Origin of the sequence: Agrobacterium sp. V1, from assembly GCF_030518355.1 — a bacterium.
Taxonomy (GTDB): Bacteria; Pseudomonadota; Alphaproteobacteria; order Rhizobiales; family Rhizobiaceae; genus Agrobacterium; species Agrobacterium cucumeris.
This window is the reverse complement of record NZ_JAULSF010000002.1, coordinates 115,343-173,013: the sequence shown is the minus strand read 5'-3', so window position 1 is coordinate 173,013 and position 57,671 is coordinate 115,343. Positions and strand designations below refer to the sequence as shown.

The 57,671-nt window shown below is 59.1% G+C and carries 52 protein-coding genes (2 of these 52 running past the window's edge); 26 read left to right on the top strand and 26 right to left on the bottom strand.

Annotated features, from left to right (window positions below):
• The 3 genes from QSV77_RS14950 to QSV77_RS14940 all read left to right on the top strand — a co-directional run.
• Positions 1–184 carry the final stretch of an MFS transporter gene (locus QSV77_RS14950; protein ID WP_142841550.1) on the top strand. The gene continues 1,106 nt to the left of window position 1, outside the view, so 184 of the gene's 1,290 nt are visible here — the last part of the coding sequence; the start codon falls outside the window, past its left edge; its stop codon occupies positions 182–184.
• Complete coding sequence (locus tag QSV77_RS14945; RefSeq protein ID WP_302734083.1) at positions 181–372, top strand: DUF1192 domain-containing protein; 192 nt, start codon at positions 181–183, stop codon at positions 370–372. The genes QSV77_RS14950 and QSV77_RS14945 overlap by 4 nt, the downstream gene beginning before the upstream one ends.
• Before the next feature lie 403 nt (positions 373–775).
• Positions 776–1,291 carry a DUF1465 family protein gene (locus QSV77_RS14940; protein WP_137087995.1) on the top strand — a complete coding sequence of 172 codons (516 nt, stop codon included), beginning with the start codon at positions 776–778 and terminating at the stop codon, positions 1,289–1,291.
• A 154-nt stretch (positions 1,292–1,445) separates the two neighbouring features.
• On the opposite strand, the gene rpmE is transcribed toward QSV77_RS14940, so the two are convergent.
• Positions 1,446–1,667, bottom strand: coding sequence for a 50S ribosomal protein L31 (gene rpmE, locus QSV77_RS14935; protein ID WP_003506183.1), 222 nt, complete (start codon positions 1,665–1,667; stop codon positions 1,446–1,448).
• A 260-nt stretch (positions 1,668–1,927) separates the two neighbouring features.
• On the opposite strand from rpmE, the gene QSV77_RS14930 reads away from it, so the two are divergent.
• Entirely contained in the window at positions 1,928–3,727 is a 1,800-nt protein-coding gene (locus QSV77_RS14930) for an ABC transporter transmembrane domain-containing protein (RefSeq protein WP_302734082.1), read from the top strand.
• Positions 3,728–3,732: 5 nt separating this feature from the next.
• On the opposite strand, the gene QSV77_RS14925 is transcribed toward QSV77_RS14930, so the two are convergent.
• The 6 genes from QSV77_RS14925 to QSV77_RS14900 form a co-directional block, all read right to left on the bottom strand.
• A complete protein-coding gene (locus QSV77_RS14925) occupies positions 3,733–5,379 on the bottom strand; it encodes an FAD-binding dehydrogenase (RefSeq protein WP_302734081.1) in 1,647 nt (548 codons plus the stop codon).
• Between the two features lie 88 nt (positions 5,380–5,467).
• On the bottom strand, positions 5,468–6,499 hold the full coding sequence (locus QSV77_RS14920; protein ID WP_302734079.1) for a peptidoglycan -binding protein: 1,032 nt from the start codon (positions 6,497–6,499) through the stop codon (positions 5,468–5,470).
• 2 nt (positions 6,500–6,501) lie between these two features.
• Positions 6,502–7,521, bottom strand: coding sequence for a flagellar motor protein MotA (locus tag QSV77_RS14915; RefSeq protein ID WP_142841556.1), 1,020 nt, complete (start codon positions 7,519–7,521; stop codon positions 6,502–6,504).
• Positions 7,522–7,721: 200 nt separating this feature from the next.
• On the bottom strand, positions 7,722–8,522 hold the full coding sequence (locus tag QSV77_RS14910) for an inositol monophosphatase family protein (RefSeq protein ID WP_142841557.1): 801 nt from the start codon (positions 8,520–8,522) through the stop codon (positions 7,722–7,724).
• Between the two features lie 164 nt (positions 8,523–8,686).
• Entirely contained in the window at positions 8,687–9,787 is a 1,101-nt protein-coding gene (locus QSV77_RS14905; RefSeq protein WP_161991346.1) for a tetratricopeptide repeat protein, read from the bottom strand.
• An 8-nt stretch (positions 9,788–9,795) separates the two neighbouring features.
• Positions 9,796–10,449 (bottom strand): thiamine phosphate synthase, encoded by a 654-nt coding sequence (locus tag QSV77_RS14900; RefSeq protein ID WP_302734077.1) that lies wholly within the window; start codon positions 10,447–10,449, stop codon positions 9,796–9,798.
• 104 nt (positions 10,450–10,553) lie between these two features.
• Between QSV77_RS14900 and QSV77_RS14895 the strand changes: the two genes are divergently transcribed.
• Positions 10,554–11,318, top strand: a complete 765-nt coding sequence (locus tag QSV77_RS14895; RefSeq protein WP_302734076.1) for a sulfite exporter TauE/SafE family protein — start codon at positions 10,554–10,556, stop codon at positions 11,316–11,318.
• 110 nt (positions 11,319–11,428) lie between these two features.
• On the opposite strand, the gene QSV77_RS14890 is transcribed toward QSV77_RS14895, so the two are convergent.
• The gene (locus QSV77_RS14890) at positions 11,429–11,605 is read right to left on the bottom strand and encodes a YdcH family protein (protein ID WP_142841561.1); all 177 of its coding nucleotides are present in this window, start codon (positions 11,603–11,605) and stop codon (positions 11,429–11,431) included.
• A gap of 235 nt (positions 11,606–11,840) precedes the next feature.
• Between QSV77_RS14890 and QSV77_RS14885 the strand changes: the two genes are divergently transcribed.
• The 5 genes from QSV77_RS14885 to QSV77_RS14865 all read left to right on the top strand — a co-directional run bounded on the left by QSV77_RS14885 (position 11,841) and on the right by QSV77_RS14865 (position 14,616).
• Positions 11,841–12,044: a YdcH family protein gene (locus QSV77_RS14885; RefSeq protein ID WP_006314698.1), complete on the top strand. Its 204-nt coding sequence runs from the start codon at positions 11,841–11,843 to the stop codon at positions 12,042–12,044.
• A 47-nt stretch (positions 12,045–12,091) separates the two neighbouring features.
• Positions 12,092–12,559, top strand: a complete 468-nt coding sequence (gene purE / locus QSV77_RS14880; RefSeq protein WP_034501985.1) for a 5-(carboxyamino)imidazole ribonucleotide mutase — start codon at positions 12,092–12,094, stop codon at positions 12,557–12,559.
• Positions 12,559–13,644: a 5-(carboxyamino)imidazole ribonucleotide synthase gene (locus QSV77_RS14875; protein WP_302734074.1), complete on the top strand. Its 1,086-nt coding sequence runs from the start codon at positions 12,559–12,561 to the stop codon at positions 13,642–13,644. Before purE ends, QSV77_RS14875 begins: the two co-directional genes overlap by 1 nt.
• Positions 13,645–13,783: 139 nt before the next feature.
• Entirely contained in the window at positions 13,784–13,909 is a 126-nt protein-coding gene (gene ykgO, locus QSV77_RS14870; protein WP_003497670.1) for a type B 50S ribosomal protein L36, read from the top strand.
• 101 nt (positions 13,910–14,010) lie between these two features.
• Entirely contained in the window at positions 14,011–14,616 is a 606-nt protein-coding gene (locus QSV77_RS14865) for a hypothetical protein (protein WP_302734069.1), read from the top strand.
• A 66-nt stretch (positions 14,617–14,682) separates the two neighbouring features.
• On the opposite strand, the gene QSV77_RS14860 is transcribed toward QSV77_RS14865, so the two are convergent.
• The 3 genes from QSV77_RS14860 to QSV77_RS14850 all read right to left on the bottom strand — a co-directional run bounded on the left by QSV77_RS14860 (position 14,683) and on the right by QSV77_RS14850 (position 16,205).
• Positions 14,683–14,940 carry a DUF2312 domain-containing protein gene (locus QSV77_RS14860; RefSeq protein ID WP_006314683.1) on the bottom strand — a complete coding sequence of 86 codons (258 nt, stop codon included), beginning with the start codon at positions 14,938–14,940 and terminating at the stop codon, positions 14,683–14,685.
• Between the two features lie 155 nt (positions 14,941–15,095).
• Entirely contained in the window at positions 15,096–15,401 is a 306-nt protein-coding gene (locus QSV77_RS14855) for a DUF1244 domain-containing protein (RefSeq protein WP_142841564.1), read from the bottom strand.
• 15 nt (positions 15,402–15,416) lie between these two features.
• A complete protein-coding gene (locus QSV77_RS14850; protein WP_142841565.1) occupies positions 15,417–16,205 on the bottom strand; it encodes an N-formylglutamate amidohydrolase in 789 nt (262 codons plus the stop codon).
• Positions 16,206–16,484: 279 nt separating this feature from the next.
• Here QSV77_RS14850 and QSV77_RS14845 point away from each other — a divergent pair, with 279 nt between their 5' ends.
• On the top strand, positions 16,485–16,883 hold the full coding sequence (locus QSV77_RS14845) for a DUF1036 domain-containing protein (protein ID WP_225244082.1): 399 nt from the start codon (positions 16,485–16,487) through the stop codon (positions 16,881–16,883).
• The gene (gene pyk / locus QSV77_RS14840) at positions 16,883–18,322 is read left to right on the top strand and encodes a pyruvate kinase (protein WP_062653036.1); all 1,440 of its coding nucleotides are present in this window, start codon (positions 16,883–16,885) and stop codon (positions 18,320–18,322) included. The genes QSV77_RS14845 and pyk overlap by 1 nt, the downstream gene beginning before the upstream one ends.
• A gap of 84 nt (positions 18,323–18,406) precedes the next feature.
• Here pyk and QSV77_RS14835 read toward each other — a convergent pair whose 3' ends face one another.
• Positions 18,407–20,176 carry a DUF882 domain-containing protein gene (locus tag QSV77_RS14835; protein WP_142841767.1) on the bottom strand — a complete coding sequence of 590 codons (1,770 nt, stop codon included), beginning with the start codon at positions 20,174–20,176 and terminating at the stop codon, positions 18,407–18,409.
• A 317-nt stretch (positions 20,177–20,493) separates the two neighbouring features.
• Complete coding sequence (locus tag QSV77_RS14830; protein WP_271361836.1) at positions 20,494–22,038, bottom strand: sigma-54 dependent transcriptional regulator; 1,545 nt, start codon at positions 22,036–22,038, stop codon at positions 20,494–20,496.
• A gap of 169 nt (positions 22,039–22,207) precedes the next feature.
• On the opposite strand from QSV77_RS14830, the gene QSV77_RS14825 reads away from it, so the two are divergent.
• Positions 22,208–24,058: a M3 family oligoendopeptidase gene (locus QSV77_RS14825; protein ID WP_302734063.1), complete on the top strand. Its 1,851-nt coding sequence runs from the start codon at positions 22,208–22,210 to the stop codon at positions 24,056–24,058.
• A gap of 99 nt (positions 24,059–24,157) precedes the next feature.
• The gene (locus QSV77_RS14820; protein ID WP_302734062.1) at positions 24,158–24,793 is read left to right on the top strand and encodes an aminotransferase class IV family protein; all 636 of its coding nucleotides are present in this window, start codon (positions 24,158–24,160) and stop codon (positions 24,791–24,793) included.
• On the opposite strand, the gene QSV77_RS14815 is transcribed toward QSV77_RS14820, so the two are convergent.
• On the bottom strand, positions 24,790–25,698 hold the full coding sequence (locus tag QSV77_RS14815) for a GGDEF domain-containing protein (protein ID WP_302734061.1): 909 nt from the start codon (positions 25,696–25,698) through the stop codon (positions 24,790–24,792). The genes QSV77_RS14820 and QSV77_RS14815 overlap by 4 nt on opposite strands.
• A gap of 242 nt (positions 25,699–25,940) precedes the next feature.
• Between QSV77_RS14815 and QSV77_RS14810 the strand changes: the two genes are divergently transcribed.
• The 6 genes from QSV77_RS14810 (at position 25,941) to QSV77_RS14785 (ending at position 32,973) form a co-directional block, all read left to right on the top strand.
• Positions 25,941–27,386: a homospermidine synthase gene (locus QSV77_RS14810; protein WP_302734060.1), complete on the top strand. Its 1,446-nt coding sequence runs from the start codon at positions 25,941–25,943 to the stop codon at positions 27,384–27,386.
• Between the two features lie 149 nt (positions 27,387–27,535).
• On the top strand, positions 27,536–27,910 hold the full coding sequence (omp10, locus tag QSV77_RS14805) for an outer membrane lipoprotein Omp10 (protein WP_046799940.1): 375 nt from the start codon (positions 27,536–27,538) through the stop codon (positions 27,908–27,910).
• A gap of 220 nt (positions 27,911–28,130) precedes the next feature.
• The gene (locus QSV77_RS14800; protein ID WP_302734059.1) at positions 28,131–30,047 is read left to right on the top strand and encodes a 5'-nucleotidase C-terminal domain-containing protein; all 1,917 of its coding nucleotides are present in this window, start codon (positions 28,131–28,133) and stop codon (positions 30,045–30,047) included.
• A gap of 351 nt (positions 30,048–30,398) precedes the next feature.
• On the top strand, positions 30,399–31,433 hold the full coding sequence (gene hemH, locus QSV77_RS14795; protein WP_142841573.1) for a ferrochelatase: 1,035 nt from the start codon (positions 30,399–30,401) through the stop codon (positions 31,431–31,433).
• Between the two features lie 59 nt (positions 31,434–31,492).
• Positions 31,493–32,506 (top strand): SPFH domain-containing protein, encoded by a 1,014-nt coding sequence (locus QSV77_RS14790; protein WP_142841768.1) that lies wholly within the window; start codon positions 31,493–31,495, stop codon positions 32,504–32,506.
• A 2-nt stretch (positions 32,507–32,508) separates the two neighbouring features.
• Complete coding sequence (locus tag QSV77_RS14785) at positions 32,509–32,973, top strand: NfeD family protein (RefSeq protein ID WP_142841574.1); 465 nt, start codon at positions 32,509–32,511, stop codon at positions 32,971–32,973.
• A gap of 14 nt (positions 32,974–32,987) precedes the next feature.
• Here QSV77_RS14785 and QSV77_RS14780 read toward each other — a convergent pair whose 3' ends face one another.
• Together QSV77_RS14780 and QSV77_RS14775 are read right to left on the bottom strand one after the other, a co-directional pair.
• On the bottom strand, positions 32,988–33,983 hold the full coding sequence (locus tag QSV77_RS14780) for an SIS domain-containing protein (protein ID WP_302734058.1): 996 nt from the start codon (positions 33,981–33,983) through the stop codon (positions 32,988–32,990).
• 60 nt (positions 33,984–34,043) lie between these two features.
• Positions 34,044–34,409: a PAS domain-containing protein gene (locus QSV77_RS14775; RefSeq protein ID WP_142841576.1), complete on the bottom strand. Its 366-nt coding sequence runs from the start codon at positions 34,407–34,409 to the stop codon at positions 34,044–34,046.
• 418 nt (positions 34,410–34,827) lie between these two features.
• Here QSV77_RS14775 and uppP point away from each other — a divergent pair, with 418 nt between their 5' ends.
• On the top strand, positions 34,828–36,336 hold the full coding sequence (uppP, locus tag QSV77_RS14770; protein WP_302734057.1) for a polysaccharide biosynthesis protein UppP: 1,509 nt from the start codon (positions 34,828–34,830) through the stop codon (positions 36,334–36,336).
• A gap of 54 nt (positions 36,337–36,390) precedes the next feature.
• Here the strand turns inward: uppP and galU are convergent, their stop codons facing one another.
• A complete protein-coding gene (gene galU / locus QSV77_RS14765; protein ID WP_082185327.1) occupies positions 36,391–37,278 on the bottom strand; it encodes a UTP--glucose-1-phosphate uridylyltransferase GalU in 888 nt (295 codons plus the stop codon).
• A 195-nt stretch (positions 37,279–37,473) separates the two neighbouring features.
• On the opposite strand from galU, the gene QSV77_RS14760 reads away from it, so the two are divergent.
• The 4 genes from QSV77_RS14760 to QSV77_RS14745 all read left to right on the top strand — a co-directional run bounded on the left by QSV77_RS14760 (position 37,474) and on the right by QSV77_RS14745 (position 42,225).
• The gene (locus tag QSV77_RS14760; protein WP_271361850.1) at positions 37,474–38,697 is read left to right on the top strand and encodes a lytic murein transglycosylase; all 1,224 of its coding nucleotides are present in this window, start codon (positions 37,474–37,476) and stop codon (positions 38,695–38,697) included.
• A 62-nt stretch (positions 38,698–38,759) separates the two neighbouring features.
• Positions 38,760–39,995, top strand: coding sequence for an SGNH family hydrolase (locus QSV77_RS14755; RefSeq protein WP_302734056.1), 1,236 nt, complete (start codon positions 38,760–38,762; stop codon positions 39,993–39,995).
• 203 nt (positions 39,996–40,198) lie between these two features.
• A complete protein-coding gene (locus tag QSV77_RS14750; RefSeq protein ID WP_271361852.1) occupies positions 40,199–40,873 on the top strand; it encodes a response regulator transcription factor in 675 nt (224 codons plus the stop codon).
• Positions 40,870–42,225, top strand: coding sequence for a HAMP domain-containing sensor histidine kinase (locus QSV77_RS14745; protein WP_302734055.1), 1,356 nt, complete (start codon positions 40,870–40,872; stop codon positions 42,223–42,225). Before QSV77_RS14750 ends, QSV77_RS14745 begins: the two co-directional genes overlap by 4 nt.
• Before the next feature lie 200 nt (positions 42,226–42,425).
• Here the strand turns inward: QSV77_RS14745 and QSV77_RS14740 are convergent, their stop codons facing one another.
• From QSV77_RS14740 to gltB, 3 genes are read right to left on the bottom strand one after another with little or no spacing between them, the layout of a single operon-like run.
• Positions 42,426–43,880, bottom strand: coding sequence for a glutamate synthase subunit beta (locus QSV77_RS14740; protein ID WP_046799952.1), 1,455 nt, complete (start codon positions 43,878–43,880; stop codon positions 42,426–42,428).
• Between the two features lie 15 nt (positions 43,881–43,895).
• Positions 43,896–44,054 carry a hypothetical protein gene (locus QSV77_RS14735; protein WP_156393940.1) on the bottom strand — a complete coding sequence of 53 codons (159 nt, stop codon included), beginning with the start codon at positions 44,052–44,054 and terminating at the stop codon, positions 43,896–43,898.
• Positions 44,055–44,062: 8 nt separating this feature from the next.
• Positions 44,063–48,808: a glutamate synthase large subunit gene (gene gltB, locus QSV77_RS14730; RefSeq protein ID WP_302734054.1), complete on the bottom strand. Its 4,746-nt coding sequence runs from the start codon at positions 48,806–48,808 to the stop codon at positions 44,063–44,065.
• Positions 48,809–49,181: 373 nt separating this feature from the next.
• On the opposite strand from gltB, the gene QSV77_RS14725 reads away from it, so the two are divergent.
• The gene (locus tag QSV77_RS14725; protein ID WP_302734053.1) at positions 49,182–50,234 is read left to right on the top strand and encodes a low specificity L-threonine aldolase; all 1,053 of its coding nucleotides are present in this window, start codon (positions 49,182–49,184) and stop codon (positions 50,232–50,234) included.
• A gap of 33 nt (positions 50,235–50,267) precedes the next feature.
• Here the strand turns inward: QSV77_RS14725 and QSV77_RS14720 are convergent, their stop codons facing one another.
• The 6 genes in view from QSV77_RS14720 to kdpA are tightly spaced (at most 60 nt apart) and all read right to left on the bottom strand, a layout consistent with a single transcriptional unit that may run on beyond the window.
• Positions 50,268–50,957 (bottom strand): response regulator transcription factor, encoded by a 690-nt coding sequence (locus QSV77_RS14720; RefSeq protein WP_302734052.1) that lies wholly within the window; start codon positions 50,955–50,957, stop codon positions 50,268–50,270.
• 60 nt (positions 50,958–51,017) lie between these two features.
• The gene (locus QSV77_RS14715; protein WP_302734051.1) at positions 51,018–53,720 is read right to left on the bottom strand and encodes a sensor histidine kinase KdpD; all 2,703 of its coding nucleotides are present in this window, start codon (positions 53,718–53,720) and stop codon (positions 51,018–51,020) included.
• 55 nt (positions 53,721–53,775) lie between these two features.
• Positions 53,776–54,342, bottom strand: a complete 567-nt coding sequence (gene kdpC / locus QSV77_RS14710; protein ID WP_302734050.1) for a potassium-transporting ATPase subunit KdpC — start codon at positions 54,340–54,342, stop codon at positions 53,776–53,778.
• Positions 54,343–54,354: 12 nt separating this feature from the next.
• The gene (kdpB, locus tag QSV77_RS14705; protein WP_302734049.1) at positions 54,355–56,439 is read right to left on the bottom strand and encodes a potassium-transporting ATPase subunit KdpB; all 2,085 of its coding nucleotides are present in this window, start codon (positions 56,437–56,439) and stop codon (positions 54,355–54,357) included.
• Between the two features lie 44 nt (positions 56,440–56,483).
• Positions 56,484–56,648, bottom strand: a complete 165-nt coding sequence (locus QSV77_RS14700) for a hypothetical protein (protein ID WP_302734048.1) — start codon at positions 56,646–56,648, stop codon at positions 56,484–56,486.
• Between the two features lie 9 nt (positions 56,649–56,657).
• Positions 56,658–57,671, bottom strand: partial view of a potassium-transporting ATPase subunit KdpA gene (gene kdpA / locus QSV77_RS14695; protein WP_302734047.1) — the 3' portion only. 690 nt of this gene lie beyond the right edge of the window; the window shows 1,014 of its 1,704 coding nt (coding positions 691–1,704); its start codon lies off the right edge, out of view — the gene reads right to left on this strand; its stop codon occupies positions 56,658–56,660.

Genomic DNA, 57,671 nt, shown 5'->3' with positions numbered 1-57,671 from the left:
ATATGCCATCATCAGAAGCCGTCAGCGCGCCGCCCTTTCAACCGACGAGAAAGACAATTTCTCGACGATGATGCCAACCACACCTTCACCGCTTGTTACGCCGGAAAGTATTGCGCTTGACCCGCGCGCGCCGCAATATTCCGAAGACGATGGCGACTATGTGGAAAAAGGAGCAGGCATATGAGCCTCTTTGACGATGACCGCCCGCAAAAACCCGTGGTGCATGAGATCGGCAGCGATCTCAGCCTTCTTTCAGTCGATGAGCTGAGTAGCCGTATCGACCTTCTGGAGGCCGAAATCACCCGGCTGAAGGAGGAGAGGACCCGAAAATCCGCCGGCCGACTGGCGGCGGAGAACCTCTTCCGATCCTGACAGAAATTAAAGAAAAACCCGCAGTCAATGCCCTTCGGCGGCAAGCTGCAGCGTTGATGGTAAACGGGAATGAATATTCTGGCGCAGTCTTTCGTTTACCATTAACCAAAAATTAAGCTTTCTGAGAGATTACTATACATGTCCAGTTCTTCTGGACCTCAGGCATCTTCTCCATACGGCGAATTGGTCTGATTTTTCTCCCTGTTTTACCTTGAGAGCCGCTTTCGCGGCTCTTTTTTTACCGCGCACCGGTTTCGGTAAAACTGTGGGTATTAACCCTTCTTTAATAATTGCCTTGCGCATTTCGGGTAAAGATACCATCCTGAAAACACTAAAAGGCCGGAACAAAACATCCGAGTCTTCGTTGCCTGACAGTGTGGTGCGTGAGCAGGGATTTAAAGAAATGTCGGAACAGGTTTTAAATACCATAAGCTTTGCGGGGCGCGCTGCTGCTTCCAACCAGTTCAAAACCCTTTATACTGAGGGCATGACTTTGGTTGAGGAAACGGCAAGCTATCTCGATGGCGCCGGCCGCGTTGCCTCGAAAGTTTTGCCACGCATGGCTTCGGTCCTCTACGCAGCAGAATCGATGCGCCTCACCACCCGCCTCATGCAGATGGCCTCCTGGCTGCTTTTGCAGCGCGCCGTCAACAATGGCGAAATGACGCGGGACCAGGTTCTGAGCGAAAAGAGCAAGGTGCGTCTCGACAGCTTCAATGTCGACCGCAATGCGCCGGGCTGGAACGACCTGCCGGAATCTTTCCGCGACCTCATCGAACGGTCGCTGCGCCTCCAGAACCGCATCGCCCTTCTCGACCGCGAAATATACCGTCCGTCCGAAGCCACCAAGGTGCCGGACAACGAAAACAGCGTGCAGGCGCAGCTCAATCTTCTGCGCACGGCTTTCTCAATCAACTGAGAAAAGACGACCTTATCCGGACAATTTGAAAAGCAGGCTCATCGGCCTGCTTTTTTGTTTTGGTATTATGTCGAGTGAACGCCGCCACCAAAACAGGGCAATAAAAAAGCCCGGCAAAACCGGGCTTTTTTTAAACGATCCGTCCGCAAGTGGATCAGAGGCCGAGGCCGCCGAAACGCTTGTTGAACTTGGAAACGCGACCACCGCGGTCCATAAGCTGCTGGTTGCCGCCCGTCCATGCCGGATGGGACTTGGGGTCGATTTCAAGGTTCATGACAGCGCCTTCCGAACCCCAGGTGGAGCGGGTTTCGTATTCGGTGCCATCAGTCATGACCACCTTGATCGTGTGGTAAGCGGGATGGATATCAGCCTTCATGACAATCTTCCTGGTTAAGTGACGTGCGGTCCATTGCCGCAATTGCGTCAATTGAGCCATTTCAATAAATGAAGCCATAGACCAGATGGGCTATGGCTTCCCAATTCGATGCGGAGCCTATACATGAAGGTCGCCGAGATAACAAGAGCCTGCCATACCCTTGTGAAAGGAGATGGCCGCCAGGGCAGGAATTTTACCGCACGCCGGAAATCTTCTCCCTAAATGGCCGAAAATGGCATGGAACGAGGAGCATCAGGCACGTGGCAGACATAGACGAGCAGAAAGCGGCAAAACAGAGAAGCCTGAAGCCACTTCTCAGCCTGTTCCCCTATCTCAGGCGTTATCGCGGCCTGATGGCGGCGGCCCTTTTTGCGCTTGTTCTTTCTTCCGCCACCACACTGGCCCTGCCGCTTGCCGTTCGCCGCATCATCGACCACGGTTTTCAGACGCCGGATGGCGGCATGATCAACAGCTATTTCGCGGTGCTTCTGGCAATTGCCGTCCTGCTCGCGCTCGCCAGCGCCATGCGTTATTATTATGTCATGACCATCGGTGAGCGGGTTGTCGCTGATCTGCGTCGCGATGTCTTTGCCCACCTCACCACGTTGTCGCAACAGTTTTTCGATAGTAACCGCTCCGGCGAACTGACCTCGCGGCTGACCGCAGATACGGTGCAGATCCGCTCGGCTTTCGGTTCATCGGCCTCGGTGGCATTGCGCAACATCATCATGTGTTGTGGCGCAGTGGTGATGATGATCTATACCAGCCCCGGCCTTTCCGGCCTCGCGCTGCTCGCCATTCCCTTCATCGTTTTTCCGCTGATCGCTTTCGGACGGTCTGTTCGTGCCCGCTCCCGCACGACGCAGGATACGCTGGCCAATTCCGCCGCCTATGCGTCCGAGACGATTGCCGCAAGCCGCACCGTGCAGTCCTTCAATGCCGAAGCGCTGGCGAATGCCCGTTACGGCGCCTCCGTGGAAGCGGCCTATCAGGGTGCACGCGCGGCGATCGGCGCCCGCTCCATCCTCACCGCCGTCGCCATTGCGCTGGTCTTCGGCAGCGTTGTCGGCATTCTCTGGTATGGCGCGCAGAGCGTCCTTTCCGGCGGCATGACGGCAGGAACACTCGGCCAGTTCGTGCTTTATTCGGTGATTGCCGCCAGCGGCCTTGGCCAGCTCTCGGAAGTCTGGGGTGAGCTGGCACAGGCGGGTGGCGCTGCCGAACGGCTTTCCGAGCTGCTGAATGAGCGCTCGCCCGTGATCGAACCCACGGCACCTGTTGCCATGGTTGAGCCACCGCGCGGCGAGGCCGAATTTGAAAATGTCGATTTTGTCTATCCGCTGGCGGCGGGACGCCCAACCCTTTCCGGCCTTTCGTTCAAGGTCGGCACCGGCGAGACGGTGGCCATTGTCGGCCCATCCGGTGCTGGCAAGAGCACGGTGTTTTCGCTGCTGATGCGGTTTTACGATCCACAACAGGGCCGCATCACGGTTGATGGCGCTGATATTCGCGATGTCAGCCTGACCGATCTGCGCGCGCGCCTGTCCATTGTTCCGCAGGATGTGGCGATCTTTGCATCTTCCATTCACGATAATATCGCTTTCGGCCGGCCGCAGGCGACCCGCGAAGAGGTCCGCGCCGCCGCCATCGCCGCGCAGGCGGACAGTTTCATCGAACGCCTCACGGATGGTTATGACACGCAGGTGGGCGAGCGCGGTGTGACGCTTTCCGGCGGCCAGCGCCAGCGCATCGCCATTGCGCGCGCCATTTTACGCGACGCGCCGATCCTGCTTCTCGACGAAGCGACCTCGGCGCTCGATGCGGAAAGCGAAACGCTGGTGCAAAAGGCGCTCGATGAGTTGATGAACACCCGCACCACCATCGTCATCGCCCACCGCCTGGCCACCGTGCTGAAAGCCGACCGCATTCTGGTGATGGATGACGGCCGCATCATCGAGGAAGGCACGCATCAGAACCTCATTCGCCAGAATGGCCTTTATGCACGACTGGCCCGGCTGCAATTCCAAACCAGCCCGGATGAGCTGCGCGCCCAGGCCTGAGCCGTTTAAGCCAGTACGCTGCGCCCCGCAACGCGGCCTGAAAACAAACATCCGCCAAGAAATGTGCCTTCGAGCGCATTATAGCCATGCATGCCGCCGCCGCCAAAACCGGCCACTTCACCGGCGGCATAAAGGCCCGGCACCGGCTCACCGGCAGCATCCAGCACCCGCGCCTCAAGGTCGGTATGCAGGCCACCAAGCGTTTTGCGCGTCAGCACATGCAGGCGCACCGCGATCAACGGCCCCATCGCCGGGTCGAGCAAGCGGTGTGGTTTTGCCGTCCGCATCAGCTTGTCGCCGAGATAACGGCGTGCGCCATGGATCGCGATTACCTGCGCATCCTTGCTGAAACCATTCACGATTTCCCGGTCACGCGCTTCAATCTGCCGGCGGATGTGATCGATATCCAGCCGCGCGTCGCCGCTGATGGCGTTCATCGCTGTCACAAGCTCTTCCAACGTATCGCGGACAGCGAAATCCTCACCGCGCTCCATGAAAGCCCGCACCGGTCCCGGCGGCTCCTTGCCCAACCGCTTGAGCAGCAGCCGCACATCCTTGCCCGTCAGATCCGGATTTTGCTCGGAGCCGGAAAGCGCGAATTCCTTCTTGATGATCGCCTTGGTCAGAATGAACCAGCTATGACCGCTGCCGCGCTCGCCCAGCATTTTTAGCGTGCCGAGCGTATCGAAGCCCGGCATGGCGGGGGCGGCAAGACGGTTTCCATCCGCATCACACCAGAAGGATGAGGGGCCGGGCAGGATGCGGATACCGTGACCCGGCCAGATCGGATCGTGGTTCTTCACGCCTTCCGTGTAATGCCACATGCGATCTGGGTTGATGACGGCGCCGCCCGCCGCCTCGGTGATCGCGATCATGCGGCCATCCACATGTGCCGGCACGCCGCAGACCATATCTGCCGGAGGCTTGCCCAGCCGCTCCACCGGCCAGTTGCGCCTTACCAGCTCCTGATTACCGCCAATGCCACCGGAACTGACAATAACGGCCGAGGCCGAAAGGGTGAAATCACCCTCAACTTCGCGGCTGCTCCGTTGCCCGCGCAACACCGGATCCGTTGCAAGGACCGCCCCGGAAACGCCAGTCACCCGGCCATTGGTCATATCCAGATGGTCAACGCGGTGGCGGAAACGAAAGGTGAGCCGGCCATTTGCCGCCATGGCCTTCGCCTTTTCGACGAAAGGTGCCAGCACGCCAGGGCCGGTTCCCCAGGTGACATGAAACCGCGGAACGGAATTGCCGTGACCATCGGCAAGCGCTCCGCCGCGTTCAGCCCAGCCGACCACGGGAAACCAGCGCATGCCCATCCGGTGCAACCATTCGCGCTTCTCGCCAGCCGCAAAATCCAGATAGGCTTCCGCCCAGCGGCGCGGCCAGTGATCCTCGGGACGGTCGAAACCGGCCGAACCGAACCAGTCCTGCCTTGCGAGATCGAGATTGTCACGCACCCGCATCCGACGCTGCTCGGGGCTATCGACAAAAAACAAACCACCCAGCGACCAGAAGGCCTGTCCGCCAAGGTTCTGCTCGCCCTCCTGATCCACGACACAGACGCTCAGTCCTCGCTCGACCGCCTCGGTCGCCGCCACCAGCCCGGCAAGCCCCGCACCGACGATGATCACATCATATCGCTCCATCAACCCCTCCCAGACATGACGGAATTACCTTTACGCGAACGTAAATTTACTTCCGCCGGAAGGCAACCACCATGATGTGGCGGCGATGTCAGCGTTCGGTGAGCTTGAGTTCGATACGACGGTTCTGCTGGCGGGCTTCCGGCGTATCGCCTTCGGCAATCGGCTGAAACTCGCCAAAGCCAGCGGCAACCAGCCGGTTTGCCGGCACGCCCCTGGAGATCAGGAATTTCACCACCGAGGTGGCGCGGGCCGAGGAAAGTTCCCAATTGTCGCGGAAACGGCCGGAGCCGGAAAGCTGAACATTGTCCGTATGACCATCCACACGCAGGACCCAGTTGATCTCGGCCGGGATTTCCTTGGCGAGATCGATCAGCGCGGCCGCCAGTTTCTCCATTTCCGCCTGCCCGGCAGGATTGAGGTCATTGCCGCCGGAAGGAAACAGCACTTCGGACTGGAAAACGAAGCGGTCGCCGACGATGCGGATATTTTCGCGATCCGAGAGGATTTCGCGCAGTCGGCCGAAGAAATCCGAACGATAGCGGTTCAGTTCCTGCACCCGCTGTGCCAGCGCGACATTGAGGCGGCGGCCGAGATCGGCAATCTTGACCTGAGACGAGGTATCCTTGGCTTCCGATGCCTGCAGGGCGGCTTCCACAGAAGCGATCTGCGCCCTCAGCGCCGCAATCTGCTGGTTGAGCAATTCGATCTGCGCAGACGCACGGGAGTTGGCCTGCTTCTGGTCATCCAGCTCGCCGGTCAGGCTGCCGATCCGGGCATTGGCGTTGGCATTGCTGCCCGATCCCGCATCGAGAAGCGCCTGCAGGCGCGAACGCTCATTTTCCGATGAGGCGAGCGTCGATTGCAGGCTTGCCAGCGCGTCCTCGATATCCTGCTTGTTGCCTTTTTCCATGGCCAGAAGTTCGGTCAATTCGGCAATCTGGCTGTTGAGGCGCGTCAGCACCTCGTCCTTGCCGGTAATTTCCCGCGACAGGACAAACTGCGCCAGCACGAAGACGGTCAGCAGAAACATGATGGCCATGAGCAGCGTCGACAGCGCATCGACGAAACCCGGCCAATAATCCACACCCCTGTCGCGGCGGCGGTTGCGCGCAAGCGCCATGGCTACTCGCTCCCGTTATCGTGCCGGGTGCGTCCGGAGGATTTTGTTTCGCTGTCAATGCGCGTCGACAGCCGGTCGAGCGTGCGGCGAAGCGATTTCGATTCTTCCTGTTGCGCCTCGATCCAGTCGCGCAGCATCTGCTGTTCGCTGCGCATATTCTTGACGAGGCCCTGAATACCTTCGGCAAGGCTGGTCATGGCCGCAAGCGAACGCTCGGTGCTGACCATGGCGCCGGCTTCAGCCTTGAATTCCCTTGGGCCCTCCACCGTCGTATCGGTGACAGAAGACAGCCAGTTTTCAAGCTGTGTATAAAAGCGGTTCTGGGCGCGGCCAGCCTGAAGATCGAGAAAACCGAGGATCAGCGAACCCGAAAGACCCAGAAGCGATGAAGAAAACGCCGTTCCCATGCCGGCAAGCGGTGCTGTGAGACCCGCTTTGAGCGAGCTTAGAATATCATTGCTGTCGCCGGCGCTCGGATCAAGCGACTGGATGACATTGCTGATGGCGCCGATGGTGCCGATCAGGCCCCAGAAGGTACCGAGCAGACCGAGAAACACCAGAAGGCCGACGAGATAACGCGATGTGTCACGCGATTCATCAAGACGCGTCCCTATGGAATCGAGGATGGTCCGCTGCGTGACGGTGGAAAGCCTAACCTCGCCGCGCTTGCCGATCAGCGTGCTCATGGGGGCAAGCAGTTTGGGCGCACGGCCGACCTTTTCGACGCTGCCGGCAGCGCGGAAGGCATTAAACCAGCGTACTTCAGAGCGCAGGCTCATGGTCTGGGTAAACACCAGAATGATGCCGATGGCCAAAACGCCGAGAATGAAGCCGTTGAGACCGGGATTGGTCATGAAGGCGGTGTGCGCCTGCCGGTAAAGAATCGCCGCCAGGAAGCCGACGAGGATCAGAAACAGAACCATCGTCCACAGAAACGGTGTGGGGCTGGACAGCTTGTGGCTGTATTGCCGCGTGGTCACCGGTTTCTCGACTCCGAGATCAAGTAACTCCGAATCCGCCATAACGTTCGCATTCCCTTCGGTCACGTATCTAGCGGAAGCTATTTGAAAATTGCGACGATTTGAAGCGAAAAGCCGGTCTTTCGTCACAGGCATTTTACAAAACCGGAAGCGGACCGTGCGCAGAAAAACAAAAACGCCCGGCAAGGGTTCGCCGGGCGCCTGAAACTTGCATTAAACGGCAGGTTTTCTGCCGAAATCGATCAGCGGCCCGGTATCGGGCGGTTGGCGACTTCCACAAGCGACTTGTGGATATATTCATTTCCGGCTGCAACCGTGCCGCTGCCGAAGATATCCGTGCCGCCCTTGATGTCGGAAGCGAAACCGCCGGCCTCACGAATCAGCACCAGACCGGCTGCCATGTCCCACGGAGAAAGCTCGGCTTCCCAGAAGCCATCGAGCCGGCCCGCTGCCACATAGGCGAGATCGAGTGCTGCAGCGCCCATACGGCGGATGCCGGCGGCCTCGCCCATGACGTGGCGAAGCTCGACGAGGAATTTGCCATGATTGCCGCGGCCAAGATGCGGAACGCCGCAGCCGATGACGCAATCGGTCAGCGCTTTACGCGCAGCAACGCGAATGCGGCGATCATTGAGGAACGCACCGCCGCCACGCTCGGCGGTGTAGAGTTCGTCGGTGGCCGGATTGAAGATCACGCCGGCGACAACTTCACCATTGCGCTCGAGTGCGATGGAAACGGCGAAATGCGGAATGCCGTGCAGGAAGTTGGTGGTGCCATCAAGCGGATCGACGATCCAGCGATGCGCGCCATCCGTGCCCTTTTCCTCGCCGCCTTCTTCGCCCAGAAAATCGTAGGTCGGGCGGGCTTTCATCAGCTCGTCGCGTACGATCTTTTCGGCTTTAAGGTCCGCCTGCGAGACGAAATCGCTCGGTCCCTTGACCGAAACCTGAAGGTTCTGCACTTCACCGAAGTCACGCGACAAAGACTTACCCGCCTTGATGGCGGCCTGAACCATGACATTGAGAAGGGCTGAACGGGCCATCGAATTTGTTTCCTGGAAAGCTTGCGAACCGCCCGAAAGCGCATCGGGCAGGCACGTCATTATTTTCTTGAATTGAAAGTTTGCGGTTCAAGACCACAAAACGCGCGGAAATTCAAGGCAAAAAGCCCGCACCGGCCAGCCGGCACCGGAAGATCGGGCCTGCATCACGTCGGGCGGAAACGATTTGCGGCCTCTATCCCCTTTTTCTGCTGCTCGTCGGTGATGCCGAGATAAAAATCCTCTAGAGCCGGATCCTTCAACCCGGCACGGCGGGAGAGCACATACCATTTGGCCGCCTCCACCGGATCTGGCCGGGTGCCGAGCGCCTGAATGTAAAGATGCGCCACCTTGTTCTGCGCAATGACATTGCCACGCTGCGCTGCGCCATAAAGCCAGCGGAAGCCCTCTTCCAGATTTCTTTCGCCACCGAAACCGTTGACCAGCCAGATGCCGAGATCGACCTGCGCGGTATCGTATCCTGCCTTTGCGGCCCGCATCAGCCAATCCCGCGCCTTGGCCTTCTTGTCTGCCGGCACATCCTTGACCGACCAGTAAATCTGCGACACCGCATATTGCGCGTCGGCAATGCCCTGCTCGGCGGATTTTTCATAGAATGGCATGGCCATCAGAAGGCCCTTGGCGCCGGGATTTTCCGAAACCAGTATCTGCCCCCAGTTGAACTGGGCGGACGCATTGCCGGCTTCCGCCGCCCGGCGCATGAAATCGTCGGCCTTGACCTTGTCGCGGGTAACGAATTTGCCTTCCATCAGGATAAGGGCGAATTTGAACATGGCGACGGGATCGCCACCCTGCGCCGCCTGCTGATACCAGAAGGCCGAGGTCTTCTCATCGCGGGCGATACCGAGGCCGCGCGACATCATTTCGGCCACCAGCGTCTGCGCGGACGCATCGCCGTTTTGCGCGCGGCTCAGCGCTTTGTCGAGCGCCTGCACATATTCGCCGCGCTGGAAATGCCCGTAGGCCTCATCTATCCTGCCCTTGAATTCCTTCTCAGGCGGCAGTGCCGGCAGGTCTGCGCCCATGCGCTGATAGACATTGACGCCCTGCGACGGCTGCAGATCCTTCTGCTCCTCGGATTGCACCCTGCCCTGACGGGAAGGCTGCGCCTCATCTTCCATCTGGCGGGAGAGCGCATTGCTCTCGCTTTGCGGCCCGGATTGAGCAAAGGCAACGCCCGCCGGTGCACCAAAAGCAAGCGCCAGCAGCGAAACGGAAAAGCAGAAAGGAACCGAGCGCATGAACATCGCCTGTATCAACCGCCAAACCGTGGCGCTTTTTCGTCAAGCAAAGCGTTGATTTCAGAAACCGCCTGGGCGGCACCGGCGTCATTGTCGAAAACGCCGCTGCGCATCGCCACAAATTCCACGCCGGTTTCAGCCACGGCAACCACCGAGGACGGATCCGTGCCGCCCATGACGATGGCCGGGATTTCGATCATCGACGCCCACCACTCGCCAAGCGCCAGGTTTTTGGGATGGGCCTCCGGCTTTATGTCACCCTCCAGCTTGCCAAAAAAGACGTAGTCCGGGTTGGCCTCACCCATCTCCAGAGCCTTGTGGCGGTCGTCCGCATTGCCGCCGCCGACAATCAGTTTCGGCGTAAAGTTTTCCACGGCCTCGGCAAGCGCCTCGGCATTACCAGCCACATGCAGGCCATCCGCCTTCACGCGGCTGGCGACGCGGCTGTCGCCGGCGATGAGAGCGGCAGCACCCGCTTTTTGAACGATCGGCACAATGAGTTCGGCCCACTTCTGGAAAGACGCGTCATCCAGATCGTATTGCGGAATGATGACGGAGGCCACATCGCCTCCCCGCAATGCGTCTTCCAAATCTGCCGCCTGTTTTTGCGCATCGCCCGATTGCGGGACGATCAGGACAAGGCGGCAACGGTCTTCAACTATGGTCATCGGTTCGTCCATTTCAGGCAGAAGACACTTCCGTAGCGATCTGCACTCGTTTTGATATGATAAATCCGATAAACCGGACCGGCGAAAGGATCAACCATCCATCCATGCTGACCGATTTTCATTTTTTTCTCGTCGCCATTCCCGCAGTCGTGCTTGTCGGCCTTTCCAAGGGTGGGCTGGGCGGCGCGCTGGCACTGATGGGCGTGCCGCTTATGGCACTGGCGATCCCGCCCGTGCAGGCGTCGGCTATCTTCCTGCCGATCCTGATCGTCATGGATCTCGTGGCGCTTTGGGCGTGGCGGCACCATAACCATCGTCAAACACTCCTCATCATGTTACCGGGCGCAATCGCCGGCATCACACTCGGTTGGGCCACCTCCAGCCTCATATCGGCAGACGCCATGCGCCTTGTCGTCGCCTCGGTAACCATCCTCTTCGTCATGCGCTATTTTTACGAGAGCTTCAAAAGCCGAAGGGGGCAGGCAATCCCGGCCAAACCGCAACGACCGGCGGCCGCGACGCTCTGGTCCAGCCTGTCGGGTTATGCGAGTTTCGTGGCCCATGCGGGCGGGCCGCCCTTCCAGATCTACGTCCTGCCGCTAAAACTGGATCCCAAAACCTATACCGGCATGAGCGTGCGTTTCTTCGCCATCATGAATGCGATCAAGCTCATCCCCTATTTTGCGCTGGGCGCGCTTGACGCCACCAACCTCAAGACATCAGCAAGCCTGTTGCCCGTGGCGATGCTGGCGACACTCGCTGGCGCCAAAGTGGTGAAATACATGAAACCATCCGTGTTTTATCCGCTCATGTATACGATGGCGCTTATCGCCGCATCGAAGCTGCTATGGGACGGGTTGCCGCTTTAGCCTGCCAGCCAATAAAAAGCCCCGACTGCACCACAGGTGCTGCCGGGGCCGAAAGAGAACAAACCGTCAGTCCTTCATTTCATCAAAGGCTGCGGTGTAGCTTATTCCATTCAATGCCTAGTGGAGGCTCTAAGCCTCTGCAATTCATCCTTCAGGCGCAGTTTACGACGTTTGAGGTCGGCAATCTCCGTATCGTCCGAAGACGGGGAAGCAAGAATACTTTCGAGCTGCTCCTCCAGAGCGCCGTGTTTCTTTTCGAGCGATGCAATATGAGCCTGAATGGTCATGCGGCACGTCCTTCCTTTTTTAAACCTACCTCCAGCTCTCCATCGCTGGAGTTTCAGGTTTGCGACGACAATGTGACATGGATTAACGATATTGTCGAAGGCGAAATGAAGGCAATAAGTGGGCAATTTGGTCGCAAGGGATAACTTCCCGTTACCGCGATTTGATGATAGAGGCTCGTGAACGATGACATACGCGCCGGAGGCTATCCGGCTGGCATAAAATGGGGATGACAAGATGCCCGATCAGGACCAGGCGGACATCAGGCTCACGCTGGCGCGGCTGCGCCAGGAGCATGAGGACTATGACGCGGCGATCAACGCGATGATCCAGACCAGCTGCGATGCGCTGCGGATACAGCGCATGAAAAAGAAGAAGCTGGCCGTCAAGGACAAGATGACCCAGATCGAAGATCAGGTCATTCCCGATATCATCGCCTGATCCGGAGAAATCACGTGACAGCAGAAACACCCCCCGTCGCCATCATCATGGGCAGCCAGTCGGACTGGGAGACCATGAAGAACGCCGCCGATACGCTTGATGCGCTTGATGTCGAATATGAAGCGCGCATCATTTCCGCCCACCGCACGCCGGACCGGCTTTATGATTTCGCCAATGGCGCCAAAGACGAAGGCTTCAAGGTCATCATCGCAGGTGCTGGCGGGGCCGCCCACCTGCCGGGCATGACGGCCGCCATGACGCCGCTGCCCGTCTTCGGCGTTCCGGTACAGTCCAAGACCATGTCCGGACAGGACAGCCTCTACTCCATCGTGCAGATGCCGGCCGGCATTCCCGTCGGCACGCTTGCCATCGGCAAGGCAGGCGCCATCAATGCCGCACTTCTGGCGGCTGCGGTTCTCGCGCTTGGTGACGAGGATCTGGCCGACCGGCTGGATGCATGGCGCGCGCGCCAGTCGGCAGCCGTCGCCGAATATCCGATGGACAGCGCCCAGTGATGGCGAAGATGAATGATCTGACCATCGGCATCATTGGCGGCGGGCAGCTTGGCCGCATGCTGGCGATGGCGGCGGCGCGCCTCAACCACCGTACCATCGTGCTGGAGCCGCAGGCTGATTGCCCGGCCGCCCAGGTTTGCAACGACCAGATCGTCGCGAATTATGACGATGAAAGCGCCCTTGCGGAACTCGCTCGTCGCTGCGATGTCGTGACCTATGAATTCGAGAACGTGCCTGTGGCGGCAGCCGAAACGCTCGCCGCCTCCGTTCCCGTCTATCCGCCGCCGCAGGCGCTCAACGCCTCGCAGGACCGGCTGACGGAGAAGCGCTTCCTCAACGGTTGCGGCATTCCGACGGCCGATTTTCGCGCCATCGACAGCCAGGAAGAACTGGAGGCCGCCCTGGCAGCTTTTGGTGGCAAGGGCGTGCTGAAAACCCGCCGCATGGGCTATGACGGCAAAGGACAGCGCCTGTTCCGCGGTGGCGAGGACAGCGCAGGTGCTTTCGACGCGCTCGGTGGCGTGCCGCTCATCCTTGAGAGCTTCGTCGCCTTCGAGCGGGAAATATCGATCATCGCCGCTCGCTTCAGGGACGGCACCGTCGTCTGCTACGATCCGGCTGAAAACGTCCATCTGAACGGCATTCTGCACACATCGACCGTGCCGGCTGCGCTCTCGAAAGCGGCTGCGGCAGTTTCCGTCCAGTCTGCGGAGAAGCTTCTGGCGGCGCTGGATTATGTCGGCGTCATCGGCATCGAATTCTTCGTGCTGCCCGATGGCTCTCTGGTTGCCAATGAGATGGCGCCGCGCGTGCACAATACCGGCCACTGGACGGAAGCCGCCTGTGTGATCTCGCAATTCGAGCAACATATACGGGCAGTGTCCGGTCTTGCGCCCGGCAGCGCGGCCCGTCATTCGGATTGCGTCATGACCAACCTCATCGGTGACGACATTGATGATGTTCCGTCATGGCTGTCGAAAAAAGACTGTCTCGTGCACCTCTACGGCAAGACGGAAGCACGTCCCGGCCGCAAGATGGGCCACGTGACCGAGCTTTTGCACACAGGAAAAGCCTCAGTCTTTTAAGGCAAAAACACCTGCAAGTGTTGACAGGCAGGGGTCAAACGGGTATTTGCCTGCCAACCGAAAAGAGCGCGCCCCGTTGCGCGCTTTTGATTGTTTGAATAAGCACGGTAAAAGCCGTGCAAAACTGCGGACCAGTAAAATGAAAATCAAGAATTCGCTTAAAGCGCTTAAGGCCCGTCACCGCGATAACCGCCTGGTTCGCCGCAAGGGCCGCGTCTACATCATCAACAAGCAGAACCCGCGCTTCAAGGCTCGTCAGGGCTGATTGATCGCGACTGCGGTTCGCGATCAATGTCGCGGATCACTTTGTTGACAGAGCAAAACTTTGCATTTGATATTGGGCGCAGGCGGGTTAATCTTTAACCCATGCGCCCAAATCGTTTTTGCATGGCTATTATCGTCGCCCAGGGTCTCCTGTTATCAGGACTGACCTCCATCGCTCATGCCGCGGATGGACAAACGCCTGCGGCCACGGAAGTCGCGCCTTCACCGGCCGGAACCATCGACACGCTTTTTGCATCGTTGAAAAAAGAGCGAAATGCGGTCAAGGCGCGCAGCATTGCCAACCAGATTGCGTCCGAATGGAACGATTCCGGCAGCGCGACGATCAATCTCCTGATGCAATGGGCAGGCGAAGCCTCCGACGAAAAGCGCAACGCCGCGGCTTACGATTTTCTCGATCAGATCATTCTGCTCGATCCGGGTTATGTACAGGCGCCCTATCGCCGCGCCATGGTGCATTTTGCCGATGGCGACACCCGCAAGGCGATGGCGGATATCAACCTGACGCTGGAAAAGGAGCCGCGCTATTTTCCAGCGCTGGCGAGCCTTGCCAATATCCTCGAAGCCTCCGGCCGCGAGGAGCTGGCGCTGAAGGCGTGGGAGCGTTATCTGGCACTTTATCCAGCTGACAAGGACGCCCGCAAACAGGCAATCGATCTTTCCGAGAAGCTTGCCGGCACACGCGGCTGAGTTCCAAGGGGCCAAACAAAAATCGCCGCAAAAGCGGCGATTTTTTATTGAGTGACCGTCAGCCGATCATTCCATGCCAAGTGCCGCCATATAGGTCTGCAGGATGGTTTCTTCCTCGATGCGTTCGTTGGCATCCTTCTTGCGCAGGCGGATGATGGTGCGGATCGCCTTAGTATCGTAACCACGACCCTTCGCCTCGCCCATGACATCCTTGATGTCGCCCTGAATGGCAGCCTTTTCTTCCTCGAGACGCTCGACGCGTTCGATGAACTGGCGCAGTTCGGCGGCGGCGACGGTTTCGGTGGTGCTCGTTTCGTCCATCATATCATCCTTCGTAGTGGCGGCTCTTTCGCGTGAGCCCTGTTCATTGTATCCGGGCTAAAACTTTCGCCGGTCGCCGCCAGCCGGGCGGCAAAAATTCAGGCCTGTGAACTGCCCATTGCCGGGCTTCACGTCAAGTCGTTTCCGTCGATCGGGGGTTATTCCTTCGGTCTGTTCTGCTCAAAGGCGGCTTTCTGGGCGTCGCTCGCCTCCGCCTGATATTTTTCCTTCCAGTCATCGTAGGGCATGCCATAGACGATTTCACGGGATTGATCCTTGCTGAGCGGAACGCCAGCCGCCTCAGCCGCTTCCCGATACCAGTTGGAAAGGCAATTGCGGCAGAAGCCCGCAAGATTCATCAGATCGATATTCTGCACATCGTGGCGCTCACGAAGATGCTGCACCAGACGGCGGAAGGCAGCCGCCTCGAACTCGATCTGCTGTGTGTCGTTCTCTTTCGTCATGGGGCAACTCCAGGCTCAATAGGGGCCGGTGCGGGAGGCGAACAGCTGATATTCATGCAAAACCGGATCGTCGTTCATTGCGGCGAAAATGGGAGCAAGACGGTTAGACCAAGCCGCAATCCCCTCCTCATCCGCGATCAGATCCTGCCGAACCTCCAGAAGCGCATGCGGTATGCCCTTCATCATGCAGTGACGATACATGGTATCGCCCTTCAACGCCCCGTCATAGGGCTCGTTGTCGCCGACGAGAATGTCGCCGGTCGCACGCAGATGCGCCAGGAGCGGGTCAACCACGCGGTTATCCGTGTCCCACAGAACCGCCGCATGCCAGGGGCGCGGCGTTTCCTTCCAGAAGGGCGTGTAGGAATGCAGCGACAGAACAAGCGGCGCTTCACCCGAGGCTTCGGCAACGCCGGTCAGCACGCGGTCAACGGCATTGTGATACGGGCGGTGAAAAATCTCGATGCGTCTTTGCCATTCCTCATCCGAAATCGGGTGATTGCCGGGAATGATTGCCCCGTCGGAAATTTTCATGATGAGAGTGGGATCATCCTCGCCGCGATTCGGGTCGATCAGCAGCCGCGAAAACCGTCCGAGCACCGCCGGCACACCAAGACGGGCCGCGAGCGACCGCGTCAGCCCTTCTATGCCGATATCAAATGCGATATGGCGATGAAAAGCGGTTTGCGGAAGGCCAAGTTTGCCGTAGTGTGCCGGCAGAAGGTTCATCGCATGGTCCGCCAGAAGAACCATGCCTTTGTCATATTCGCCTTCTATGATTTCATAAGGTATGAAGTCGTTCATCGATGATTTTCTGGGGCAGGATTGAGGAGAAAAGCTTGATGGCATGGCTTGAGGCCGGGCGCAAGTTTCGGCGGAAGAACAGCCATCTACCTTACAGCACTCACGATCCCACGAACAATATAATCGATTAAACTCGCGTTGACTTTCTTTGGCAGCCACGCCAAGAAGTGTGTTCATTATAACCATGGAATCCGGATGGAAGCCGTGACTCAGTCATCTCTCGCTCGTCCTCGCCACATCAGGCACCTTGCCCGTCTTTTTTCCGCAGCGGCATTGTTTATGACCCCGTTTGTGTTCGTGGAAACCGCACATGCGGATTTTCGCGTCTGCAACAGCACGCAAAATCTCGTGGGGGTCGCAATCGGCTATCGGGCACAGGAGGGCTGGGTCAGTGAAGGCTGGTGGCAGGTCCCCTCCTCGACCTGCGCGACGCTGATCGAGGGTGAGTTGCAATCGCGTTATTATTATCTTTATGCCGAAGATGCCGCCCATGGCGGCCGCTGGACCGGTGACGTCAACATGTGCGTGGCGGAAAACGAGTTCAAGATCGGCGGCGTAGATGATTGTTATGCCCGCAGCTTCCAGAGAATGGGTTTCAAGGAATATGACACGGGCAGACAGGGCAGCTGGATGGTCCAGCTTTCCGATACGCCAGGCACACAGGGAAATCAAAACTGATGAAGCGTAACCGCAAAGTCAAAATTCTTGCAACTCTCGGCCCCGCCTCTTCGGAAGAGGCGATGATCGAGAAGCTGCATCTCGCCGGCGCCGATCTCTTCCGGATCAACATGAGCCATGCGAGCCATGACGTGATGCGGACGCTCATTCAGCGTATCCGCTCGGTCGAAAGCCGTAACGGCCGTCCCATCGGTATTCTTGCCGACCTGCAGGGTCCCAAGCTGCGCGTCGGAAAATTCGCCGAAGGCAAGGTCGATCTCGTGGCAGGCCAGACCTTCACGCTTGATAATAACGACACGCCCGGCGACAACACCCGCGTTTTCTTGCCGCACCCTGAAATTCTCGAAGCGGTCAAGCCAGGCCACCGCCTGCTGATCGATGATGGCAAGCTGCATCTGCGCGCTGAAAAATGCGACGGCAAGAGCATCGTCACGACCGTTGTTTCCGGCACCAAGATTTCAGACCGCAAAGGCATCAGCCTTCCCGACACCCTGCTCGGCGTTGGCGTCCTCACCGATAAGGACCGCGTCGATCTCGATGCCGTTCTCGCCACCAACGAGGTGGACTGGGTTGCACTTTCCTTCGTCCAGCGTCCTGAAGACCTTGCCGAAGTACGCAAGATCGCGCGCGGCCGCGTTGGCCTGATGTCGAAGATCGAAAAGCCGCAGGCCGTCGAGCGCATCGAGGAAATCATCGAGCTTTCCGACGCCTTGATGGTCGCACGCGGCGATCTTGGTGTCGAAATGCCGCTCGAGGCCGTTCCGGGCATCCAGAAGCAGCTGACGCGCGCCTGCCGCCGCGCCGGCAAGCCGGTCGTCGTCGCCACGCAGATGCTGGAATCGATGATCACCGCGCCCGTTCCGACCCGCGCGGAAGTATCCGACGTCGCCACCGCCGTCTTCGAAGGCGCTGATGCCATCATGCTTTCGGCTGAATCCGCCTCCGGCGACTATCCGGTCGAAGCCGTGTCCACCATGGCTTCCATCGCCAGCACCGTGGAACAGGATCCGCATTATTCCAACATCATCTATGCGCAGCGCGCCCAGCCGGAGCCGACAGGCGCCGACGCCATTTCGCTCGCCGCCCGCCAGATCGCCGAAACGCTGAAACTGTCGGCGATCGTTACCTATACCTCGTCCGGCACGACGGGTCTGCGTGCAGCACGCGAACGGCCGCAGGTGCCCATCATTGCCCTTTCGCCGATCATCCAGACCGCACGCCGCCTGTCGGTCGTCTGGGGCCTGCACTGCGTCGTCACCGGTGATGCGAGCGACCTCGACGACATGGTGAACCGCGCTTGTCGCATTGTTGTTTCCGAAGGTTTCGGCAAGCCGGGCGACCGCATCATCATCTCTGCCGGCGTGCCGCTCGGCACCCCCGGCGCCACCAATATGGTGCGCATCGCCTATATCGGCTCGGACGGCCAGAGCGGCGTCTGATAAAGGAATATCCAGGAATTAAAAAACCCGCCGGCAACGGCGGGTTTTTTGTTAGCCTTTCGGCCATATCAGAAAAAGCAGGCTTCAGTGCATCTTCACCGGTGTGCTGAAGCGGCTGGACTCGATTGCCGCCGCACCCGGCTTGAAGCTTGCCGACGTGGCCGAAGCCGACATGTCGTGGCTGAGCATGCGGTTGGCGATAACGCGCGGCGCCTTTACCGAGCGTCCGGTCGTGCCCTTGTTCTGGTTGAGCGCCCAGTCAGAGATCGAATCCTGCGTCAGGCGACCACCGCCGACCATCGCCTGGTGGGAAACGGCGGCATCCTGCTTGCTCGGGCGAGAGCCCTTGGTCGGCAAGCCGGCAGTGAGGCCGCCATTGATGGCAGGCTTCAGATCGAAGGCATCGCCGAAACCTTCCTGCGGCTCCGCCTTGGCGGTTTCAGCCGGTGCAACGGTGACCTTGTGGTTGACGGCAGCCGGGAAGGGCGCGGCGGTCGGCATGGCAGCGGACTGGACCTGCGAACGCGCGGCCTGACCGCTCTGTTCAAGCGCTGCAACCACCGTCGGAGAAAGCGTATCCTGCCGCGCCTCGGCGAGATCGTCTTCGCCTTCCGGATCGGCATTGGCGGCAGCAAGAAGGGCTTCAGCCACGGCCGGGCGATTGGCGGGAACCGGAACAGAGGCAAGCTCACCGGTTGCGGCAGGGGTCGCACCATCGGCAGACGCCGTCAGGATCGATCCTTCCGCATCACCTCTCATGCCACGGGGCCCAAGAAGTGTGGGCACGGGCACGGAGACTTCAGCCAGATCGGCAAATTGCTGGCGTTCGGCCGGAGCGGAAGCCGGCGTTGGCGTCGTCGCGGCCTGCAGGGCATCCTGCGCGGCATTGCGGGCCGGGGAGTAAAGTGCAGTGGCAAGACCGGTATTGGCCGGCGGCTGGTTGCCAAAGGCGGGACGAGCCGTCGGCAGCGGTGCATCGTTCACGCCCGGAAGAGCTTGGGCAGAAGCAACCGCAATCGTCGGTTCTGGCTCAGGTGCTGCCTGCTGCGGCGTTGCCGGGCGAGCGACGGCCGGGCGTTCCGCCGGCGCCGGCGCTGCGATGCTATCGGGATCTTCATCCTCATCACCACCACCGCCAAACAGCGCCTGCAACAGCGTCTTGCGCTTGCCACCACCACCAGAGGAAGCGGGGCCGGCACCGGCGCTGGATGCAACCTGAACGGAGGAGGAGTTGACGCGCTTCTTGTAATCCGCCAGCGCCTGCTCATAACCGGGAAGCGGCTTGCCGTCGGATGGAACGTGCAGCGTGTTGCCTTTCGGGAAGATACGTACGAGTTCCTGGCGGCTCATGCGCGGCCAGGCGCGAACGCCGCCGACATCCATGTGCACGAAGGGGGAGCCTGAGCTCGGATAAAAGCCGACGCCGCCGATCTGCATCTGCATGCCTATTTCACGCAGGGTCGAAAGCTTCACGCCGGGAATGTAAAAATCCATGGCCTTGCCGAGCATATGCTGGCTTTTTTCTGCGACACCCTTGGTGCGCGAGCGCAAAAGACCGTTGGTCTCCGGCGAACGGAAGGCCGAGACGACATTGATATAATCGGTCGCGCCGCTCCGGCGATAAACTTCCCAGACGAGATCGAAAAGGCGCGGATCCATACGCGTCGGCTGGTTGCGACGCCAGTCGCGCAGGAAGCGGTTCAGCTCCTGCAGGCCCTTCTGATCATATTTTCCATTGCGCTTGAAGGTGATGACCGCCTTCTCGCGTGTGTGGATATAATACAGTTTGAGGCTGCGCGTTTCGGCGGCGGCTTCCGTCGCCGAAACACCTACGAAAGGCATGGCGGCGAGCATCAGGCAGGCAAAGGTGACAGCGCGCGCCGACAGCTTCGTGCATATATCCTTGATCAAGCCGCGCGCTATCTTTGTCGAAAGCGCGTTATTGCGATGCAGATATGGCAATTCGATCCCCGCCTGGAAGACAATTTATGTCACATTGCCTCAAATGAACGTCAAATACGGTGACACGATGGCAAAATTGCCACACACATGCAACCTTCCTCTATATAGTGAATCAGCCACTAACAAGAGGTTTATAGACGGTAAGCGGATATCCTTGCTCAGAAGTTAACAAATTTCACGATCTGCCGGGCAATGCGCCATTTGCGGCGTCATGCGGCATCTCGAAGGGGATCGTCGGGATCGATGCCGTAATCCTTCAGTTTTCGATAAAGCGTCGAGCGGCCGATGCCGAGTTTTCTGGCGACCTGGCTCATCTGTCCGCGATAGAAACGCAGCGCGAAGCGGATAAGCTCCTCTTCGATCTCGGCCAGCTTTCGAATATTGCCCGCCTCGTCCATGCTCGAGATCAGGTTTCCGCCCCGATATATGGTGGTGGAAACATCCGTTGCTTCTTCCACAACAGCGTGGCTTTCGGCAAGCGGAGGCGGCGGCGAATAGGCGGCCAGCTTCAGCGATGACCCGGATGGGGACCGGATGGCGTCACCCGCATCGTCCATCGCCGCGAATTCCGGCAGCTGCAACGCGATCTGCGGAAAATCGGTATCCGCCAGTTCCTCGCCCTGCGACAGGACAACGGCGCGGAAGACCGCGTTTTCAAGCTGGCGAATATTACCGGGCCAATCATAGGCCGTCAGAAGCGCCAGCGCGCTGGCATCAAGGCCGACGGGATTGGGCAATTTCTGTTCGGCGGAAAAACGCTCGGCAAAAACCCGCGCCAGATGCGGGATATCTTCCTTTCGGCGACGCAGCGCCGGAATGGTGATCGGGAAAACGTTGAGGCGATAATAAAGGTCTTCGCGGAAACGGCCTTCCTTCACCTCTTCGATCAGGTTCTTGTTGGTGGCGGAGATCAGCCGGACATTGACCTTCTGCACCCGCGCCGAGCCGACGGTTTCGATTTCGCCCTGCTGAACCGCGCGCAGCAGCTTCACCTGCACGTCCAGCGGCAGATCGCCGATTTCATCGAGGAACAGCGTGCCGCCATCCGCTTCCATGAATTTGCCGATGTGTTTTTCCGTAGCACCCGTAAAAGCGCCCTTCTCGTGGCCGAAGAGAATGCTCTCCACCAGATTATGCGGGATGGCGCCACAATTGACGGTGATGAACGGCTTGTTCGCCCTGTCGCCTGCCGACTGGATGGCACGGGCGACCATTTCCTTGCCGACACCGGATTCGCCTTCCAGCACCACGGGAATACTGGACTGGGCGGCGCGCTGCGCCAGTTCTATCACCCTCAGCATTGCCGGGCTGGCGGAAACGATATCGGTAAAATTCACTGCATTGCTCCGTCCACGCCTGCCCGTGCGGGCCTTTGCCTCTCTCCTGTCCAGCTTGAGGGCATTGGAAATGGCCGCGCCGATCCTTTCCGGCGAGACTGGCTTGACGACGAAATCAAAAGCGCCGGCACGCATGGCCTGCACGACGGTATCGATGCCGCCCTGCCCGGTCTGAACGATGACGGGAACATCGGTGCCGAGTTCGCCAACGGCTTTCAGAAAGGAAAGACCGTCCATTTCCGGCATCATGAGGTCGAGGACGATGACATTGATCTCACCGCTATATTGCTTGAGCAGCTCCAGCCCCGCCCTGCCGTTTTCGGCAAGCAAGGCCATATGCCCATAACGTTCCACCGCATTTTTGAGCAGGCGGCGCTGGACGGGATCATCGTCTATCACGAGAACATGCGCGGTCATTTTTGGCTCCGGTTTCCGGTTTATGGACCTGCGTCATGCGGTCCCTTGTGCCGCACTCTGGCACGGGAGACTTGAACATCCAGTTTTGAGATTTGCTTGCATTTTATCCATTGCTGCGGGAAACAAAGGCCCCATATGCTTCGCAAGCATAATCAGAAGGACGTGTTCGATGACCCTCAATCGCCTCACCCCGCAACCCGCATTCTCCCTTGCCGAAACCTCCGGTCCCGTACTCGGAGACCTGCCCGGCTGGAAGCTCTCGGATCTTTACCCGTCGGGCGATTCACCGGAATATAAGGGCGACATCGAAAAGGCGGCGGCCATGGCGACCGCTTTCGAGGATAAGTGGAAGGGCAAGCTTGAGGCGGCTGCAAAGGCCACGGGCGAAAAAGGCATCGGTACTGCGCTGAAGGAATATGAGGCGCTGGACGATCTTATCGGTCGCATCGGCTCCTTTGCCGGTCTGACTTATTTTTCCGATACATCGAACCCGGCAAACGGCAAGCTTTATGGAGATGCCCAGGCGAAGCTGACGGATATTTCCGCACATCTTCTGTTTTTCACGCTTGAACTCAACCGCATCGACGACGCGACGATGGACGCCTGCATGGTGAACGACGCCGCTGCAGGACACTACCGGCCGTGGCTGGTGGATTTGCGCAAGGACAAGCCACATCAGCTGGACGACCAGCTGGAGCAGCTGTTCCTCGAAAAATCGATGACCAGTGCTGCTGCCTTCAACCGCCTGTTCGACGAAACGATGGCCGATCTGCGTTTCGACATCGACGGCGCGAGCCTTCCGCTGGAAGTGACGCTCAACATGTTGCAGGAGCCGGAGCCAGAGACCCGAAAAAAAGCAGCGGAAGCGCTGAGCGCCACCTTCAAGGATAATCTGCGGGTCTTCACCCTCATCACCAACACGCTTGCCAAGGACAAGGATATTTCCGACCGCTGGCGCAAGTTCGAGGACATTGCCGATAGCCGCCATCTGGCCAACCGTGTCGAGCGCGAAGTGGTCGATGCATTGGCCGCCGCCGTGAAGAAAGCCTATCCGCGTCTTTCGCACCGTTATTACGCCATGAAGGCCAGGTGGCTCGGCATGGAGCAGATGAATTACTGGGACCGCAACGCGCCGCTTCCCGATACATCGAACACGATTATTCCGTGGGATGAGGCCAAGGACACCGTGCTTTCGGCCTACGGCAATTTCGCGCCTGAGATGGCCGATATCGCCCGCCGTTTCTTTGACGAGGAATGGATCGACGCCCCCGCCCGTCCCGGCAAGGCGCCGGGCGCATTCGCGCATCCGACCGTGCCTTCGGCCCATCCCTACGTGCTCGTCAACTATCTCGGCAAACCGCGTGACGTGATGACGCTTGCCCATGAGCTTGGTCACGGCGTGCATCAGGTGCTGGCCGGCCAGCAGGGCGCCTTGATGTGCGCAACGCCGCTGACGCTTGCCGAAACCGCCTCCGTCTTCGGTGAAATGCTGACCTTCCGCAAATTGCTCGACGACACGAAGGACGCTAGGGAGCGCAAGGCCATGCTCGCTCGCAAGGTCGAGGACATGATCAACACCGTCGTGCGCCAGATTGCCTTTTATGAATTCGAGCGCAAGCTACACACTGCCCGCAAGCAAGGGGAGCTGACTTCCGAACAGATCGGCGAATTGTGGCTCTCCGTGCAGGCCGAAAGCCTGGGCCCGGCAATCCGCATTTCCGAAGGCTACGAGACATGGTGGACATACATCCCCCATTTCATCCATTCGCCCTTCTACGTGTATGCCTACGCTTTCGGCGATTGCCTGGTGAACTCGCTTTACGCGGTTTACCAGAAGGCGGAGACGGGCTTTCAGGACAAATATTTCGAACTCCTGAAAGCGGGCGGGACCAAACACCATTCCGAGCTTCTGAAGCCCTTCGGCCTCGATGCCACCGATCCCTCCTTCTGGGACAAGGGACTTTCGATGATCGAAGGACTGATCGACGAACTGGAAGCGCTGGACAATAAACAGGCTTAACCCCGCCAGTTGGCAAGGCTATCCTATTTCGGACAAGCTTTGCCGGTTGATAGTGCCGGCGCAGAAACCGACCATGATGACAGGCGACGAGCACAGGCAATGAAACGCAAACCTGCCGATCTGACCTTGAGGGAAACCCTGCGCTGGGAGCCGCAAACCGGCTTTCAGCGCATCGACCAGCATATGCGCCGGCTGCTGCGGTCGGCCGATGCGCTCGGTTTTCGCGCCCCGGCCAATGCAATTCAGGCGCTGGAAAAGACGGTGGGCGGCGAAAAACCGCTCTGCGTCAGGCTGGTTATGAACTACAAGGGCGAACTCGATATCGAGACGGCCGATTTTAACCCCGTACAAACAAATGCGGTCTGGCGCGTTCGTATCGCGACAAAAACCACGCTTGATTCCACGGATACCTTCTATCGCCACAAATCATCGCGTCGCGAGCCCTATGATGCCGCCCGCGCCGAGTTTTCAGCCGAAGAGGCGGATGAAGTTCTCCTGCTCAATGAACGCGGCGAATTGTGCGAGGGATCATCGACCAGCATTTTCGTCGAAATACCGGGCGGGCAGTTGCTGACGCCGCCGCTCGACAGCGGCATCCTGCCGGGCGTGCTGCGTGCCGACCTGATCCGCGAACGCAAGGCGCGCGGACAGGCGCTGAAACCGCAGGATATTACCGGCCGGAAGTTCTTCGTCGGTAATTCGCTGCAAGGGCTGATTGCGGCGGAACTGGTTTAAACAGTCACCGCCAGAAGCCGGTCGCGGCCTTTTTCCTTGGCCGCATAAAGAGCCTGATCGGCGCGCATAAAAACATCATCGGCGCTTTCCGCCATCCGATACGTCGTCATGCCGGCCGAGCAGCTGTAAGAGAAATCGGGAAATTCGGCCAGAGGTCTTGAAAGACGCACCTTTTGCAGCAGTCGCTCGACGATCTCGCGGCCTTCGGCGACCGAACTGCGCGGCAGGACAAGCATGAATTCCTCACCGCCGATCCGGCCGAAACAATCCACCCGCCGGATGACGGAATGGGCGATGCCGACAAAATCGCGCAACACTGCATCACCACATTTATGGCCGAAACGATCATTGATCTGCTTGAAAAAATCGATATCGAGCGTGCAGAGGCAAAAGGGTGTTTCAAGCCCCTTGCCAACCCGTTCCACCTGCAGTGCCAGCTTGGCGAAAACGAAACGGCGGTTCGCCGTTCCCGTCAACTCATCCGTCTGCGAGGCGCGCACGGCCAGATCCCGGTCCTGCCGCAGCGCCCGATAACCCTGACGCAATTCGGTCACGTCACTGGCAATGCACAGCATCCAGCCATCCTGCTGCACCGTTTCCGTCATCCAGAACCAGCGGCCGTCATACATATCCATCTCGAAGGCGCGATAAGGCAGCTTGCCGCGCCGGGACTGCGCCGACAGGAGCCAGCCTTCGAAATCCCTGTGTCGAACGACGACACCGGTTTGCAGGCGGTGGTTCAGCCGCATGATATCCGCCCAGGTCGGAAATTCTTCCGGGGTAATTTGAAAGCTTTCCCGAAACGACGGGTTGGCATGCCGCAGCCGGTCTTCGGAATCGTAGAGCGCAATCAGAACGGGGGTGGCACTTTGAAGCGCTGCGACACGCTCGATGAAACTGTTCAACAGGCAATTCTCCTGTGATGGCAAAAACTCCCTGTCGTCATCGGCCAAAGCCCCCAGCAGCTGGTCTCAAGACGAAAAGAAGAACTTGATTATAAACGCAGTCTCTAAAATGCGAAGGGGCAGAATGCGCGTGCATGGCTGCTTTCACCCCGACCGTCATATGTCCGTCATCCACCTGCCCTTTATTGTGGCACGCTTTTATGATCTAGCTTACTTATTGGCTGAAAAAGGAAAATTGACGAATGACGGACGCAAACCATCCGATTTACGGCGATATTGACGGCCCCATCATCATGATCGGCTTCGGCTCCATCGGGCGCGGTACTCTTCCGTTGATCGAACGTCATTTCAATTTCGACAAGACCCGGCTCGTCGTCATCGATCCGCGCGAAGATATCGCCGCGTTTCTGGCCGAGAGGAATATTCACCACATCCGCACGCATCTGACCAAGGAGAATTACAAGGAAGTTCTGAAGCCGCTGCTCAAGGGCGTTCAGGGCCAGGGCTTCTGCGTCAATCTTTCGGTCGATGCCGCCTCCGTCGATCTGATGCGGCTCTGCCGCAAACACGGCATGCTTTACATCGACACCGTGGTTGAGCCATGGCCCGGCTTTTATTTCGACGCCGATGCCGACAATGCCTCCAGAACCAATTATTCGCTGCGCGAGACCATGCTGAAGGAAAAGGCGCGCAAGCCGGGCGGCACGACGGCCGTTTCCACCTGCGGGGCGAACCCCGGCATGGTGTCATGGTTCGTGAAGCAGGCGCTGGTCAATCTCGCCAAGGATACCGGCCTTGATATCGAAGAGCCACAACCGCATGATCGGGAAGCCTGGGCAAAGCTGATGAAGCAGCTCGGCGTCAAGGGCGTGCATGTGGCCGAGCGCGATACGCAGCGGGCAAAGGACCCAAAACCTTTCGGCGCTTTCTGGAACACCTGGTCTGTGGAGGGTTTTATCGCCGAGGGTTTTCAGCCCGCCGAACTCGGCTGGGGCACCCATGAAAACTGGATGCCGAAAAACGCGAAAAAACAGAAGAAAGGCAGCAAGGCGGCGATCTATCTCGATCAGCCCGGCGCCAATACGCGGGTGCGGACATGGTGTCCGGGACAGGGACCGCAATATGGCTTTCTGGTCACCCATAATGAGGCGATCTCGATTTCCGATTACTTCACCGTCCGCAATGATGATGGCGACGTGACCTACCGGCCGACCTGTCATTATGCCTATCACCCCTGCAACGACGCCATTCTTTCCCTGCACGAACTCTTCGGCAATGGCGGCATTCCACAGCCGGTGCAACATGTGCTGGGCGAAGATGAGCTGGTGGATGGCGCCGACGAGCTGGGCGTTCTGCTTTATGGCCACGACAAAAATGCCTATTGGTACGGCTCGCGGCTGAGCCTGCAGGAGGCGCGTTCGCTCGCCCCCAACCAGAATGCGACCGGACTGCAGGTCAGTTCAGCGGTGCTGGCCGGAATGGTCTGGGCCATCGAAAATCCGCAGGTCGGCATCGTTGAGGCGGATGAAATGGATTATCGCCGATGCCTGGAGGTGCAGCGCCCCTATCTGGGCCCGGTCGAAGGGCACTACACGGACTGGACGCCGCTCGACGGCCGCCCCGGCCTGTTTCCCGACAATATCGACACGTCCGACCCCTGGCAGTTCCGCAACATTCTGGTGCGGTGAGGAAGCGGCGTCTCATATTTGTCACATGGATGCTTTCATGCGGCATATGAGGAACCAGCAAGAGCAAGCAACGTTGCCTTGAAATAAGGAACGCTTCACGGCATGGTCGAAACACAGAAAGTTTCATCGAATCGCAGGAGAACAGGCTCATGAACTTCAAGACAAGCGCTGCTTTGCTTTGTGCCGCCATCGCGGTGTCTTCATGCGTCGCGCCGGGTCCCTCGCAGCAGACCTCGATGGCGCCTTCGCTTTCCCGCGGCCCGGCCGTCGATGGCCGCTGGATCGATCGCAACGGCATCGTGTCGACCTTCCAGAATGGCGCCTTCTCCACCCGTTCGACAGACACCAACACGCTTCTGGCCTCCGGCACCTATGTGACGATTTCGCCGACGCTCTACGAAATCAACATGACATCGCTGGTGCGCAACACGCAGTCGCGCGTCAACTGCGCCCTCGTCTCGCCTTCACAATTGAATTGCACGACAGACAGCAACAGCCAGTTCTCGCTGACGCGCCAAGGCTGATATAGCTGCCTTTTCAACGAGATGGCTTTCTTAAACGCACGCTTCCGGCGTGCGTTTTTCTTTGTTGCGTACCTGTCATAATTTCGCTTGCGGCAATGGCCGCTAAATGGAAACATCCGGCTTTGAAAGCCTGACATACTTTCAGATTAAAGAATGATCGGAGCACGGGCGGATAATGATCGGCAAGCCCGTATTATGTTTCAGACAGGAGAGAGGGACGATGAAAAGAATTTTGGGACTGGGCATGCTGAGCGTTTCCGCAATAACGCTTTCAGCCGGGGTCGCTCTGGCCGACTACAAACTTAACATTCTTCACATCAACGACCTGCACTCACGCATCGAAGCGATCAACAAATTCGACTCGACCTGCTCTGCTGCCGAAACGGAAAAGAACGAATGCTTCGGCGGCATCGCCCGCGTGAAGAGCGCGATCGACGCACGCCGGGGTGAACTGGGCAGCGACGCCAATCTTCTGGTTCTCGACGCCGGCGACCAGTTCCAGGGCTCGCTGTTCTATACGCGGTACAAGAGCGGACCGGTCGCGGAATTCATGAACGGCATCGGTTTCGACGCGATGGCAATCGGCAACCATGAATTCGATGACGGCCCGGAAGAGCTGTTGAAATTCATCAATGCGCTGAAGTTCCCGATCATTTCCGGAAACACCAAGGCAGCAACCGATTCCATCCTTGCCGACAAATACAAGGGTTATGTTATCAAGGATCTGGGCGGCCAGAAGGTTGCCGTGGTTTCCGTGCTTGCGACCGACACCAATGAGACGTCGTCCCCTGGCGACAAGATCAGCTTCGAAGACGAGGTCACCTATCTGAAGGGCGCCGTAAAGGAAATTCAGGATCAGGGCGTCAACAAGATCGTGCTGCTTTCGCATGTCGGGTATGTCAAGGATCAGGAAATCGCCCGCGCTGTGGACGGCATCGACGTCATCGTCGGCGGCCATAGCCACACCCTGCTTTCCAGCACTGACCCGAAGGCTGCCGGTGCTTATCCCACTCTCGTCAAGAACCCCTCCGGGATCGATGTCCCGATCGTCACTGCCTATGCCTATTCGAAATATCTCGGTGACCTGACGGTGACCTTCGATGACAATGGCGTGGTTAAATCCGCCGAAGGCGCACCGAAGCTTCTCGACGCTTCCGTCACGCCCGACGAGGGCTTCACCAAGCGCGTGACGGAACTTGCTGGTCCGCTCGAGGAGATGAAGAAGAAGGAAATCGGTTCTTCTGAAGCCCCAATCGACGGTTCACGGGAAGTTTGCCGCGCCAAGGAATGCACGATGGGCAACCTCGTTTCCGACGCGTTGCTGGACCGCGTCAAGGACCAGGGCATCACCATCGCCATCCAGAATGGCGGCGGTCTGCGTGCCTCCATCGATGCCGGCACAGTAACGATGGGCGAAGTCCTGACGGTTCTGCCGTTCCAGAACTCCATCGCCACATTCCAGTTGAAAGGCTCCGACGTTGTGGCCGCCCTTGAAAATGGCGCCGGCCAGATCGAGGAAGGGGCCGGGCGCTTCGCCCAGGTCGCCGGCCTCAAATATTCGTTCGACCGTTCCAAGCCCGCCGGCAGTCGCGTCGTTTCCGTCGAGGTGAAGGAAGGCAACGGCTTCGTGCCGCTCGACCCGGACAAGACCTACGGCGTCGTCTCCAACAACTACATGCGCTCGGGCGGCGACGGTTATAAGGTTTTCGCGACCAAAGCCGTTAATCCCTATGACTTCGGCCCGAGCCTTGAAGATGCGGTTGCGGCCTATATCAGCGCCAACAGCCCCTATAAGCCACAAACCGACGGACGCATCACCGATGTAACGCCGGCGGATTACGTTGCGCCTGTAAAACAGCCGGCACCGGCAGCTCCCGCACCCACTGCAACAGCACCTGCTGCCACGGCACCCGCCACCACGGCAACTCCGGCGCCTGCTGCACCCGCTGCCCCGACGCCTGCGGCCGCAGCCGCAGCAGCCAGCAAATATGTTGTCGAAAAGGGCGATTCTCTCTGGAAGATCGCAGCGGAAAAATATGGCGACGGCGCGCTTTGGACCAGAATTGCCAAGGCGAACACTCTGCAACGGCCGAACCATATCGAGATCGGCGAGGAACTCGAACTTCCGGCTCAATAAGCCGGAAGCCGCAAGACAGGGCAATTTGCCGCAGACTGGAAGCCGGCCCTCAGCCAAGGGGTCGGCTTCTTATTTTTCCATAAAAAACAGCATGTTGCGCGCTGCGAATTATCAAAAAGCAGCGTGACCGCTCATTGAATGAGCAAATCACACCCGTTGGTGGTTCAATCCTGAAAAAATTCGTCTAGAACACGTGAACAAATCGACGGCACGGGCGTATAGCTCGGGCATTTCCGGCAAAAGCCATCACGGTTCGCATCCGGTATGCATAGACAGAAGATTGAGCCTTTCCGCCCCCATTTCAGACGGAAAAGCTCTCACGCAAACAGTCCGAGTTTCAGGGTGTCATTCATGGCGACAGAACTATCCGCACTCCCCGTAGACCATCCCCGCATAACGTTCGGCAAGGTTGGCGTCCTGCTTGTCAATCTCGGCACGCCTGACGGTACGGACTACTGGCCGATGCGCCGTTATCTGGCGGAATTTCTGAGCGACAAGCGCGTCATCGAGTGGTCGCGCCTCTATTGGTATCCGATCCTTTACGGCATTGTTCTCAACAAGCGCCCGCAGAAAGTTGGCAAGGCCTATGAGGAAATCTGGAACCACGAGCGTAACGAAAGTTACCTGCGCACCTTCACCCGCAGCCAGGGCGAACTGATGGCACAGGCGTTGAAGGATCTGCCCAACGTCGTCGTCGACTGGGCGATGCGCTACGGCCAGCCTTCCATTGCCTCGAAAATCGATGCGTTGAAGGAGCAGGGTTGCGAAAAAATCCTGCTTTTCCCGCTTTACCCGCAATATGCCGCATCGACCACGGCAACGGTGAACGACAAGGCATTCGAACATCTGATGAAGCTGCGCTGGCAGCCCGCCATTCGCACCGTGCCGCCCTATCACGACGATCCGGCCTATATCGAGGCGCTCGCAACCTCCGTCAAAAACCATCTGGCGACGCTGGACTGGGAGCCGGAGATGCTGATCACCTCCTTCCACGGCATTCCGCAATCCTATTTCAAAAAGGGCGATCCCTATTATTGTCATTGCCAGAAAACCGCCCGCCTGCTGCGGGAGGCTCTTGGCCGGACCGACAAGAATTTCATGATCACCTTCCAGTCGCGTTTCGGGCCGGAAGAGTGGTTGCAGCCCTATACCGACAAGACCGTGGAAAAGCTGGCATCCGAGGGCATCAAGCGCATCGCCGTCATGAACCCCGGCTTCGTATCGGATTGTCTTGAGACGCTGGAGGAAATTGCCGGTGAAGCCGGAGAAATCTTCCTGCACAATGGCGGCGAGAAATTCACCCATATTCCTTGTCTTAACGACAGCGCCGAGGGCATGAACGTTCTCGAAAAGGTTGTAAGACAGGAGTTGCAAGGCTGGGTGTAATCTTGCCATAACGCTACTGGGGTAAAACCCAGATGGTTCTGATCCTTGGAGGGAAAGTGATGATTGCATTGGGCGGTTTCGACATCGTCGTCATAGCGGCGGTTGTTCTGGTTATTCTGGTGCTGTTTGCCGGCATCAAGACCGTGCCGCAGGGGCATCGTTACACGGTTGAACGGTTCGGGCGTTACACCCGCACGCTCGAGCCCGGCCTGAACCTCATCGTGCCATTCTTCGAAAGCATCGGTTCGAAAATGAATGTCATGGAGCAGGTGCTTCATATTCCAACGCAGGAAGTCATCACCCGCGACAATGCCAGCGTCTCGGCCGACGCCGTCACCTTCTATCAGGTGCTCAATGCCGCACAGGCTGCCTACCAGATTTCAAATCTGCAGATGGCGATCGAAAACCTTACCATGACCAACATCCGCTCGGTGATGGGATCGATGGACCTCGACGAGTTGCTGTCGAACCGCGATGCTATCAATGACCGCCTGCTGCGCGTTGTCGATGAGGCAGTGGGACCATGGGGCATCAAGGTCACCCGTATCGAAATCAAGGACATCGCGCCGCCGAAGGATCTCGTGGATTCCATGGCTCGGCAGATGAAGGCCGAGCGCGAAAAACGCGCGCAGGTGCTGGAAGCCGAAGGTGCCCGCAACGCCCAGATTCTGCGCGCCGAAGGCGCAAAACAATCCGCCATTCTGGAAGCCGAAGGCCAGCGCGAGGCAGCATTCCGGGACGCCGAAGCCCGTGAGCGTCTGGCGGAAGCCGAAGCCAATGCCACACGAATGGTGTCGGAAGCCATCGCCGCCGGCAATGTTCACGCCATCAACTATTTCGTTGCCCAGAAATACACCGAGGCGCTGGCTGAAATCGGCACGGCCAAGAATTCCAAGATCGTACTGATGCCGATGGAAGCCTCGGCGCTGATTGGTTCACTCGGCGGCATCGGCACCATTGCGAGAGAGGTTTTTGGTGATAAGGGCGATGCGCCATCCGCCCCGGCCCCAGCCCCGACCCGCTCCGTGCCGCCAACCCGGCCTTCCCCCTTCGGTTCCTCATCGGAGAGATAACGATGCTGCAACGGCTTGCCACTGAGCTGGGACCATGGAGCTGGTGGATCGTCGGCTTTGTGCTGCTGGCCGCCGAGCTCATTGCTCCGGGCGTTTTCCTGATCTGGATCGGCCTTGCCGCGCTGGTCATCGGCGCGGTGTCGCTGCTTTTATGGGATGCGGCATATTGGGCCTGGCAATTGCAGCTGGTGTTGTTTGCCGCGCTCTCCGTCGTCTTTGCCCTGCTCGGCCGGAAATATTTCGGCAGGAACCGGGCCGCCACCGATGAACCGTTCCTCAATCAGCGCGAGGCAAGCCTTGTTGGCCGCACCGCGACGCTGCAGGAGCCAATTGTCGAAGGACGTGGCCGGATAAGGCTGGACGACACGTGGTGGCCGGTAAATGGCGAAGACCTTCCGGCCGGAACCCGCGTGAGGATTGCGTCAGCACGCGGCCGCACGCTGACGATCGAGCCCATAGACCGATAGAAAGCCCTGTGGCCTTAGGCCACGCCGATTCTCAACAGATCGTGGAAATGCACAAGGCCGATCGGCCTGTTGTCATCATCCACCACGATCAGCGCGCCGATGTGGAATTTTTCCAGTGTCGCCAGCGCGCTGGTCGCCAGCACCGATTTTTTGACCGTCTTCGGAGTACGGGTCATGATATCGTCCACCGTCAATTCGGCGAGGTTACGCGACAGGTTGCGGGCCAGATCACCCTCGGTGACGATGCCGCACAGACGGCCATCCTCATCCAGAATGCCGACACAGCCGAAATGTTTACGGGAGAGAACGCCGACCGCTTCCGGCATGGCTGTTCCCCTGGTCACCAGCGGCAAACGGTCGCCGGTATGCATGATATCGCTGACCAGTGTCAGGCTGGCGCCCAGTTTGCCGCCGGGATGAAACACCCGGAAATCACCGGCAGTGAAATTGCGGGCCTCCAGAAGTGCCACGGCAAGGGCATCACCCAGCGCCAGCTGCATCAAGGTGGAAGTGGTGGGTGCCAGACCAAGCGGACAGGCTTCCTGTTCATTGGGGACCAGCAGCACGATATCGGAGGCCTTCGCCAGCGATGAAGTCTCGGAACAGGTGAGTGCGATCAGCGGAATGGAGAAGCGGCGCGAATAGTTGATGATGCTGCGCAGTTCCGCACTTTCACCACCTTTGGAGATCGCCAGAACCACATCGTCGCCACCGATCATGCCCAGATCGCCATGATTGGCCTCGGCCGCATGTACAAAAAACGCCGGTGTGCCGGTGGAGGCGAAAGTGGCGGCGAGCTTTGCGCCGATATGGCCGCTTTTACCGACCCCGGTGATGATGAGACGGCCATTCGACTGGCCGATTGTCTCAATCGCCTTGCAGAAAGGCTCGGAAAGACCGTTGGTGAGAGCGGCCTCAAGGGCGGCAAGACCAGCCCGCTCCATCGAAATCGTCCGCACGGCGGATGAGATGGCATTGTCTTCGACCAGTTTGACGGCGCGCGTAATCATGGCCGACTGTTACTCTTTCACCCGGAATAAGTCCACTCTTCAGCCGGCCAGTGCTGCTTTTTAGTGCCGCAGGTCCGGCGGAGAGATTTCCTCGATCGTTCCCAGCCGCTTGAAAGGAATGTTTTCTTCATCGACCAGATATCGCCCGACTGTCCTTACCCATGACACCGAACCATCGTCCCGGCGCACGGCATATTCCTGATTGTAAAAGCTTGCCGCCTTCAGGGTGATCAAGGCGGTCTCGATCACACGATTTCGATGATCCAGATGCACTTTTTCAAGCATTTGAAAAATGCTGATACCCTGCATCGCCTGTCTTAACGGAATTCCGAAGAGTTCCGCACAGACCTCATCCAGATAGAATCGGTCGTTGGTAATATCCCAGCAATAAAAACCGACCTGCTTGATGTTCGAAACGGAATTCATGAAACGACGCTGTCACATAAAATAAAAATCAAAGAATTTAACAAGCAATAGAAAGCCCATTACCCTTAAATCATAGGGCGATTCCGTGCCAAATTGAAACGTTTAAATCTTATCATATTAGAAATATTTTGCACTGCGGTACGGTTTTCCATTCCTCTGGCTGGCAGAATTCTGATTGCAAACCGTGAGCGCGAGCCTCACCGATTTTCACGCGGTAGCCAAAACGCTGAAATTCCGGCGATCTTTATCAACTGTTAACCATAAAAAACCTATTGTTAAAGCGATGTTAAAACTTGCGTCGCCTGTCGGGTCCCTGGTTTGTCCACGTCATTTCATCGGCCTCTCATTCATTTGGCCCGGGGAAGTGTTTTGGCGAATTGTCGATCCGGCATCGGCCAAATTCGCCGGGTGAAGAGGAATGAATGTGAAGGGCGCCGCCACACGTCTGCAGACGTCGCGGAAAGCAGCAACCCTGTTGCTTGCCTGCACGCTTCTTTGCTCCACCACGACAAGTCTTTTCGCCCAAACCACCGTTACAGCCACCCCCTTATTGCCCGGCACCGCTCCCGCCGGCGACGGAACAACTTCGGCCACCCCGGCAACGGGCGTTGGAGCAGCGGCGGATGCAGAACAGGCTGCACCTGCGGCCGCTGCGCCTGCGCCACAGCAGCTCTGGCGCCCCTCGAACAATCCCGGCGACCCGATTTACGAACAGCAGGACGATGCGGGCCAGCCCTATGCCGAGGCTGAAAACCCCTATGAACCGACGGTGGATGGCGGTGAAAATCCGCGGATAGCGACTGAGCCTGGCCAGACCCCCGGCATCCGGCTCGGCACATTCCTGCTGCGTCCCGCAATCAGCCAGACCATCAACACGGAAAAACAGACAAATACCGGCGGTCCCTCCAGACGCAACTATCTGACAACAGGCATCCGCGGCACGCTTACCAGCGACTGGTCCCGCCACGCGCTGACCGTGACGGGCGACGGCGCCTGGGAGAGAAACTTCGGTGGCGACAAGGATGGCGAAGAGCCCCGGGCGCGGATAGAGGCCGATCTGCGCCTCGATCTCGGCGAAGAGACGAAGGCCAATCTCAAAGCCGGTTACGAGTTCAGCCGCGAAGACACGACGGACCCCAATGCTTTGACCGGCGCTGCCGTGCAGGGCGGTGAGCATCGTTTCACGACTGGCGCATCGATAGAGCGGGACTTCGGCAAGCTGCGTGGGCTTGCGGCGCTCGATCTCTCCCGCACGGTCTATACGGATGCGAAAGGCCTTGATGGCCGGCCGATCAGCCTCAGCGACCGCGACCAGAACGGTGCGAACCTGCGCGGGCGCATTGGTTACGAATTATCGCCGGCGCTGATCCCGTTCCTGGAACTGAATGCGGGAAAGACCAAATATGACAGTCGGCTGGATAATTCCGGCTACGCCCGCTCCTCCAATTCCTATGGTGCGAAGATCGGAACCGAGGTCGATCTCGGCGAAAAGACCCGTGGCGAGGCCGCCATCGGTTATCTGCGCAAACAATATGATGACGACCGTCTTGCCTCCATCGGCGCCTTGACGCTGGATGGCGAACTCAACTGGTCGCCGCAGCGCGGAACGAATGTCAATCTCGGCCTGCGCACGACGATTGAGGATTTTGCCGGCGGTCCGCAGGGCGGCTGGATTTCCTATCGGCTGGATGCCGGGCTTACCCACGAATTACGCAACAATCTGGTCGCACGTTTGACGGGACAGATCGTGCACCGCACATTCCCCTCCTCTGACATCGAGAATGCCGTGGAATATACGGCAGGTGCCGGCCTGACATGGGGGCTGAACCGCTATCTCGACCTGACCGCCGACGTCAGCTACCAGTGGACACCGGTTTATGACAGCGACGAATTCCGTGTCGGTGCAGGACTTGTCCTGAAGCGGTAATCACCAAACAAAAATCCCGGCGCGAAGGCCGGGATTTTGTCGTGTTCTGGTCGGTTACTTCAGTCCCTCGATCAGCGCCTTGATCGGCTCTTCGATCGCCGGACGAATATCACCACGTTCAAGAGCGAAGGCGACGTTGGCGAGGATGAAGCCGTCCTTGGCGCCGCAATCGAAAGTCTGGCCGCGGAAGTGATAGCCGGCAAACTCCTGCGACTGGGCAAGCGTCAGCATGCCGTCCGTCAGCTGGATTTCATTGCCTGCACCACGCTCCTGATTTTCGAGAATGTCGAAAATCTCCGGCTGCAGGATGTAACGACCGTTGATGTAGAAATTCGACGGCGCCGTACCCTTGGCAGGCTTTTCGACCATTTCTGTGATCTTGAAACCTTCGCCCACGGCATCGCCCACACCAACGATACCGTATTTGTGGGTCTGGTCGGGAGCGCATTCCTGCACCGCGATCACGTTGCCTGCAGTCTGGTCGTAAAGTTCGACCATGCCTTTCAGGCAGCTTTTCTGCGAATGCATGATCATGTCCGGCAACAGCACGGCGAAAGGCTCGTCGCCGACGATATCGCGGGCACACCAGACCGCATGGCCAAGACCGAGCGGCACCTGCTGGCGCGTGAAGCTTGCCGTGCCGGCTTTGGGCAAAAGACCGGCCAGCAATGTCAGCTCGGCATTCTTGTTGCGCTCACGCAGCATCTGTTCGAGTTCAAATTGAATATCAAAATAATCTTCGATCACCGCCTTGCCGCGGCCGGTGACAAATACAAAATGCTCGATGCCCGCTTCCGCCGCCTCATCGACGACATATTGAATGACCGGCTTGTCGACGACAGTGAGCATTTCTTTCGGAACCGCCTTGGTTGCGGGCAGGAAACGGGTACCGAGACCTGCGACCGGAAATACGGCCTTCCGAATTTTTTTCTGTTCTACCACATATCCCTCCTGAGAGATAAAACTTGATCACAATCCCCGCACGCTGTTGTTATTTCAAAAATAACAACGTTTTGTAAAGGGTGACGCTACCATCTATTAATGGTAAAGAATTTGTTGACGTTCTTTTGTTATCCATGCTGATGCCCGATGCGTTTTCGCAATCGAAATGACATTCGAGAGAACGAAAGACTGACGATGACAAAGATGATCCTTTCAGATGTCCGCAAATTCGGCTGCATGATGGTTGCAGGCCTGGTGATCTCCCTGACCCCTGTTTCGGCCCATGCCGACGCCGGATTCAGACAGTGGATCAACCAGTTCTACGCAACAGCGGCAAAAGAAGGCATCAGCAAGGCGACCTATCAGAAGGCCTTCGCCGGCGTTAGCGAACCGGACCCGGATGCGCTGCGCAAGGCAACCTTTCAGCCGGAATTCACCACCCAGGTCTGGGATTATCTCGATTCCCGCGTCAACCCCTATACGGTGCGGATTGGCCGCGAGATGAAGATGAAGCATGCCACGACCCTGAACTGGATCGAGCGCAACTTCAATGTCGACAAGCATATCATTCTCGCCATCTGGTCGATGGAATCCAATTACGGCGCGGTTCTCGAAAAGCCGGAGCGGCTGCACAACATCCCGCAGGCTCTTGCGACGCTTGCCTATTCCGATCCCAAGCGCGCCAAGTTCGCGCGCACGCAATTGATCGCCGCCCTCAAAATCCTTCAGGCGGGCGATGTCACACCGAAACAGCTGACCGGCTCCTGGGCGGGCGCGATGGGGCACACCCAGTTTATTCCGACCAGCTATCTGCTTTACGCGGTAGATGCCGACGGCAATGGCAAGCGTGACATCTGGCACTCGGTTCCCGATGCGCTGGCGACAGCCGCAAATCTTCTTTCCAAGAACGGCTGGGAACCCGGCCGGACCTGGGGTTATGAAACCGCCGTGCCGCGCGGCGGCGCGCGTTACGAAGGCCAGACGAAGACGATTTCGGAATGGGCAAAGCTCGGCTTTGCCCGCCCGAACGGCAAGAATTTTACCCGCGGCTCCGATCGCGCCATGCTGAAATTGCAGGGTGGAGCAAACGGTCCGGGCTTCCTGATGATGAAAAACTTCTTCACCATCAAGAAATACAACGCATCGGACAGCTATGCGCTGGCCGTCGGCCTGCTCGCGGATGAAATTGCCGGTTATGGCGGCATGCAGCAGAAATGGCCGCGCCCGGATGGCACGCTCGACATTCGCGAAAAATTCGAGCTCCAGACCCGCATGAAGGAACTCGGTTATTACGACGGCGAGATTGACGGTAATTTCGGCTCCGGTTCGAAAGCCGCCATTAGCGCCATTCAGTCGCGCATGGGCATGGAAAATGACGGCCAGCCGTCGCAGAGATTGCTGAGAGCCCTGCGCAATTGATAATATGCCGGCGATTTCGGCGGGGGTTCACCACCGCCGAAGCATCCGGAAAGGTCGATGTTATGAATTGGAAACCAACGGTGAATAGCAAAAAGACCGGATGGCGCATCTGCGCCATCATTCTTTCTGCTGCCCTTTGCGTGCCGCTCGTTCCATCCCAGTCCTTTGCCCAGGAACAGCGACGCACCCTGTTCGAAATGCTGTTCGGCAGACCGGTTGGCCGCGATGGCGGATCCGGACGTGAATACCAGCCCCGCAGCCGGCGGGATTTCCCCTCTGCCCCGCGCGAAAGATCGGTCACACGTCCGCAACCCGCCCGAAAGGCACCTTCGGTGGTTCAGATGCGAACCGCAAAGCCGGAGCCGGCCGCCAAGCTTGAAAATGCACGACGCGTTCTCGTTATCGGTGACTTCCTGGCCGGCGGCATGGGGGAAGAGCTCGTCAATGCCTTTGCCAGTTCGCCGGCAATTGCCGTCGATGTGCGGGCGAATGGTTCTTCCGGTCTCGTCCGCACGGATTATTACGACTGGTTTTCCAATCTGCCGCAATTCATAAGCGAGACCAATCCGGCCACCATCGTCATCATGATGGGCTCGAACGATCGCCAGCAAATGCAGATCGGCGATATCCGGGAGAAATTCGGTACCGATGTCTGGTTCAAGGAATATGAACGGCGGATCGATGAACTCCTGACCCTTGCCGGCCGGCCGAAAGTGCCACTGCTCTGGGTTGGCCTTCCCGCCTTCCAGTCCCCCTCGCTTACAGCCGATCTTGTCGGCTTCAACCGGCTCTATCGCAGCCATGTCGAAAAATATGGCGGTGAGTTCGTGGATGTATGGGACGGATTCGTCGATGAAGGCGGAAAATTCGTCATCACAGGTTACGACATGAACGGCCAGCAGGCCCGTCTGCGCGAGGCTGATGGCATCGGCATGACACAGGCCGGCAAGCGCAAGCTCGCCTTCTACGTCGAGAAATTCGTGCGCAGACACCTCGATAGCGCCGGCCCGGATCTCGTGAAGCTGGACGGCAGCAATCTTCCGGCGCTCACCTCGCTGCCGGCGCTTGGCATCGATGCGGGGCAGGTGCGCACGCAGCCGATCAGCCTCACCGATCCCAATCTCGATGGCGGCGACAAGCTGCTGGGCGATGCACCTTTGACAGCCGGCCCGACACGGGTCTCGGTGGTGGAATCGCCGCGTGAACGGCTGACCAAGCGTGGCGAAATGGCCGATGCGCCGGCGGGCCGCATCGACGACTATCGGGTCGTCCCGGAGAATGTGCAAGCCCGACAATAGGCGCTTCTCCACCGGCATCACAAACGCGGCCGGGCGTAATGTTTAGGCAATGCGAAAATGGCAAGGTGACGGAAGTTCTGCAGAGATGCGGCCTGTAGCCGCATTCTGTATGGCGATATTTCTTCGTTACCACCACAGAGCTGCCATTTTTACTTTATGCACGGCCCACGGGAGCCGCGTCAAGATTTTGCCGAGACCAATTCATGCGCCTGCTGCTAGTTGAAGACGAACGCGAAATGGCAGCAGCCCTGTCCGCCGCGCTTCACCGGTTCGATATCATCGTGGACAATGTCGGCACGCTCGACCTTGCCCGTCATGCCATCATGGACGGTGTCCACGATCTTGTCGTGCTCGACCGGCAATTGCCCGATGGAGACGGTATCCAGCTTATAGAGGATCTGCGCGTTTTACCGGTCACTCCGCCGATCATCGTATTGACGGCGCAGGGCGCACTTGCTGACCGCGTGAAGGGCCTGAACCTCGGTGCGGATGATTATCTGGCCAAGCCCTTTGCCGTCGAAGAACTTCTCGCCCGTATCCGCGCCCTGATGCGACGACCCGCCAGCGCGGTGACGATGACGGCGAAGCTGGGCAAGCTGGAATTTTGCTTCGAAACCCGTGAAGTCCACATAGCGGGCGAGTTTCTTGCCCTGACCAGGCGGGAACTACTCATTCTTGAAGCGCTGTTGCGGCGGCAGGGCAGAACGGTTCTACGTTCGCTGCTGGAGGAAGCCGTTTATAATTTCGATGATGAAATCCAGTCCAATGCCCTTGATTCCCACATTTCCCGTTTGCGCCGCAAATTGCTGTCCGCCGATGCGGGGGTGGAGGTCCATGGCATTCGCGGCGTCGGCTATCTTTTGAGAGCGACATCATGAAACCGGCCAAGAGAAAATCGCTCAAGCGCCGCCTGACCATTCAATTACTGCTGTTCCAGATCGGCAGCCTTTTCATCGTCAGCGCCGGCTTCGTCGCCTATCTGTCCACCGGCGGCGGAAGCAGCGCACTGCTCAGTCCACAGGCAGCCCAGATTACCGCCAATACGCTGGTGCGGGACAAGGATGGCCGGCTGGTTCTGAAGGAAACGAGTGAATTCACGCAATTGCGCAGTAGCACACCCGACTTCTGGTTCGCCGCCGTCAGCGAAACGGGAGAGGTCATACAGGGTGGGCAAGTCCCCGAAGCATTCAGCAACATGGGTCAGCAGCTTAGCGATATCAGGCTCTCGGATATACGCGAGGCGGCGTTGTCCTATTCCTATCTCGCCGTCGTGCGTATTGCCATCGTTCGCCGCGTTTCCGGGCCGGCCGGTGAATTCGCCATGATCGGTAAAGGCGGACCGTTCAGCATGACATTCCCCGTCCTGCTGTTTTCCAACATATTGATCATGCCGATCCTCATTCTCATGTCGATTGTCACAATCATGACCATTCCCTGGATCATTCGCAGGGAATTTCTCGCCCTCTCCGCCATTGCACGCACGGCAGAGACCATCGATATCGACAAGCGCGGATATCGATTGCCGGATGGCGATATTCCAAGAGAGGTGCAGCCGCTTGTGCATGCCGTCAACGGCGCGCTGAAACGGCTGGACGATGGCTACGAACGGCACAAGCGCTTCATTCTCGACGCTGCCCATGAATTGCGAACCCCCGTCGCCATTCTCCAGACCCGCGTTGAAACGTTGCTGGACGGCCCGTCCCGGAGCAGGATATTGGCTGATGCCAGCCGCATTGCCGTGCTGGCCGAACAATTGCTTGATCTGCAGCGTCTCGGCGGACAGAAAGCGCCGCTTATTCCGCTTGATCTTGTCAGCCTGTGCAGGTCGGTCGTTGCTGACATGGCGCCGCTTGCCATCTCCCAAGGCTATGAGCTTTCTTTCGAGCCGGAAGAAGAACCAATCCTTGCTCTGGCCGATGACACCTCATTGCAACGCGCCCTTATGAATATCGTGCAGAATGCCATCGAACATGGCGGCAATCGCGGAACGATCACCATAAAGGTCGCCGCCAATCGCGTTATCGACATATGCGACGAGGGCAGTGGGATTCCAGAAGAGGACCGGGAGCTGGTGTTTGATGCATTCCACCGTTTGAGGCCGAAAGATCGCGGCACCGGGCTCGGCCTCAATCTCGTTCAGGAAATCATCCGTTACCATGGTGGAGAAATCACCATCAGTGATTCATCCACCGGGGGTGCCTGTTTCCGTATCAGCCTCCCCTATTGCTGACACACCGTTTTTCGCAAAAAACTGCTTTTCGAAAAAACCCGTAATGCCGGTGTAATTCACAGGCGCGATATTTTGCCTGTCCCCAACGATGCGACACCCCAATCGCATTTTTGGTCGTCCGGTCAAGCGAAAGGCCTGTTGTGTTTCGCACAACAGGCCTTTTGTTTTTCTTCGTGCGGCTTACGCCGACATTAATCCGCTCAGCGTGGCAATAGGCTTGCACCCATCAGGGCTTCATCGATCGCACGCGCCGCCTGACGGCCTTCGCGGATCGCCCAGACCACCAGCGACTGGCCGCGGCGAACGTCGCCCGCCGCCCACAGCTTATCGACGGAGGTTTTGTAGTCGGTCTCGTTGGCGATCACATTGGTGGAGCCGCGACGGTCGGTGTTGAGCGCCAGCTTGCCGTTCATTTCCTTCAGCACGCTATCGGTGAAGGGACCGGAGAAGCCAATGGCGATGAAAGCGAGATCAGCCTTGATGATGAATTCCGTGCCGGCAATCGGCTTGCGGCGGTCATCCACCTGACAGCACTTCACGCCGGTCAACACGCCGTCTTCACCGACGAACTCAAGCGTCGCCACCTGAAATTCGCGAATGGCGCCTTCGGCCTGCGAGGACGAGGTGCGCATCTTGGTTGCCCAGAAAGGCCAGACCGCCAGCTTGTCTTCCTTTTCCGGCGGCATGGGACGAATGTCGAGCTGGGTGACCTTCACCGCGCCCTGACGGAAGGCGGTGCCGACGCAGTCGGACGCCGTATCACCGCCGCCGACAACGACAACATGCTTGCCACCAGCGAGGATCGGATCGGCCGGCCAGCCGACGCTGTCGATGTTCTCACGGCCGACGCGACGGTTCTGCTGCACGAGATACGGCATGGCGTCGTAGACACCATGCAGATCTGCGCCGCCGATGCCGGCAGGACGAGGAGTTTCCGAACCACCGCAATAAAGCACCGCATCATGATCAGCCAGGAGCGCCTCGACGGTCACATCAACGCCGACATTAACGCCGTAATGGAAGGTAACGCCTTCGCCCTTGATCTGCTCGACGCGGCGGTCGATGAAGTTTTTCTCCATCTTGAAATCCGGAATGCCGTAACGCAGCAGGCCACCAGCCTTCGATTCACGCTCATAAACGTGCACCTCGTGACCGGCGCGGCCAAGCTGCTGAGCGGCCGCCATGCCGGAAGGGCCGGAACCGATGATGGCGACCTTCTTGCCGGTGTGGATCGTCGCCGGCTTCGGCACGATGAAACCCAGCTCATAGGCCTTGTCGGCGATCGCCTGTTCGACGGTCTTGATGGCGACCGGCGCATCTTCGAGGTTCAGCGTGCAGGCTTCCTCGCACGGCGCGGGACAGACGCGGCCGGTAAATTCCGGGAAGTTATTGGTCGAGTGCAGGTTGCGGATCGCCTCTTCCCAATTGTTGTTATAGACCAGATCGTTCCAGTCGGGGATCTGGTTGTGCACGGGACAGCCCGTCGGGCCGTGACAATAGGGAATGCCACAATCCATGCAGCGTGCCGACTGCTTCTGCACTTCGGCATCCGACATCGGAATGGTGAATTCGCGGAAATGGCGGATACGATCCGATGCGGGCTGATACTTGCCCACCTGCCGGTCGATTTCCAGAAAACCTGTTACCTTGCCCACGTTTATGTCCTCACATCAAAGCGGAGCGCCTGTCGGGCCCCAGTACCAGTAAGCGAAACCGAAAGCCGCCCCCAATACGATGAACTCAAATCCGATCTCGCCGCTCGTCCAGTAGATCGCCGTGGGAACGGCGACCGCGATCAACAGCGAGACCAGTTGGTGTAGTATCTTCACGCGGCGGGTTACTCCGCTGCCACGCCCATCTTCATCCGCTCCATGTCCTCAAGCGCACGACGGTACTCGACCGGCATGACCTTGCGGAACTTCGGGCGGAACTCGCTCCAGCGGTCGAGTATATCCTTGGCGCGCGCTGAGTTCGTATAGTGGAAGTGGTTGGAGATCAGCTGATAGAGGCGCTCCTCGTCGTGGCGCGTCATGTCCTCGGAAACGTCCACACGTCCCTTGTGCATGAGGTCGCCGCCGTGATGGTGCAGCTTTTCCAGCATGTCGTCTTCTTCCGGAACCGGCTCCAGTTCGACCATGGCCATGTTGCAACGGGTGGCGAAATCGCCCTTTTCGTCAAGAACATATGCCACGCCGCCGGACATGCCGGCCGCGAAGTTACGGCCGGTTTCACCGAGAACGACGACGATGCCGCCGGTCATATATTCGCAGCCATGGTCGCCGACACCCTCGACAACCGCGACAGCACCGGAGTTGCGCACCGCGAAACGCTCGCCCGCCACTCCGCGGAAATAGCACTCGCCGGTGATCGCACCGTAAAGCACGGTATTGCCGACAATGATCGAGTTTTCCGCGACAATCCGGGCGTTTTCCGGCGGGCGTACGATGATGCGGCCACCCGAAAGGCCCTTGCCGACATAGTCATTGCCGTCGCCCACCAGATCAAAGGTGATGCCACGTGCCAGGAACGCACCGAAGGACTGACCGGCTGTTCCCTTGAGGGTGACGTGGATCGTATCGTCCTTCAGGCCCTTATGGCCCCAGCGCTTGGCAAGCGCACCTGACAGCATCGCGCCAGCGGAACGGTCGACGTTCTTGATCGGCACTTCGAACACGACAGGCTCGCGGTTTTCGAGCGAGGGCAGCGACTTCTCGATCAGCTTGCGGTCGAGAATATCGTCGATCGGGTGCTTCTGGCGCTCGGTCCAGAAGGTTGCTTCCTTGGGAGCCTCGACCTTGTGGAAGATGCGGCTGAAATCCAGCCCCTTGGCCTTCCAGTGCGCCAGCATCTCATCTTTTTCGAGCAGTTCGGAAGCGCCGATGATCTCGTCCAGCCGGGTAACGCCAAGCGAGGCCAGGATTTCGCGCACTTCTTCGGCAACGAAGAAGAAATAGTTGATGACGTGTTCCGGCGTGCCCTTGAAGCGCTTGCGCAGAACCGGGTCCTGCGTCGCAACGCCAACGGGACAGGTGTTGAGGTGGCACTTGCGCATCATGATGCAGCCCGCCGCAATCAGCGGCGCAGTGGCAAAGCCAAATTCATCCGCACCGAGCAGAGCGCCGATGATGACGTCGCGGCCGGTCTTCAGACCACCATCCACCTGCAGTGCCACGCGTGAGCGAAGGCCGTTCAGCACCAGCGTCTGCTGGGTTTCTGCAAGGCCGATTTCCCAGGGGCTGCCCGCATGCTTGAGCGAGGTGAGCGGCGAAGCGCCGGTGCCGCCATCGAAGCCGGAAACGGTGATATGGTCGGCGCGCGCCTTGGCAACGCCGGCCGCAACCGTGCCGACGCCCACTTCAGACACCAGTTTCACCGAAACATCGGCTTCCGGGTTGACGTTCTTCAGATCGTAGATCAGCTGGGCCAGATCTTCGATCGAATAGATATCGTGGTGCGGCGGCGGCGAGATGAGGCCAACGCCCGGCGTCGAATGCCGGGTCTTGGCAACCGTTGCATCCACCTTGTGGCCGGGCAGCTGACCGCCTTCACCGGGCTTTGCGCCCTGCGCCACCTTGATCTGCAGCATGTCGGCATTGACGAGATATTCCGTCGTCACACCAAAGCGGCCCGAGGCAATCTGCTTGATGGCCGAGCGTTCCGGGTTCGGCTTGCCGTTGAGCAACGGCAGGTAGCGGTCGGATTCTTCGCCGCCTTCGCCGGTGTTCGACTTGCCGCCGATGCGGTTCATGGCGACGGCAAGCGTCGTATGCGCCTCGCGGCTGATGGAACCGAAGGACATGGCGCCCGTCGAGAAACGCTTGACGATATCAGCTGCCGGTTCGACATCATCGATGGAGACCGGCTTGCGGCCGAGTGCTTCCGCTGACTTGACGTTGAACAGGCCACGAATGGTGTTCATGCGCAGCGCCGTGTCATTCACCATGCCGGCGAATTCGCGGTAGCGATCCTGGCTGTTGCCGCGCACGGCATGTTGCAGCGAAGCGACGGCATCCGGCGTCCAGGCGTGGCTTTCACCACGCATGCGGTAGGCATATTCGCCGCCGATATCGAGCGTGTTGGCAAGGATCGGGTCCTTGCCGAAGGCCGCCGTGTGGCGCGTTACGGTCTCTTCCGAAATTTCTGTCAGGCCGACGCCCTCGATGGAGGTAGCGGTACCGAAGAAATATTTCTCGACGAATTCCGAAGACAGGCCGATGGCGTCGAAGATCTGCGCGCCGCAATAGGACTGGTAGGTGGAAATGCCCATCTTGGACATGACCTTGAGAATGCCCTTACCAACCGCCTTGATGTAGCGATAAACGACTTCGTCGTCGGACACTTCCTTCGGGAAGGCGCCGTGCTTGTGCATGTCGAGCAGCGTATCGAAAGCGAGATAGGGGTTGATCGCCTCGGCACCATAACCGGCGAGCAGACAGAAATGGTGGATTTCGCGCGGCTCGCCGGTTTCCACCACGAGACCGACCGAGGTGCGAAGACCCTTGCGGATCAGGTGGTGATGCACGGCAGCCGTCGCCAGAAGTGCCGGGATCGCGATACGATCAGGGCCGAGCTGGCGGTCGGAGAGAACGATGATGTTGTATCCGCCGCGTACGGCCGATTCAGCCCGCTCGCACAGGCGGTCGAGCATATCGGGCATGCCTTCCGCGCCACGCTCCACATCATAGGTGAAGTCGAGCGTCTTGGTATCGAAACGGTCTTCCGTGTGGCCGATGGAGCGGATTTTTTCCAGATCGCCATTGGTCAGGATCGGCTGGCGCACTTCCAGACGCTTGGCGCGGGCAGCCCCCTCGTGATCGAGAATGTTGGGGCGCGGACCGATGAAGGACACGAGGCTCATCACAAGCTCTTCGCGGATCGGGTCGATCGGCGGGTTCGTCACCTGCGCGAAGTTCTGCTTGAAATAGGTGTAGAGCAGCTTCGACTTATCCGACATGGCCGAGATCGGCGTATCGGTACCCATCGAACCGATGGCTTCCTGGCCGGTCGTCGCCATCGGCGACATCAGCAGCTTCGTATCTTCGCTGGTGTAGCCGAAGGCCTGCTGGCGGTCGAGCAACGACACGTCGCGGCGCAGCGCGCGCGGTTCCACCGGCTTCAGCTCTTCAAGGATGAGCTGCGTGCGGTCGAGCCAGGTGCGGTAAGGGTGCTTGGCGGCAAGCTCGTGCTTCACTTCCTCGTCGGAAACGATGGAGCCCTTTTCCATGTCGATCAGCAGCATCTTGCCGGGCTGCAGACGCCACTTCTTGACGATGCGCTCTTCCGGCACCGGCAGTGTGCCGGCTTCCGACGCCATGATGATGCGGTCGTCGTCGGTGACGAGATAACGCGCCGGGCGCAGGCCGTTGCGATCAAGCGTCGCGCCGATCTGCTTGCCATCGGTGAAGGCGACGGCGGCCGGGCCGTCCCACGGCTCCATAAGTGCCGCGTGATATTCGTAGAATGCCTTGCGCTCGGCCGACATGGACTGGTTGCCGGCCCAGGCTTCCGGGATCAGCATCATCACGGCATGGGCCATGGAATAACCGCCGCGCACGAGGAATTCGAGCGCGTTGTCGAAACAGGCGGTGTCCGACTGGCCTTCATAGGAAATCGGCCAGAGCTTGGAAATATCGTCGCCGAACAGTGCAGAGGAAACCGACGCCTGACGCGCCGCCATCCAGTTGACGTTGCCGCGCAGCGTGTTGATTTCGCCGTTATGGGCGACCATGCGGTAGGGGTGCGCGAGCTTCCACGACGGGAAGGTATTGGTCGAGAAACGCTGGTGCACGAGGGCGACGGCGGATTCAAAACGCGGATCGGCCAGATCCTTGTAGTAGGCCCCAACCTGATAGGCGAGGAACATGCCCTTATAAACGATGGTGGAGGAGGAAAGCGACACGGGATAGAAATCCTGTGTCTCCTTGCCGCCGCCCTCGTCATAGATGCGGTTGGACAGCACCTTGCGGATCAGGAACAGCTTGCGCTCAAAATCGGCATTGGTCGCTGCTTCGCGCCCCGCACCGATGAAGACCTGAACATGGTGCGGTTCTGTCCCGGCAATATCCGGGGCCTTGGACAGCGAAGAATTGTCAACCGGCACATCACGGAAGCCGAGAAACTGCTGTCCCTCCTCGCCGATGACATCGACGATGACTTTCTTGTAGTGCTCGATGCGGGACGGATCGCGCGGCATGAAAATGTGGCCAACGGCATATTCACCAGCCTTCGGCAGCGTCACGCCCTGGCCCGCCATTTCCTCGCGGAAGAAACGGTCGGGGATCTGCACGAGAATGCCGGCACCATCACCCATCAGCGGATCGGCACCGACAGCGCCGCGATGCGTCAGGTTTTCCAGAATGAACAGGCCGTCCTTGACGATCTGGTGCGACTTCTGGCCCTTCATATGGGCAACAAAGCCGACGCCGCAAGCGTCATGTTCATTGGCGGGATCGTAAAGACCCTGCTTTTCCGGCAGGCCGCCCGCGAAACGCGCTTTCGCAGAAACGGGTGCGGCCACAGCCGCGGTGGGACAGTCTGTGGTCAGGGTTGCGGCGGCGATCTCTGCCTGCGGCTTGTGCGTCATGTTTGTCCCTCCTGCAAAATTACTTGCATGGTTTCATGCGAAGATCCGGCTCGACCACGAATTCTCGCTTCCAGCAAAAATCGCACTCAACCCGGCTCGATCAAATTTAGGACAGCAAAGCTGTCTCAATTCACAAGGATTTTGGCAGAAACCGGCGAAATTGGCAAGGGTGCGAATCCAATTAGTCGGACCGTCCTTTTGCAGCGAAGTTTCGATACTGACCTATTGCGCGAAACTTTCTTGTCACAAAACCGGCCGAGCTATTGCTTTCATTACCGGATTTGCCAATCGCAAGGTTAGGTCCTAGAACTTTCCCCGTCATCGCTTCACGCAGCCCCAAAACAGACCCTCAGCTATCGGAAAGCCTTCAGAGATGTTTTTTGCTTCAGACAATTGGGCTGGCGCCCATCCGGCCGTCAACGAACGGCTTTCGCGGGAATCCACCCGCTTTGCCGCCGCTTACGGCACCAGCGAACTCGATCTCTCCATCGAAAAGCGCTTCAACGAGATATTCGAGCGCGAGGTCGCTGTGTTTTTCGTCGCCACTGGCACGGCGGCCAACTCGCTTTCGCTGGCCAGCATCGCCCGCCCCGGCGGCCTGACCTTCTGTCATTCGGAAGCCCATGTGATCGAAGATGAATGCGGCGCGCCTGATTTCTTCAGCGGCATGCGCATGGTCGCCGTCGAAGGGCCGGATGGCAAGATGCTGCCGGAAAACCTGATCGAACGTATCGCGCGTTATCCGCAGGACGCCGTTCACCATGGCCGCGCCGCCGCCATCACCATGACGCAGGCAACCGAGGCCGGCACGGTCTATACGCTCGATGAAATCGACGCCATCGCCAGGATCGCCAAGGACAACGGCCTGCCACTGCATATGGATGGCGCGCGTTTTGCCAATGCGCTTGCCGCACTCGGCACCACGCCGGCCGAAATGACCTGGAAACGCGGCGTCGACGTCCTGTCTTTCGGCGGCACGAAAAACGGCTGCTGGTGCGCGGAAGCGATCGTCTTCTTCGATCCCTCACTCGCCCGGGACTTCTCCTTCCTGCGCAAGCGCACCGCCCAGCTTTTTTCGAAATCGCGGTTCATCGCCGCGCAGTTCGAAGCCTATCTGCAGGACGATCTGTGGCTCGGTCTCGCTGGCCACGCCAATGCCATGGCCAACCGGCTGCGCGCCGGCTTCGGCTCGCTCAACAGCGCCCGCCTCGCCTGGCCGACACAGGCCAACGAAGTGTTCGCCATTCTGCCGAAAGCAGCCGCCGAAGCCGCAACGGCCAAAGGTGCGAAGTTCTATGACTGGCTGGAGCCGCGCGATATGCCGGAAAAGGTCGGCAAAGACGAAGTGCTGATCCGCATGGTCACCAGCTTTGCGACGACCGAGGCCGACGTGGACGAATTCCTGTCGATCTGCGCCTCTGTCTGACACAACATTTGAGGGCGTCCCATAACGGCGCCCTCAAACCTCCTGAAGCCGGTAACCGACACCGGTTTCCGTCAGGATATAACGTGGCTGGTCCGGGATTTTTTCGATCTTCTGGCGGAGTTGACGCACATAGACCCGCAAATATTGCACGTCGGTCAACTCATCCCACGCATGCTCAAGCAGAAATCGGTGCGTCAGCACCTTGCCCGCATGCTGCACCAGAACCCGCAAAATATCATACTCCTTGGGCGAAAGTTTCACCTCACGGTCCTCCACCTTGACGATGCGCCGGACAAGATCGACCGAAAGATCGCCGGTTTGGAATACCGGTCTTTCCCCCTGGCTCTGCAGGCGGTGGCGCAGGGCGACGCGGATGCGGGCGACAAGCTCGTTCATGCCGAAGGGCTTGCTGATGTAATCATCCGCCCCCAGTTCCAGCGCCTTGACGATACCCGCCTCATCCGTGCGGCTGGAGAGAATGATGACCGGCAACGCCAGTCCTTCGCCACGCCATTTGGCCAGAAGATCATGCCCCGACATGTCAGGCAGGCCCAGATCGAGAACGACGAGATCGGGCTTGTCCTGCTCGACGAGCTCCATCGCCACTTTGGCATTCATGGCCTCGCTCACCGCATATCCTTGCATCGACAGCCCCACCCGCAAAAGCTTGCGGATCGGCGGTTCATCGTCAACGATCAGAATGCGGACGGCGGAATTGGTCATTCCCGATCTCCCTTAGCGGCACGACAAAGCATGTGAATGATTCTCTTCTGAAATCGCGCCCTAATCATGATCTAGCACGGGAGCGTCAGGGGAAGCGGGCAGGCTTATGATAAATTGCGCGCCTGAGCGACCTGACCTGTTCTCCGCCCGGATCGACCCGCCCATGGCCTCGATGAAACCCTTGCAGATGGATAGCCCGAGACCCGTGCCGGCCTGCACATGGTCCACCTTGCGCACCCGGTAAAAACTGTCGAACACCCGCTCCGTATCATCAGGGGGGATGCCCGGTCCCTCATCCGCAACGGACAGGAGGACATGCCTGCCCTGTCTCCACCCTCTGATCTCGATTGCCGTCTGTTCAGGTGCGTATTTGGCTGCGTTGTCGATCAGATTAAACAACACCTGCTCGAAAAGCACCGGATCGACCTTCAACATCGGCAGATCGGAGGGAATATCGAGAATGATCTCATGCCGGACGACGATTTTCGCCGCGCGTGAAAGCGCCGTACCGACCATATCGCCGACAAAATACAGCCCGTAATTCGGTTCCATCGCGCCTGAGCCAATTCGTGTCATATCCAGCAGATTGGAGATGAAACGGTTCAGCCGCTCGGACTCCTCAATGATCGTCGAAAGTAACTCAGTGCGTGCATCGGGCGGGATGTCGTCGGCAAAATCCTTGAGTGTTCCGGCAGACCCCAGAATGGCGGCAAGTGGCGTCTTCAGGTCGTGGGAAATGGAGGTGAGGAGAGCGGTGCGCAGCCGGTCGGTTTCCGCCGCGAGCCTTGCCCGGTCAACATCCGAGACAAGCTGGATACGTTCAACGGCAAGCCCCGCCTGATCGGCCAGTGCATCGAACAGCCGCTGCTGTTCGGGTGTCAAAAGCGGGCCCACCCGGTCGTCATCCAGCCCCACCACGCCGATGGCGCCGCTGCCGGTGCGCAACGGCAGATAAAGGCGCTTGGCACCCGGCAGCGTATCCGCGCCGCGACCGGTGGCTCTGTTATGCTCCCATGCCCATTGCGCAGCGGCAATATCGGCATCCGCCAGCGTATCATCCGGCGGATAACCCGCCTTGACGGTAATCGTATTGTTTTCCGGCAGCAGCAGAACGACCCGGACCTTCAGCATCGAAGCCATCTGGTAGGCGGTAGCCCACAACACATCATCCAGTGTGCCCGTGCCCGCCAGTTTTTTCGAGAACAGATAGAGGTCCTCGGTCGTGCGTGCCCTCGCCCGCGCCGACGCCGCCTGCCGCTGCACCGCGACGGCCAGATTGGAGGCAACCAGGGCCACCCCGAAATAAAACAGCAGCGCCACGACACTGTCCGGCGCGCTCACCGTCAGCGTGTAACGCGGCTCCAGAAAGAAGAAGTTGAAGGCGAAGGCGCCAAGCAGCGAGGCATAAAGTGCCGGCCCCAGCCCGCCGCGCACGGCCGCAGCCAGAACCGCCATCAGGAAGACCAGCGCCAGGTTCCGGACGTCGAGCATCTGGTCCAGCCCGATGCCGACAACGATAGCCACCGCCACCAGCAGCGTACTGCTGAGATAGGCCTTGATCCGATTGCCAAGGCGCGGAGATGCCTGCTTTACCGTCGGCGCCGGCTTTTCCGCCGTCTTGTCGCCGGAAATGACGTGGACGCTGATATCACCCGCATGGTCGATCAGTTCATGGGTGAGCGAGCGCTGGAACAGGCGCTGCCACCAGTTCTTTTTCGGACGACCGATGATGATGTGAGTGAAATTATTGGCGTTTGCATAGGCGATGATCTCGCGTGTCAGATCAAGTGCCGGCAGGGTTATCGTCTCGCCGCCCAGCTTCTCGGCGAGCCGCATGGTGCCCGCCAGCCGGTCCTTCTCCGCCTCCGATAATTGCTGCGAACGCGGCGTATCGAGATGCAGCGCCGTCCATGGCGCGCGCAGCCGGTCTGCCTGCCTTCGGGCATAACGCACCAGACCCGGGCCATTGCCGCCGTGGTCCAGACAGACCAGAACCCGGTCTCCCGCGGCCCATGGTCCGGAAATGGCGTGCGACTGCATGTGGTTGAGCAATTGCTCATCCACCCGCTGCGCCGTGCGTCGAAGCGCCAGTTCACGCAACGCCGTCAGGTTGCCGCGCGAAAAATAATTCTCGATGGCGCGCCGCGCGGTGCGGGGCATGTAGACCTTACCATCCTGCAGGCGTTTCAGCAGATCGTCGGGGGTGATGTCGATGATTTCGACATCGTCGGCCCTGTCGATGATGCTGTCAGGCACGGTTTCTCGCACACGGATGCGGGTGATCTGCGCCACCACATCATTCAGGCTTTCGACATGCTGGATGTTCAACGTCGTATAGACGTCTATTCCCTGTGCGAGGATTTCCTGAACATCCATATAGCGCTTGGGGTGGCGGCTGCCGGCGGCATTGGTATGGGCCAGTTCATCGACCAGCACCAGCGCGGGGCGGCGGGCGAGTATCGCATCGAGATCCATCTCCTCCAGTATCTGACCGCGATAATCGATGCGCTTGCGGGCGATCACCTCCAGCCCTTCAACCAGCGCCTCGGTTTCTCGACGGCCATGGGTTTCCACGACGCCGATAATGGTGTCGACGCCATCCGCAAGCTTCGCACGGCCGGACATCAGCATTTCATAGGTCTTGCCGACGCCGGGGGCTGCACCCAGAAAAATCTTCAGCCGGCCCCGTGCCTCGCGCCGGGCATTTTCCAGCAGCGCATCGGGCGACGGTCGGCTCGGCATATTGCTGATATCGTCAGGCATATAACCCACCAGTGGTCGAAGCTATGGCTTCCGAAGAAGCCATAGCCATTTCAGTTCATGAGCCGGCTGCGTCAAGAGCCATGTTGAGCGCCAGTACATTTACGACGGGTTCCCCCATGAAGCCCAGTTCCGGTCCCTCGACATGGCGCTGGACGATGGCACGCAACGCGGTTTCATCCATGCCCCTTGCCTTTGCGACGCGCGCAACCTGAAAATAGGCGGCATCAGGCGAAACATGCGGGTCAAGACCGCTGCCCGATGCCGTCACCAGATCGGCCGGCACTTCGCCTGCCGGGTTTTCGGCTTTCGCGGTCTCATAATCCTGCTTCACCCGGTCTATCAGCTTGGCGCTGGTCGGGCCAAGATTGGAGCCGGAAGAGGCGGTGGCATTATATCCGTCACCAGCGGCCGACGGCCTGCCGTGGAAATATTTCTCACCGGTGAAGGCCTGTCCGATCAATTGCGAACCCACCACGCTGCCGTTTTTCTCGATCAGGCTGCCATTGGCCTGAAAGGGAAAGAGCGCCTGCGCAAGGCCCGTCATGCCCAGCGGATAGGCAAGGCCGGTGATGGCGGTGGTGGCAAGGATCAGCACCAGTGCGGGACGAAACTGTCTAAACATTGTCTTTACTCCTCAGGCAAGACCGAGCGCCGTAATGGCGAGGTCGATGGCCTTTATGCCGATAAAGGGAACGATGATGCCGCCGAGGCCATAAATGACCAGATTGCGGGACAGCAGCGCGCCAGCACCGATCGGGCGGTATTTGACACCCTTCAGCGACAGCGGGATGAGCGCGATGATGATCAGCGCGTTGAAGATGATGGCGGAAAGGATCGCGCTTTGCGGCGTCGAAAGCCCCATGACGTTCAGGACGCCAAGCTGCGGATAGAGCACCAGGAACATTGCCGGAATGATGGCGAAATATTTGGCGATATCGTTGGCAATGGAGAATGTCGTCAGCGCGCCGCGCGTCATCAGCAACTGCTTGCCGATCTCGACGATCTCGATGAGCTTGGTCGGGTCGCTGTCGAGATCGACCATATTGCCCGCCTCGCGCGCCGCCACCGTGCCGGTGTTCATGGCGACGCCGACATCGGCCTGCGCCAGCGCCGGGGCGTCGTTGGTGCCGTCGCCGCACATGGCGACGAGTTTGCCCTTCGCCTGCTCCTCGCGGATCAGTTCCAGCTTGTTTTCCGGTGTCGCCTGGGCGAGGAAATCATCGACGCCTGCTTCCGCCGCAATGGCAGCAGCCGTCATCGGATTGTCGCCGGTGATCATGACGGTGCGGATGCCCATGCGGCGAAGCTCGGCGAAACGTTCGCGAATGCCGCCCTTGACGATATCCTTCAGCTGCACGACGCCGAGCAGTTTTCCGTCCCGCACCACGGCAAGCGGCGTACCGCCAGCCTTGGCGATCTCTTCCGCGATGGCACGGATCCCACGCGTGGCATCGGTTTCGGTTTTGACGGCCAACGCCGCATTGCCCTGTTGTGCAACGCCGCCATCGACATAGTACAGCACGGCATCGACCGCACCCTTGCGAATGGAGGCGCCCTCAAAATCGACGCCGCTCATGCGGGTCTGGGCGGTGAATGGCACGAAGGTGGCATGCAGCTTCTGCATGTCGCGGGCGCGGATACCGTATTTTTCCTTGGCGAGAACGACGATGGAGCGGCCTTCCGGCGTCTCATCGGCAAGCGAGGCGAGCTGTGCGGCATCGGCAAGCTCCTGCTCGGAAACGCCGGCGATGGGCCGAAACTCGGTCGCCTGCCGGTTGCCAAGCGTGATCGTGCCGGTCTTGTCGAGCAGCAACGTATCAACGTCACCTGCCGCTTCGACGGCGCGGCCGGACATGGCAAGCACGTTGAAGCGCACCAGCCTGTCCATGCCGGCAATACCGATGGCGGACAGAAGAGCGCCGATGGTTGTCGGGATGAGCGTCACGAACAGCGCTACCAGAACGATGATCGGGATGGAGCCACCGGCATAGGTCGCGAAACTTGGAATCGTCGCGGTGGCCAGAACGAAGATCAGTGTCATGCCCGCGAGCAGGATGTTGAGCGCGATCTCGTTCGGTGTCTTCTGGCGCTCGGCACCTTCGACCAGCGAAATCATCCGGTCGAGGAAGGTGGAGCCGGCGGCAGCGGTGATGCGCACCCTTATCCAGTCCGACAAAACCTGCGTGCCGCCTGTGACAGCCGAGCGGTCGCCGCCGGATTCGCGGATAACCGGGGCGGATTCACCTGTTATCGCTGCCTCGTTGACGGAGGCGACACCTTCGACGACTTCGCCATCCGAGGGGATGATATCGCCGGCTTCCACCAGTACGACATCGTTGACCTTCAGGCTTGTGCCCGCCACCATCTTGTACTGGCTGCGGTCATCGCCGGTCAGCAGTTTCGCCTGGGTTTCGGTGCGGGTCCGGCGCAGTGAATCCGCCTGCGCCTTGCCGCGCCCTTCGGCAACGGCTTCGGCAAAATTGGCAAACAGCACGGTGAACCAGAGCCAGAGATTGATCTGGAAGGAAAAGCCGAGATTGCCGCTGCCGATGATCAGATCGCGGATGAAGAGCACGGTCGTCAGCACCGAGACCGTCGCCACGACGAACATGACCGGGTTGCGGGCAAGCGTGCGCGGATTGAGCTTTTTGAATGCGGCGGCAATGGCCGGTACGAGAATGCGAGAATCGAGGATGCTCGCTTGTTTGGACTGGCTCATGAAGAGGCTCCAGCGTTTGAAACAGGGCGACCGATAAGGGTCGATCAGCCCGTGAGAACTTCGAGAGCGACGACGGCGGCGAACAGGGCCGCCATCATCGCAAGAATGAGATTAGACGCGCACCAGCCGCCGGGACCGGCGCTCCTTTTGACGGGAGCACCAGTGCGGACGGGAAGGTTGCGTCGGTATCGAGGGTTTTCATTGGTCATCGTGCCACCTCAAAAGACCTGGCCCGCTGCCATCACCAGATGTTCCGCCACCGGACCAAGCGCCAGCGCCGGCAGGAAGGTGAGGCCACCGACAATCAGGATCGTGCCGACAAGCAGGCCGACAAACAGCGGACCATCCGTCGGGAAGGTGCCGGCCGATGCCGGAACGGTCTTCTTGGTGACCAACGAGCCGGCGATGGCCAGTGCCGGAATAATCACCAGAAAACGCCCCATCAGCATGCCGAAACCAAGGGTAATGTTGTACCAGGTGGTATTGCCGGTGAGACCGCCGAAAGCCGAGCCGTTATTGGCGGCTGCCGAAGTATAGGCATAGAGGATCTCGGAGAAACCGTGCGGTCCAGCCGTGCCGATCGACGCCACCGCCGATGGCAGGACCGTCGCCGTGGCGGTGAAAGCCAGCATGGCGAGCGGCAGGCAGAGAATGGCCAGAATCGCCATCTTCATTTCCTTGGCCTCGATCTTCTTGCCGAGATATTCCGGTGTGCGGCCAACCATCAGACCCGCCACGAAGATGGCGATGATGATGAACAGCAGAATACCGTAGAAACCCGCGCCGACACCTCCGACGATCACTTCACCCAACTGCATGTTGATGAGCGGGACGAGACCGCCAAGCGCCGTGAAACTGCCATGCATGGCGTTGACCGCGCCGCAGGACGCGGCTGTGGTGATGACCGCAAACAGCGACGAAAGCGCCACGCCGAAGCGGACCTCCTTGCCTTCCATATTGCCGCCCGCAAGACCAAAGCCGTGCATCAGCGGATTTCCGGCCGCTTCCGCCCAATAGGTGACGGCGACGCCGGCGATGAACAGAACGCCCATGGCCGAAAGGATCGCCCAGCCCTGGCGCTGGTTGCCCACCATGCGCCCGAAGACATTGGTGAAGGCCGCACCGATCGCAAAGATCGAAACCATCTGGATCATGTTGGAAAAGGCATCAGGGTTTTCAAACGGATGCGCGGAATTGGCGTTGAAGAAACCGCCGCCATTGGTGCCGAGCAT

Bases quoted from the DNA above. Each gene is read 5' to 3' on its own strand.
- QSV77_RS14945 (WP_302734083.1), top strand. From the start codon at position 181: ATGAGCCTCTTTGACGATGACCGCCCGCAAAAACCCGTGGTGCATGAG.
- QSV77_RS14940 (WP_137087995.1), top strand. From the start codon at position 776: ATGTCGGAACAGGTTTTAAATACCATAAGCTTTGCGGGGCGCGCTGCT.
- rpmE (WP_003506183.1), bottom strand. From the start codon at position 1,667: ATGAAGGCTGATATCCATCCCGCTTACCACACGATCAAGGTGGTCATG.
- QSV77_RS14925 (WP_302734081.1), bottom strand. From the start codon at position 5,379: ATGGAGCGATATGATGTGATCATCGTCGGTGCGGGGCTTGCCGGGCTG.
- QSV77_RS14920 (WP_302734079.1), bottom strand. From the start codon at position 6,499: ATGGCGCTTGCGCGCAACCGCCGCCGCGACAGGGGTGTGGATTATTGG.
- QSV77_RS14915 (WP_142841556.1), bottom strand. From the start codon at position 7,521: ATGGCGGATTCGGAGTTACTTGATCTCGGAGTCGAGAAACCGGTGACC.
- QSV77_RS14910 (WP_142841557.1), bottom strand. From the start codon at position 8,522: ATGGCCCGTTCAGCCCTTCTCAATGTCATGGTTCAGGCCGCCATCAAG.
- QSV77_RS14905 (WP_161991346.1), bottom strand. From the start codon at position 9,787: ATGTTCATGCGCTCGGTTCCTTTCTGCTTTTCCGTTTCGCTGCTGGCG.
- QSV77_RS14900 (WP_302734077.1), bottom strand. From the start codon at position 10,449: ATGACCATAGTTGAAGACCGTTGCCGCCTTGTCCTGATCGTCCCGCAA.
- QSV77_RS14895 (WP_302734076.1), top strand. From the start codon at position 10,554: ATGCTGACCGATTTTCATTTTTTTCTCGTCGCCATTCCCGCAGTCGTG.
- QSV77_RS14890 (WP_142841561.1), bottom strand. From the start codon at position 11,605: ATGACCATTCAGGCTCATATTGCATCGCTCGAAAAGAAACACGGCGCT.
- QSV77_RS14885 (WP_006314698.1), top strand. From the start codon at position 11,841: ATGCCCGATCAGGACCAGGCGGACATCAGGCTCACGCTGGCGCGGCTG.
- purE (WP_034501985.1), top strand. From the start codon at position 12,092: ATGGGCAGCCAGTCGGACTGGGAGACCATGAAGAACGCCGCCGATACG.
- QSV77_RS14875 (WP_302734074.1), top strand. From the start codon at position 12,559: ATGGCGAAGATGAATGATCTGACCATCGGCATCATTGGCGGCGGGCAG.
- ykgO (WP_003497670.1), top strand. From the start codon at position 13,784: ATGAAAATCAAGAATTCGCTTAAAGCGCTTAAGGCCCGTCACCGCGAT.
- QSV77_RS14865 (WP_302734069.1), top strand. From the start codon at position 14,011: ATGCGCCCAAATCGTTTTTGCATGGCTATTATCGTCGCCCAGGGTCTC.
- QSV77_RS14860 (WP_006314683.1), bottom strand. From the start codon at position 14,940: ATGATGGACGAAACGAGCACCACCGAAACCGTCGCCGCCGCCGAACTG.
- QSV77_RS14855 (WP_142841564.1), bottom strand. From the start codon at position 15,401: ATGACGAAAGAGAACGACACACAGCAGATCGAGTTCGAGGCGGCTGCC.
- QSV77_RS14850 (WP_142841565.1), bottom strand. From the start codon at position 16,205: ATGAACGACTTCATACCTTATGAAATCATAGAAGGCGAATATGACAAA.
- QSV77_RS14845 (WP_225244082.1), top strand. From the start codon at position 16,485: ATGACCCCGTTTGTGTTCGTGGAAACCGCACATGCGGATTTTCGCGTC.
- pyk (WP_062653036.1), top strand. From the start codon at position 16,883: ATGAAGCGTAACCGCAAAGTCAAAATTCTTGCAACTCTCGGCCCCGCC.
- QSV77_RS14835 (WP_142841767.1), bottom strand. From the start codon at position 20,176: ATGCTCGCCGCCATGCCTTTCGTAGGTGTTTCGGCGACGGAAGCCGCC.
- QSV77_RS14830 (WP_271361836.1), bottom strand. From the start codon at position 22,038: ATGACCGCGCATGTTCTCGTGATAGACGATGATCCCGTCCAGCGCCGC.
- QSV77_RS14825 (WP_302734063.1), top strand. From the start codon at position 22,208: ATGACCCTCAATCGCCTCACCCCGCAACCCGCATTCTCCCTTGCCGAA.
- QSV77_RS14820 (WP_302734062.1), top strand. From the start codon at position 24,158: ATGAAACGCAAACCTGCCGATCTGACCTTGAGGGAAACCCTGCGCTGG.
- QSV77_RS14810 (WP_302734060.1), top strand. From the start codon at position 25,941: ATGACGGACGCAAACCATCCGATTTACGGCGATATTGACGGCCCCATC.
- omp10 (WP_046799940.1), top strand. From the start codon at position 27,536: ATGAACTTCAAGACAAGCGCTGCTTTGCTTTGTGCCGCCATCGCGGTG.
- QSV77_RS14800 (WP_302734059.1), top strand. From the start codon at position 28,131: ATGAAAAGAATTTTGGGACTGGGCATGCTGAGCGTTTCCGCAATAACG.
- hemH (WP_142841573.1), top strand. From the start codon at position 30,399: ATGGCGACAGAACTATCCGCACTCCCCGTAGACCATCCCCGCATAACG.
- QSV77_RS14790 (WP_142841768.1), top strand. From the start codon at position 31,493: ATGATTGCATTGGGCGGTTTCGACATCGTCGTCATAGCGGCGGTTGTT.
- QSV77_RS14785 (WP_142841574.1), top strand. From the start codon at position 32,509: ATGCTGCAACGGCTTGCCACTGAGCTGGGACCATGGAGCTGGTGGATC.
- QSV77_RS14780 (WP_302734058.1), bottom strand. From the start codon at position 33,983: ATGATTACGCGCGCCGTCAAACTGGTCGAAGACAATGCCATCTCATCC.
- QSV77_RS14775 (WP_142841576.1), bottom strand. From the start codon at position 34,409: ATGAATTCCGTTTCGAACATCAAGCAGGTCGGTTTTTATTGCTGGGAT.
- uppP (WP_302734057.1), top strand. From the start codon at position 34,828: ATGAATGTGAAGGGCGCCGCCACACGTCTGCAGACGTCGCGGAAAGCA.
- QSV77_RS14760 (WP_271361850.1), top strand. From the start codon at position 37,474: ATGACAAAGATGATCCTTTCAGATGTCCGCAAATTCGGCTGCATGATG.
- QSV77_RS14755 (WP_302734056.1), top strand. From the start codon at position 38,760: ATGAATTGGAAACCAACGGTGAATAGCAAAAAGACCGGATGGCGCATC.
- QSV77_RS14750 (WP_271361852.1), top strand. From the start codon at position 40,199: ATGCGCCTGCTGCTAGTTGAAGACGAACGCGAAATGGCAGCAGCCCTG.
- QSV77_RS14745 (WP_302734055.1), top strand. From the start codon at position 40,870: ATGAAACCGGCCAAGAGAAAATCGCTCAAGCGCCGCCTGACCATTCAA.
- gltB (WP_302734054.1), bottom strand. From the start codon at position 48,808: ATGACGCACAAGCCGCAGGCAGAGATCGCCGCCGCAACCCTGACCACA.
- QSV77_RS14725 (WP_302734053.1), top strand. From the start codon at position 49,182: ATGTTTTTTGCTTCAGACAATTGGGCTGGCGCCCATCCGGCCGTCAAC.
- QSV77_RS14720 (WP_302734052.1), bottom strand. From the start codon at position 50,957: ATGACCAATTCCGCCGTCCGCATTCTGATCGTTGACGATGAACCGCCG.
- QSV77_RS14715 (WP_302734051.1), bottom strand. From the start codon at position 53,720: ATGCCTGACGATATCAGCAATATGCCGAGCCGACCGTCGCCCGATGCG.
- kdpC (WP_302734050.1), bottom strand. From the start codon at position 54,342: ATGTTTAGACAGTTTCGTCCCGCACTGGTGCTGATCCTTGCCACCACC.
- kdpB (WP_302734049.1), bottom strand. From the start codon at position 56,439: ATGAGCCAGTCCAAACAAGCGAGCATCCTCGATTCTCGCATTCTCGTA.
- QSV77_RS14700 (WP_302734048.1), bottom strand. From the start codon at position 56,648: ATGACCAATGAAAACCCTCGATACCGACGCAACCTTCCCGTCCGCACT.